The organism is Solibacillus kalamii (assembly GCF_002174535.1).
Classification (GTDB): domain Bacteria; phylum Bacillota; class Bacilli; order Bacillales_A; family Planococcaceae; genus Solibacillus; species Solibacillus silvestris.
In genome coordinates this window covers 57,672-115,342 of record NZ_NHNT01000012.1, presented here as the reverse complement: position 1 = coordinate 115,342, position 57,671 = coordinate 57,672, and the positions used below count along the sequence as shown (strand labels likewise).

Sequence of the window (57,671 nt, the reverse complement as noted above, 5' to 3'; positions counted from 1 at the left end):
GAAGCGATTATTGCCAATAAAGCAAATGACCCCAAAACAAGTACATACACTGTTGCAGGTAAGCTATGTGAGTCAGGAGATAAGTTAATTATTGATGCGTCTTTACAAAATGCACATACCGGGGATATTTTAGCGATGTTCTGTACAGGAGCATACGGTTATTCCATGGCATCAAACTATAACCGTGTTCCAAGACCGGCAGTTGTATTCGTTGAAAACGGAGAACACCAATTAGCAATTAAACGTGAAAGCTATGAAGATTTAGTGGTAAATGATTTGCCGTTAACATTAACAAAGGGTGAATAGTCGTTGAAATTATCCAAGCAAGCTAAATGGGGTTTCGGTCTATTAATTGGAATTGTGATTTGGTCGCTCTTGTTCATCTACATTATTAGTCCGCTAATTTACAAATTTTCAAACTGAACGTTGGAAAATTGTGTTATTGCATTTCAGTCAATCTTTTGATAGGATTTGCAATGGTAGAATTGAGGGAATGTAAAATGTTAGTTCGATATAAAAAAGCACTTGAAAAAATTGCAATGGGATTAATTTCGTTAATGCCACAAGAAAAAGATATTAAACGCTTAATGGAAACCATTCAACAATATGAACAAAACGAAAATTGGACACTCTTCTTATGGAAAGATGGCGAAGAATATGTAGGGGCTATAGGAATTGCAGAGGGAAATGATGCTGCAATCGTTCAACATATTACAGTCATCCCATCGTATCGCGGGGAAGGTGTCGCATTAAAAATGTTACACGAACTGCGGAATATGGGATATGAGCATATTCAAGCGAATGAAGATACAAGTGCATTTGTCCAAAAGTGTATACCTATATTAAAAGAAGTCGACTAATTTACTGTCGACTTCTTTTTTTTAATTCTCTTGCTTCAAGTATTTCTGTACGGTCCCGAAGCATATGTTTATTGAAAATAAAGTGTGAATCCATAAGAGGAATCGTCTTTATTCTTTGCTGTACCAATTCTTGCAGCTGCCGATCTGTAATAGGGAGTTTGAAATGTATAAATGGTTCATTTTTCTGTATTTTTCGGTGCTGATTTTTCATTATCAGGAGCAGTTGTTTTAAATCAATAAACTCGAAAAATTCACTATTGCGATTGAGCTCAAAATTAAGAATGGCTTTCTCTATTATGCGTGCAGCGCCAGTTACGTTTGACCGCCGCCAATGGTACATACCTGTCGCAAGCTGGACATAGCCTACTAGCGGATGAAGCTTTTCTTTTGGTGCAATTTCCTTCCAATATTCTTCTAAAACTTCGTGGCATTCAAAATAGTCATTATTGCCATTGAAATAGGCGCAATAATCGATAAATAGTGGATGAAACAAAGGATGCATTGTTGTCCCCTTTCCTCTATACTAATTAAATAGGTTCTGCTATATTTTGTTGAATTTTGACGAATAAAGTAACTAGCAAAACGTAAAATTAATCATAGCGCGAATTAGATGCTAATGATAATTTCCGATTAACGATAGGTGGTATTTTATGTCTTACGAAGTGAAACTAGACGCCTTTAGTGGGCCACTAGATTTATTATTGCATTTAATTCATCGTTTGGAAATTGATATATATGATATTCCAATGGCGGAATTAACGGAACAGTATATTGATCACATCCATGCGATGCAAACATTGGAACTGAATGAAGCGAGCGAATATTTAGTAATGGCCGCAACATTATTGGCGATTAAAAGCCGTATGCTCATTCCGATTAATGAAAATGAAATCGATGCAGAGGAGCTCGAAATTGATGAGGTCGATCCACGGGAAGAGCTTGTTGCACGTTTAATCGAATATAAAAAATATAAAGAAGCAGCTGTCCAACTTCAGGAATTGGAAACAGAACGTGGGCAAGTGTTCACGAAAGCGCCAGCGGACTTGTCGGAATTTATGCCTGAAGAGCAATTAGCGCTTTTTGATCAAAATGTAAATGTTTACGATATGTTAAGTGCGTTTCAAAAACTAATGCGTCGTAAACAATTGAAAAAACCGTTGTCAACACGCATCGCAAGACAGGAAATTTCAGTGAAGGAACAAATGCGTTCCGTTGTAAACATTTTAAAAAATGCAGGCGGAAGAGTGATGTTCTCGCAATTGTTTGAAGCAGAGGATAAGCCAATGCTTGTTTTGACGTTTTTAACACTACTGGAATTAATGAAGCGCCAAGTGATTTTTGTCGAACAACAAAACAACTTCGATGACTTATCCGTATTATTGACAAAGGAGGAGATCAATGATGAATACGAACAACTTACTGAGCCGAATTGAAGCACTGTTATTCGTAGCTGGTGATGAAGGTATGACCGTTAAACAACTGGCACAATATATAGAAGTAGAGCCAATGGATATTGAAGCAGGATTAAGCGAACTCCTGTCTCATTACAATGAGGAGGAAATGCGGGGGATTACATTAAAACAACTTGCCGGTACATATCAGTTAACAACAAAACCGGAAGTGACCGACACGTTAAAGAAATTAATTGAAAACCCGACAAATCAAGTATTAACCGCTGCTTCATTAGAGGTTCTGGCAATTATAGCGTATAAGCAGCCGATCACGCGAGCGGAAGTGGAAGATCTGCGCGGGGTGAAAAGCGAACGTCCGATTGCAACACTTGTTTCAAGGGCGCTTGTACAGGAAGTTGGCAGAGCGGAAGGAACAGGACGGGCAATCTTATATGGGACGACAAAAGAGTTTCTGAATTATTTTGGGTTAAAAAACATTAAAGAATTGCCGCCGTTACCGGAAGAAGTCGATCAGGAAGATGATCAGCCGACAGATTTATTTTTAACGAAGTTCCAGGAAACATTTAACCAAAATTAAAGGAGTGGCCTGTTGAAAAAGTGGTTTGTTTCTATTGTTGTAATGTTCGTATTTTTGAGTGGTTCGTCACAAATTCAGGCGGCGTCTAATAGCTATGTTGTTATCGATGCGGAAAATGGGCGGACATTAATGGGCGTGAATGAACATGCACGCCTTCCGATCGCCAGCCTCACAAAAATCTGGACTGCCCTAGTTGTTTTGGAAAATAGTGAGCTTACCGATGAAGTGGTTATTTCAAAGGAAGCCTCGCTTGTGGAAGGCTCATCGATTTATTTACTGGAAAACGAGACATATACGATTGATTATTTGCTTCATGGTTTAATGATGCAATCAGGGAATGATGCCGCTACTGCGCTGGCAGAGCATGTTGGCGGATCTGTAGAAGGTTTTGTTCAGCTTATGAACGAAAAGGCCGAGCTTTATCAATTGCATGAAACAACTTTTACAAATCCTACAGGGCTGCACAATGAAGCCCATCTATCCTCTGCCTACGATACGGCAAAAATGCTGCAAATTGCGATGATGAATCCACAGTTTAGAAAAATTGCATCTACTCAAAATTTTTCGGATGGCAGGCAGTGGAGAAATAAACACAGACTTATGCACGAAAAGATAGGCGCCATTGCAGGAAAAACAGGCTATACAAAAGTGGCTGGACGAACATTGGCAACTTTCTTTGAACGGGAACAAAAATCGTTTGTTGTCGTTACTATTAACGAAGGAAATGATTGGAATATCCACCGTAACTTGGCGGATTTTATCGACAATAATTTTGAGCAACAAACGATTGTGAAAAAAGGGAAGTATAATGCGAATGGATTGGCCATCGAGTTAGATGAACCGTTCCAAATGCTGCTTCATAAAAAAGAACGTCCGAATTTTGAGCATATTGTTAAAGTTTCACGGCTGAAAGGGTCGGATCGAGGGGTTTGGCTTTTATATGCAGATGAAATGCTCGTATCATCAAAACTTGTTACAGTAAAATAATCCGAAAAGTGAAATATTTTTAACTTCAGGATTGAAGGTAAGCCTCCGGTGGATGTCATGGATTCGAAAAGGAGTTCTAAAAAAGGAAGCCAGCTTAAAAGCACCGCATCATGCGACAACAGCTGACTGACCCACATCATGTGAGCCTCAAAGCCCAGTCCAGACGCAATTACGCCAAGGCGTAATTGATTAAGTTCTGAAAGTATGACATAATTTTTATTCGTTAAGGATTTATTTTCGCTCGTAATTGTGGATTGCAGCAATGATATTTAAAATTTAACAGAGCAGTAAACGAAAAGTGCAAAGGCGAATGCTGAAGAAGTATGCGTCTTTGCAGTTTATCAATCAATGAGGTGAACTTATGGAAAGATTACAAAAAGTGATTGCCTATGCAGGCGTTGCATCACGACGTAAAGCAGAGCAATTAATCGTAGAAGGTAAAGTAAAAGTAAATGGAGTCGTAGTAAAAGAGCTTGGAACAAAAGTATCCAACTCGGACACGATTGAAGTAGAAGGCGTAAAGCTTGAAAAAGAAGACAAAGTGTATTTCTTACTATATAAACCACGTGCCTATATTTCGGCAGTTACTGATGATAAAGGGCGAAAAACGGTTACAGACATTTTTAAAAAGCATGTTCATCAGCGTATTTTCCCGGTAGGGCGTTTAGATTATGATACGACAGGGTTATTGCTTTTAACGAATGACGGCGAGTTTTCAAACTTAATGACGCATCCGAAATTCAAAATCGACAAAACGTATATTGCGCGTGTAAAAGGAATTCCTACAAAGCAAGGTTTAATGAAACTGCAAAGCGGGATTAAGCTGGAGGACGGTAAAACGGCTCCTGCAAAAGTAAGCATGACTAGCTTTGATGAGAATGCCGGTAAAGCAATTTGTGAGATTACGATCCATGAAGGGCGAAATCGCCAAGTCCGCCGTATGTTTGAAGCAATCGGTACACCTGTCGTGAAATTAAAACGCGAGCGCTTTGCATTTTTGGATTTAACAGGTCTTAGTCCAGGAGAATACCGTCAGCTGACTAAACATGAAGTAAAACTACTTCGTGTATTAGCGGAGACAGGTAAAGTTGATTATAACAATTAATTGTTTATGATATTCATAAGTCCTTCTGAAAGAAAAGAATTTAAATTTTGTAATAATTTGCTATAATAGGCAACAGTACTTGCTGAAGTGGAAGGGGGTTTTTTATTTGGAAAAAAAGAAACAACGTTCTGTGACTCGCGGCATCATTTTAACCATTTTAGCAATCGCAATCGGATATACAGTTTACGCTGCCGTAACGAAAGATAAAATAAATATTGTACAAGCCGGGGCACAGGCGCCTGATTTTGAAGTAGTAGATTTACAAGGGGAAAAACATAGATTGAAAGACTACGAGGGAAAGGGTGTCGTACTGAATTTCTGGGGTACATGGTGTGAGCCATGTGAACGAGAATTCCCTGCAATGACGCGTCAATATGCGGAATTTAAGGGCCAGGATGTTCAAATTATTGCCGTTAACTTCGCGCAGTCTGAATTTGAAGTAAAAAAATATGTGGCGAATATGGGGATGACGTTCCCGGTTGCGATCGATAAAACGAAAAGTGTTTTCACTGCCTATAATATTGGACCCCTGCCTACATCAATTTTCATTAAACCCGACGGTACAATAGACCGTATTATTACTGGAGAAATGACCGAGAAGGAAATTGTGCAATATATGGAGTCAATCAAGCCGGAATAGGAGTTTTTACGCAATGAATAAACTACTTTGTGAATGCGGGCATGAAAATCCTGAAGGTACAACGCTCTGCCAAAAATGCGGTTCTCCATTATCCGCAGAAGAAAAAAGCAAAAAAATTGCAGATATGCGGTACGAAGGGACAGCCATACGTTCAAAAACTTATAACAAGTCAATTATTGATAAGGTTTGGAATTTTTTCTCAAGTGTGAAAGTCGGAATTACGCTCATTATTATCAATTTAATAGCAGCATCAATTGGTACAATCCTACCTCAGGAGTTTTACATAAGCGTAGCGACAGACGCTGAGAAGGAAAAGTACTATTCGGATGTTTATGGATGGTTCGGTGAAATATACTACGCGTTAGGTTTATCGGATCTTTATTCATCCTTATGGTTCCAATTACTTGTATTAATGTTAGGCGTGTCCATTATTATTGCAAGTATAGATAGAGGTATTCCATTACATAAATCTTTAAAAAACCAACGAGTTAAACGACATTCAAACTTTATGAAGCGTCAGCGAATTATTGGTGAGGGGAAACCAACTGAAACGCCCGATCAAACGCTTCAGCTCGTTGAACAATCTTTAAAAACATTGAAATACAATGTTCGACGTGAGGATGATTCCATCTTAGCGGAACGTGGACGTTTTTCGCGCTATGGTGCCTATGTAAATCATGTTGGATTAATTGTCTTTTTAATAGGGGTCATGCTCCATTTAGTCCCGGGCATGTACGTTGATGAATCGATGTGGCTTCGTGAAGGCGAGACACGTGCTGTACCGGGTATGGACGGGTATTTCCTAAAGAATGATAAATTTATTTTGGAGACTTACGATAATGTTCCGCAGGGCGAGCAGATCAAACAAGGGGTCAATGTAGTCGCAAAAAATTACCAGACAGACGTGACATTGTATAAACAGCAGGAAAATAGCGTACCAGGACAGGCGGAAAACCTGGAAAAAGTGAAGCAATACGGAATTCAGGTAAACCATCCGCTCAAGCATGAGGGCTATGCATTTTATCAGATGGATTTCCGATTAAATGAGATTAAAACAATGGTTTTTGATTTAATCAATAAGGAAACAGAACAATCGCTAGGTCAATTAAGCATTGATTTAACGAACCCGCAGGAAGTATATACGCTTGAAAATGGCGCACAGGTCGAATTAATGGGTTTTTATCCGGACTTTTCAGGTTTTGAAGATGGTGTACCGCAAACTGCTACCCAAACACCGAATAATCCGGCATTTATTTTTAAAATGACTACCCCTGAAACACCAGATGGGGAGACAAGCTTTGTTGCGATCCAGCAAACACTGGAGCCAGAAGGTGACAATATTTATAAAATGAAGTTTTCGAATGTGGAAACGCGACATATGTCGGGTTTAACGATTCGTTATGACCGGACAATCCCTATTTTAATTGTAGGGGGCATTATCTTTATGATTGGTGTTGTAATCGGTTCCTATTGGAATCATCGCCGTATATGGATTGAACAGTTGGCTGATGGAACAATACGCATGGCAGCACATACGAATAAAAACTGGTTTAGTATGAAAAAGGATTTAGATGCATTAACGAAGCATGCTCATTTACCACAATACGTAGATCAACAGGAAATAGAAAACAACGAACATGTTGAAACAGAAAAGGATGGTAAAACCTTATGAGTTTAATCGATTTAAGCGGTTATTTACTGTATGCGGCATTTATTAGTTATTTGGTAGGGACATTTTTATTTGCAGGCGCAATTAAAGTAAAAAATGACACAGCAGCAGCTCGGGCAGATAAATACGGTAAAATTGCCCTTGTTGTTACAATTATCGGTTTTGTTGCGCAGTTAGGTTATTTTATTACACGTTGGATTTATACAGGACATGCACCGGTTAGTAATATGTTTGAATTTACGACAGCATTCGGTATGTTCATCGTTCTATCCTTTATCGTTATTTACTTTACGTATAAAGTGGCAGCATTAGGGGTTGTTGCTTTACCAATTGCATTATTGATTATTGCATATGCCTCTATGTTCCCGACAGAGGTAAGTCCATTAGTACCGTCACTGCAAAGTCATTGGCTGACGATCCATGTTACAACTGCAGCGTTAGGGCAATCGATTTTTGGGATTAGTGCGGTAGCCGGACTTATTTATTTGCTGAGAAATGTGAATATGGACGAGCGCTCAAAAGAAAGTTTTTGGCTGGAAGCAGTCATGTTCTGCTGTGTATTAGTTGTAGGATTCGTTGCGGCAACGGTTACATTTAATGCAATGGATTATGAAGCGAAATATGAATACGTTGATACATTGGATCAGGTCAGTACTTCAACGTATTTGATGCCGGCTATTTTCGGTATGAATGAGTATGTGGAGTTGTCTGAAGACCGTATGACACCGTTATTTGAGTTACCGGCATTGATCGATGCACGGAAACTCACAACTGTTTTTTGGTCTGCTCTGTTCGGTACAATTATTTATATACTCATTCGACTGATTTTTAGAAGAAAGATAGCGAAAATGTTTCAGCCATTAGTTAAACGGGTGAACTCGACGCTGATGGACGAAATTGCCTACCGTTCGATTTTAATTGCTTTTCCGATTTTTACATTAGGCGCGCTTATTTTTGCGATGATCTGGGCACAGGAAGCATGGGGACGATTTTGGGGCTGGGATCCGAAAGAAGTATGGGCCCTTATTACATGGCTGTTCTATGCAGCATTTTTACACCTGCGTCTGTCAAAAGGCTGGGAAGGAAAAAAGAGTGCTTGGCTAACGGTAATTGGTTTTCTAATCATTTTATTCAATTTAGTCGTTGTTAATCTTGTTATTGCAGGATTACACTCTTATGCATAATGTGACAATAACTGCTTTTTAACCTATCGTTAAAGCAATTATAATAGTTTCCAATTCTATACAAAATAATTAATAAACAGTCATAAAGTTCGAAAAGTTCAATCACAATGATTGGGCTTTTCTTTTCAATCGTTCACTAAAAAGGTACAATAGAGAAGAGAAATAGAGTTTTGAAAGGGGCAACACCAGTGTCTGAAAATATTTCTGTGTTGATAGTGGATGACGAGGATCGAATTCGTCGTTTGTTAAAAATGTATTTAGAGCGTGAGGGCTATTTAGTAGAAGAAGCGGAAAATGGAGAACAAGCACTTTCGATGGCACTTGAAAAAGATTATCATTGTATTTTGTTGGATATTATGATGCCTGAAAAAGATGGTTTGGAAGTTTGTGCTGAACTGCGCGAAAAGAAAACAACGCCTATTATATTGTTGACGGCAAAAGGTGAAGAAGCAAACCGTGTACAAGGATTTGAGCTTGGTGCGGATGATTATATTGTGAAACCATTTAGTCCGCGAGAAGTCGTATTGCGTGTAAAAGCAATATTACGACGTTCAGCAGTATTTTCACCTGTTTCAAATTCTTCATCATCTAAAGATCTAGTTGTGTTCCCGCATTTAACAATTGATCATGATGCACATCGTGTGACAGCAGATGGAACGGAAGTAAATTTAACACCGAAAGAATACGAATTATTGTACTTTTTGGCGAAATCACCCGATAAAGTTTTCGACCGTGAGCAATTATTAAAAGAAGTTTGGCATTATGATTTCTTTGGTGATCTGCGCACAGTAGATACACATGTAAAGCGTCTGCGTGAAAAACTGAACCGTGTCTCTGAAAATGCAGCGAAAATGATTGTAACGGTTTGGGGAGTAGGCTATAAATTCGAGGTCGTAAATGATTAGAATAGCAACAAGTATTGTCGGGAAGCTATGGGGAACCATTTTGCTTCTCGTTTCATTTGTCCTGTTTATTTTCACCATTTTCATGTTGGAGTTTCTTGAAAACTATCATAACGAGCAGTCCGAGGCTTCATTAAGGCAAACAGCCGCAGCTATTGCGAGCATTATCGATGAGGAAGAAATCGATGATAAGCAGTTTGCGATTATTTCGGAATTATTAACGGAAACAACAAATGTACTTATCGCGAAAAATTCAGATGAAATATTGTATGCAAGACAAGAAGGAATCAATAAAGAAGAAATTCAGCAAAAAATAATAAGCAGTAAAGCATTTGAAGAAGTATATGCATCATCAGAGCCGATAGTAGAGGAACTGAAGCTGCCTTCAAATCGGGAAGAAGATGCGAGCGACACCAATTATATTGTATTGGGTTTCCCGCTGAAAAGTGTTGAAGACTTACATGGGGCCGTTTTTATATACAAAAATCCCGATGCGTTACACCAGACAAGTAATGAAACAACGAAAATTGTTGTTATAGCTGCAGCCATCGCATTTATATTGACGACAATTTTTGCATTTTTCCTATCTTCTAAAATAACGCTTCCATTGCGTAAAATGAGAGAGCATGCATTCGAATTGGCGAAGGGACGTTTCGATTCTAAAATTGAAACGAAGCAAAATGATGAAATTGGTCAGCTTGCCGTTGCGTTTAACCAGATGGGCCGCCAATTGAAGCATCATTTGGAAGTGATCAACCAGGAAAAAGAACAATTATCGAGTATTTTAACATCGATGACCGATTCCGTTATTACATTTAATCGTGATAAAACGATTTTAGTGAGCAATCCCCCTGCAGAGCGACTACTGCAAAAATGGTTCGTCGAAAAAGGATTGGACAGCTCCAAGCCGATACCTGATGAACTTTACCAAATGCTTGACCATGTATTGAATTTTGAAGATCAGCTGGACGAAGAGTTTGAAATGGGCAAATCCTATTACAGTATAACGATTAGTCCGCTGTACAGCAGGGACTCCATTCGTGGTGCAGTCGCTGTTATACGAGATAAAACCGAGGAAACAAAACTGGAAAAGCTGAAATCGGATTTTATCGCCAATGTTTCACATGAACTTCGGACACCAATCGCGATGCTACAAGGCTATTCTGAGGCGATTATTGATGGGGTTGTGACAACAGAGGAAGAACGTATAGATATGATCCGTGTAATATACGATGAATCACAGCGTATGAGTCGTCTTGTAACAGATTTACTTGACTTGGCGCGGATGGAATCGGGACATATGACCCTGTATAAGGAAGAAGTGCCATTAGTTACAGTTATTGAACGAATGACACATAAGTTTGACCAAACAGCGAAAGAAAAGCATGTGCAACTGCAGATTGAAACAGACTTTTCGGACGAAACGCTTATTTCGATTGATGAGGACCGCATCGAGCAAGTGTTAACGAACTTAATTGATAATGCGATTCGCCATACACCAGCCGATGGATCCGTGACTGTTTCTATGATAAATGAGCAAAATTACGCAAAAATTCAAGTGAGCGATACAGGGCAAGGCATTCCTCAAGATGATTTGCCATATGTATTCGAACGGTTCTACAAAGCTGATAAAGCACGTACTCGCTCAAAAGGCGGAACGGGCTTAGGTCTGGCCATTACGAAAAATATTGTGGAAGCACATAACGGAAGAATTTCTGTTGATAGTGTCGAACAGCAAGGAACAACCTTTACATTTTACTTGCCATTACCTTAAAAAAATGGGGTAATGGAATAATGGTTATGAAAAAGTTTATCATTTTGAATCGCTCAAAGTGATAAACTTTTCTTTTTAATTGACTAGTTCGTTTATAAACGGATGATTATTGTAACTTTTTTGTTTCGAAAACGACAAATTACGTGAATGGAGGTGGGATGGGTGCAGCAATCCATTTTCCATCGATTATACGATACGTATCATCAGGATGTTTTTAATTTTTTGTTCTACTTAGTAAAAGACCGTACCACAGCTGAGGATCTTGCCCATGAAGTGTATGTTCGTGTATTAAAATCATACGACCGTTTCGAAGGGAAAAGCTCTGAAAAAACCTGGCTGTTTTCAATAGCAAAAAATGTAGCGATCGATTATTTCAGAAAAAAACAAGTACGTGATAAGCATGCATTTACAGCATTTGATTGGGAGACAGAGCAACTCGTAAGCCCAATCCCTTCACCTGAACAATTTACCGAATTAAATGATCAGCTCCATCAATTATTGGGTGCATTGGAAGAATGTTCAGGAGATCAGAAAATGGTTATTATTATGCGATTTATTCAAGAACTGTCCATCCAGGAAACAGCTGAAATTTTAGGGTGGACGCCCGGCAAAGTTAAAACGACACAGCACCGTGCTTTAAAGAATCTGCGGCTGTTATTGGAAGCGCAAGAAGGAAGGGAGGCGAATCCATTATGAAAAAGGAGCATTGGGATGAAAAAGAGATTGAACTTTTTCTGAAAAAAGCACCGAAAGTAACCGATCATCGTTCAAAAGATGAGGTATTTAATCGATTAAAGGATGATGGAGCATTTAATGAAGATCCGCCTCATATACAGCAAAACAATCAAAAAGGCATCCGTTGGGCACCGTTATTCGTTTCGATTGCATCAATATTTATTATTGTTTTAATCAGCGCGCAATTTATAGGGAATAATGAGTCCGTCACAATGCAAAATGAAACATTTGACATTCAGACTCCAGAAACGGAAGAAAATATGACGATGAGTGCAAAAGAAGATGCGTCTACACAACATGAGCGCTCCATGATTAATAGTTTTACGACGGAAGCTCAACCGGAGCAAACGTTAGTTTATGAAAATGAGCTTGCCGACAACACATTATTAGAAATTGGTCTTGCAGGGGATGATGCAGAAAGCGTACCAGTGAGCATATTGATTCCAAATGAAGTTGTTGCCGAAAAAACAGGTACAGAAAATCCGTCAAAGCTGGAACTTTATAATACATTCAGTCCGCTGCTTGATGAACAGTCGCTCGGGTTTAATGAATATCATCCATACAAGGGTGAATTGCGAGAAGAAGGGAACACGCTTGTTCACATATTGCCGGAAGGTCACCAATATGATGCAGGAACAGCTTCCTTATCGAATTATCTTGGTTCACTTGTCGATACTTTCAGTGATGCATATACGGAAGTGCAAATAGAAAATATCTCAGGAAAACCAATTTCCTTCGATCATATTGGAGATGTAAATGAGCCGTTTCTATTAAACGATGAGAACGCTCAATATAATTATTTTATGTATCAGATGCGCAATGGGGCGGTATATTTAAGTCCGAATTTCCGAATGAGCTTTACAAATGTGGAAGAAGCAATCAAAAATATGACGGTGGAAGCGAACGATATATATAGAACGGTTATATTGCCAGGTGTATATTTAAAAGTTGAAGACGCTGAATCAGTCGTTACGATTACATTTGAAGAGCCTTTAAACTTGGAGAATTACGAGCCTGCACAAGCAATGCGAATGATTGAAGGGTTAATAATGACAGCGGCAAGTTTTGATAAACAAGTCAAATTCGAAAATATTGTACAGGAACAATGGGGCGGTTTTGATTTCACAAAACCAGTGGAGAAGCCGATTGCTGCAAATCGTATCCATTATGAATTTCAATAATCCAAATTAATTTACTAGGAATTGTAAGCAATGGGCTTTACAATTCCTTTTTTTTATATATAATAAGAATTGTAGCAAGGTAATTGTTACATAAATTTCATATTGATTCATCTTCGGGGCAGGGTGTAACTCCCGACCGGCGGTAATAAAAGTGATAACCTCTGACCATTTACTTGGAGGAAGTTATGTCAAACTTTTCGAGCCCGCGAGCCACTTTTTGTGTGCAGGATTTGGTGCAATTCCAAAGCCGACAGTATAGTCTGGATGGGAGAAGGTGAAGGTACGGTCGTCATTTTTTGAAAATGCCGTGCTTTGCAGTACTTATTTTCAAGTTCCTTATTTGTTGCGGAATATTTTTTCGTATACAAAAATCAGGAATTGCTGCAAATGCACTGATAGACCCTTTATTTAAGTGTGCCTATTTCTCCCTTATGCTCTATTTGAGTATAAGGGTTTTTTCATGGAATGATTTGATACGTCCTTTCTTCTTGCGAGATGGAATCAGCAAAGAGGAGAGATTTATATGCAAAAAAGAAGTTTAAAGTTACGATCATTCGTAACAATCGCAATGCTGAGTGGAGTTTCATTTGTTCTAATGTTGTTAAACTTCCCACTACCATGGTTCCCGGTGTTTTTACAAATTGATTTCAGTGATGTGCCAGCATTGATTGCGGCAATTACAATGGGTCCTGTTGCGGGTATTCTAGTTGAACTTGTCAAAAATGTGCTTGACTGGATTTACACAGGGGCTCCTGAAGGGATTCCGGTAGGTCATATGGCAAACTTTGCTACAGGTGTATTATTCATTTTACCAGCTTACTATATTTATAAAAAATTCCCTTCTGCAAAAGGGTTAATGACAGGCTTAGTTGTTTCTACGGTTGTTATGTCACTAGGAATGGCAGCATTAAATTATGTGGCGTTCTTACCGCTGTATACGTACTTACTAGGCTTCGAATATAATATGTACGAAACGATCGTACTGGGTATTTTACCATTTAATATTGTTAAAGGAATTATGATGATTGTTGTCGTGACGATGCTTTACCGTACAATGCGTGTATGGATTGAAAATCAGCGCCGACAATATTTGGCTTAATTAAATAATAAGATTCGGAGCGATGTCGTAAAAGTGTTAACTTTATGACACCGCTCCTTTTATATTTACTATTACTATTGTCATTCTGTTATAGGGCTGATATGATATTGTACATTGTTAAGAAAATTAGGACGTTTCATTAAAACACCATGAAATGACATCTTGGGAGAGAATATGATGGACAAAAAAATACCATTTTCAACCTATGCAGTAATCGGAACGATGCTGTTTGGTATGTTTTTTGGAGCGGGAAATTTAATATTTCCGATTCAAATGGGGCAATTGGCAGGAACGAATTATTGGTTTGCGCTAATTGGCTTTTTAGTTACGGCAATTGGTTTGCCGTTTTTAGGAATTCTGGCAATCGGATTGTCGGGAAGTAATGGATTGCGTGATTTGGCAAGTAAAGTACATCCGATGTTTGGATTGTTTTTTGCATTGGCTTTATATTTAACGATCGGGCCGTTTTTTGCAATTCCACGTACAGCAACAGTACCGTTTGTCGTTGGATTTGAACCGTTTATCGATCCTTCACAGGCAACATTGTGGCTAGCGGTATTCAGTTTTATTTTCTTCGCGATAGTTTTTTACTTTTCGTTAAATCCGGCGAAAATAATGGACATTATCGGAAAATACTTAACGCCAGCTTTTTTAATCTTTTTATTTGTATTAATCGGAATTAGTCTATTTTCTCCAATGGGGAAATTTGTTGAGCCTGCTGGGGCCTATATTAACGAGGCGTTTATGACAGGATTTAAAGAAGGGTATAATACGATGGATGCACTTGCTTCACTTGCGTTCGGTATTGTAGTCATCCATGCGATTAAACGGACAGGTATTACAGATAAAAAAGAAATTGCAAAAGCGACTTGGAAATCGGGTATTTTTGCAATGGCATTAATGATGCTAATATACGGTCTGATTGCTTACATGGGAGCATCAAGTGTAACCGCAATAGGTACATTTGAAAATGGCGGGCAAATTTTTGCGGCTGTTGCTGATCATTACTTCGGCTCATATGGTGCGATTTTGTTGGCAATTATTATTGTACTTGCATGTTTGAAAACGAGTATTGGGCTCATTACTTCATGCAGTGAGTTTTTCCATGAAGTGTTTCCGAAAATCAGCTATAAGACATTTGTAGTGATGCTATGTGCTGTTTCTTTTATCATTGCGAACTTTGGGTTAACGAATATTATTACATATGCGATTCCGGTGTTGATGTTCCTTTACCCGCTGGCAATTGTGTTAATAATCCTGGCACTTTTAGGACCGTTGTTTCACTATAAAAAACCTGTATTTACAGGTGCGATTGTGCTGGTATTCTTTATTAGTATAATTGATGGATACAATGCATTGATCGGTAGTGTACCGGCATTTGAAGTAAGTTTGTTGTCCTCTATTTCAACGATCTATGCGGACTACTTGCCGCTTTATTCAATTGGCTTAGGATGGATTGTACCGGCTGTAGTTGGGGCGGTTATCGGATTATGTATTCCGAATCGCAGCGGTGAAGTAAATACGAATTAAAAAATGGGTGTGTAAGAGGAAAAATTTCCTTTTACACACCCGTTTTCTGTTTTAGTGGATATTTTGTTTTTTGAAGTTTCCACCTTTAACTTCGACTACTTCGTACACCGTCACAAAGGCATTCGGATCGATTTCACGAATGATTCCTTTTATTTTGCTTTCCTCCATTCGGTTAATTACGCAAGTGATTTCTTGGAACTCCTGATGCGAGTAAGCACCGTATACCGTATTGAATGTGGCGCTTCGTCCTAAGCGGTCCCGGATCGTTTCGACCATTTTAAGTGGCTCGTTCGTTATAATTTTGTATGTTTTAGAGCCGCTTAGTCCTTCTTCTACAATTATGATAACTTTCGATGCAATATAGTACGCAATTGCTGATAGCAATGCACCTTTGAATCCGAAAACAAACGAAACGATAATGAAAACGAAAAAGTTTAAAAATAGAATGAGATCACTTGTACCAAAAGGGAGTTTTCTGGAAAGTAACACAGCAAGCATGTCTATCCCGTCGAGAGCCCCACCATTGCGGAGTGCTAAACCCATACCGATACCTAAAATGATCCCCCCTACAACTGTAATAAGCAATGCATCGCCAGTAATGATTGTTGGTACATGGTGCATAAGCGAAGTACCGATTGCTAATGATGCAATCCCGATAACAGAATTGATAGCAAATGTTTTTCCGATTTGTTTATATCCTAAATAAATAAACGGGATGTTTAGTAAGGCGATCAGCAGGCCTAATGATATTGGCGTTAGCTGAGAAATAACGATACTAATCCCCGTGATTCCGCCATCCGATACGTTATTTGGTATTAATACCGCTTCTAATCCATAAGCGGCGATTAAACCGCCAATAATAACAATGATTTTTTGTCCGATTGACTTTGCGATGTCTTGCTTCGACATAAAATTCCCCCTCAATTTGCATGGTAATAATTATACATGAATTTCGGCCGGATGACTTTTCAACGAGTAAATTAACCAACTTTTTTGCAAAAAAAGATGCATCAATGTTATGTAGTAATGAAATTTTACGTCATTTCATTACGGATTATGTACTGAAACGCAACATGGATTAAAAAACCATTTAAGGGAATGTTCGAATTATGCGATAAGATCGTTCTAAAAAACGTATGTTAGTTTTTATAACATTGAATTGACAAGGGATATTACATTGGTTTAAAGTAAATGGTAAGAAGAGGGAGGCGAGATAATGAGTCGAGAGTTTCGAAGAGCTATGCCGTTACTGCCGATTAGCATGGTTATGCAATTGACGGAATTAACGGCCAGACAAATTCGCTATTATGAGGAACATGAACTAATCGTCCCTGCCAGATCAGAAGGGAATCGCCGGATGTTTTCTCTTGATGATATTGATGCATTGCTGGAAATAAGAGAGCTACTCGATCAGGGCATTAATATGGCAGGTGTCAAAAAGGTATTTGCAATGAGATCGAAAGAGTATGTAAAGAAACCTGACGTGGTACGCGTGACAGATACAGAATTGCGGACTATATTGCGTGAAGAAATGCTGCAGGCACAGCGCATGCAAAAAACATCGCTACGTCAAGGCGATTTATCGCGTTTCTTTCAATATAAAACTGAGTAGGACCAACTAAAAAGGAGAGTGTTGAAGTATGGCAAATGTAATGGTGAATGGAACAAGCAAAGCAACGAAAGAGAGCATTAAAAAAATTGTAGCCGATAAAAATGTTAAATTTATTCGTCTGCAATTTACCGATATTTTAGGAACAATTAAAAACGTCGAAATTCCGGTAAGTCAGTTAGACAAAGCACTGGATAACAAAATGATGTTTGACGGTTCTTCAATTGAAGGCTTTGTGCGCATTGAAGAATCTGACATGTATTTGCGCCCGGACCTAGATACATTTATGATATTCCCATGGACTGCAGAAAAAGGGAAAGTAGCCCGACTAATTTGTGACATCGCACGTCCGGACGGCTCTCCTTTTGAAGGGGATCCTCGCTCTAACTTAAAAAGAATGTTAAAAGAAATGGAGGAATTAGGTTTTACAAGCTTTAACTTAGGACCTGAACCAGAATTCTTCTTATTTAAATTAGATGAAAAAGGCAACCCGACATTAGAGTTGAACGATGATGGTGGCTACTTCGACTTGGCACCGACAGATTTAGGGGAAAACTGCCGACGCGATATCGTATTGGAATTGGAGGAAATGGGCTTTGAAATTGAAGCATCGCACCATGAAGTTGCTCCGGGTCAACACGAAATTGACTTCAAATATGCCAACGCGGTGGAAGCATGCGATAACATCCAAACATTCAAATTAGTAGTAAAAACAATTGCGCGTAAACATGGCCTACATGCGACATTTATGCCAAAACCATTATTCGGCGTGAACGGTTCAGGAATGCATTTCAACTTATCATTATTCCAAGGAAGCAAAAATGCGTTTTGGGATGAAGGGGAAGAATTACAGTTATCAAAAACGGCAAAACATTTCTTAGCGGGTGTATTAAAGCATGTTCAAGGATTTACAGCGGTGACGAATCCGACTGTCAACTCATACAAACGTTTAGTACCTGGCTACGAAGCACCTTGTTATGTGGCATGGTCACCAAAAAACCGTTCACCATTAGTACGTATTCCGGAATCTCGCGGTCTATCAACTCGTATTGAATTACGCTCAGTTGACCCATCGGCAAACCCTTACTTAGCAATGGCTGTTATTTTGGCTGCAGGATTGGATGGCGTGAAAAATGAAATCGAGCCACCAGCACCGGTTGACCGTAACATTTATGTGATGAATGCTGAAGAGCGTGCAGCTTATGGTATTGCAAGTTTACCAGGTTCATTGGATGCTGCATTAAGTACTTTAGCGAAAGATGAAGTAATCATCGATGCGTTAGGTGAACATATTTATGCAAACTTCAAAGAAGCAAAAGAAGTGGAGTTTGATATGTTCCGCACAACCGTTACACAGTGGGAACGCGACCAATATATGAAAATGTACTAAGAGGAAAGCGTTGGGGCTGCATGCCCCAACGCGTTTTTCACATTAACAGATACGATATGTAAGGTCTTGATTTCATCCGTTTGTTGTAGAGTATTTTTCTCCTTTTCTCTCTAAAATGGAAGAAGGAGGGGATGTAAATGAAACAGTGGACAGAAACATTACATGTAGCACAATTTCGTATCGCACGGCCAACTGATCAATTAGAACAAATCGAACGTTTTTACTGTGAAGGTCTTGGTCTTAAGAAACTTGGTGGCTTTAAAGGGCATCGTGGATATACCGGCATCATGATTGGCTTACCGGATGCATCGTATCATCTGGAATTTACTGAGCATGTTGATGGAAGTCCATGTCCTGCACCAACCGAAGATAATTTGCTCGTTTTTTATATGCCTAATGTCAAACAAATTCAAACTGTACAGTCTCGACTCGCTAATATGGGATACGATGAAGTTCCACCGGAAAATCCGTATTGGGCAGAAAAAGGTGTGACGATTGCGGATCCGGATGGCTGGCGTATTGTATTGATGAACACGGACGGTATTTAATTGTGTATATACAAAAATATAATAAAAAGAAAGCGTTGGGGCTTATGCTCCAACGCTTTTTTAATAACAAAACATAAATACGGCAGGTCTACGTACAGAACCTGAGCGACATTATTTATGTATTCTCTCTATTGTTATGCAGCAGTATCCGAATACTTATTAAGTAATTCGTCTAACTCTTGACTGCAATGTACTACTTCAGGGTGTGTGAATCCTAGATCATTTGCTTTTTTGTACATGTCTTTTCTTTTAGATTCAATTCTTATTCTCAATCTTAGTCTGAATATTTTTTTGAAAAATAAAAATCTCATTGCTAAATTTATATTCCTTTCTGAAGTATTACGATGTTTTACTATTTTTGATTGAATAAAACAGCGCTTATTCATCGTAACTTATTACAAAATAATAGAGTGTCGAATCATGTTAGAAACAAAAAGTTCATAATTTTGTAAAAAATAGGTGTATTATACAAAAATAATTTCATCTCATATTGACTTCAGTTATGAAACGAAATAGTTAAAGGAGAGTAGTTAATTTATAAGGATTTTCTTCCTTTTTATTGAAAATTTACCTTTTAGTTTGAAAATTATTAATTGATAGATTATTCTAATAAAGTACCTGATTTTGAACTTTAGGTTTGTAAACGTTTTCAATGTCGATATATAGAAGGGGAGGGAGATTATCTATGTTGCAGGCGTTAAAGGTAGGGTTATTAATCGAACGCTCCAACCGAAAAAATATTGTCGCGTTACTTGCAGTGATCGTCATTGTGTTCGGCTGTATGTTTTTTATTAAAGCACAGTCAGTAGGGGATCAGCTCAATGAAAAAAAGGGCGACTACTACAGTTCGCGTGCTGTATTATCCAAGTTCCAAGTGCAGGATGCCTCAAGGGACGGGGATGGCAGTGATTTATTTAAAAATCTGACACAGCAGAAAAGTGCCGTCGCCTTACAAATTGCCTCATTAACTGTAGAAAATTATCCGATGTATTATGAGGCGTCTTACCGTATTGCGGAACTGCGTCAACAAGCTTTTGATATGGAAGATTATGAAAAAGTGGAGGATTTACTGCCTTCCAAGTTCCAAAATGCAATGAATTACTTATATTTTAAAACGATGCACGAATCGGGAAAAAATACGATCAGCGATTTATCTCATTACATACCATTTTTATTGTATTTCTTTAGTTTAGTAGGTGTTGGCTGGTACATATTCATGAGCTTCTATACGAGCTCGATTTTGCTGGATGATTTTGAGCATTCAAGTATTATCAAAGGCTATCCTGTTCGTTTTGACCAATATATGATATCCAAATGTATCATTGCCTTTTTATATGTTGTCGCATTTATTGCGCTCATCTTTATTAGTGCTTCACCCTTGTTATTCAATGGATTGGGAGATGGCTCTGAACAAGTGGCCGTTTATTTCGGAGAGCCGGCATTAATTTCAAGTGTGTACTATATTGTACTTTGCATTGTCTATATGTTTGTCATTTCGATATTTATAATGCTTTTGTCCATTATTTTAAATGTACTGCTGAAAAATATGTATTTAACATTGTTTGTTCATTTTATTCTATTCTTTTTACCTATTATTTTCCCTTCAATTATTAGCGTGTTCCCGTACAATCCGTTCCATTTTATGAACTTCAATGAAATTTTAAATGGAATGCCGTTGGATTTAGTGCGACCTGTGGATATAACGATGAATATCGGGTTACTGATTATGAGTATTTGTATTTTAATCATGTTATTCGTCATTAAAACATTCTTCTCTACAAGAAAAATTAAAAGGGCCTAGGGGGGAAAGAAATGTACGGATATTTTAAATTTGAACTGAAACAGTTTTTTACGAATAAGAAAAACTTGGCGATCTATTTTCTTTTGGCATTTGCTGCAATATTTTATGCATTTAAAATCGCACCTGCCTATGATCCGATTGAAAAGGTCGATCGGGAGGAAATTGAAGCCCGCTATTTAACGCGTCAGGAATTTATTGATGATTTAAGTAAGAGGGACTTATGGCAAGTACATCCGGTTACAGTTGATGCTTATCATAAGTTTGCTGCTATCAACCCGATGGATAAGGCAAGAATGGATGCCCTTGATGCAAATGATCTGAAAAAGTATGCGGAAGTAACAAGCGCCTGGTATGTTCAAATGAACTATTTGACTTTTTATAATGAACACCTTTTCTATAATGACCGATATTATGTGGCAGACAGGGAATTTGCAAATGATGAAGGTGCTTTAAATGCAATGGATCAACATTACCGGTACGGTGCTTTTAATGAGGCGAATTACGAGTTGTCGATTGGTGTTTTTGAACAACGTACGGCATTGCAGACGTTTGAGCGACTTCTGAAAGGCCCGCTTCCTTTAATATTAATTATTTGTACCTTATTACTGGCGATCGATATTGTGACGAAGGATCGTCGTCACCCGTCGCTGTTAAAAGGTTTTCCGATTGCCGACTGGAAGAAGCTGCTCGTAAAAATATGTGTTGCTTTTATCGGCAGTATCACATTATTTGTTCCTTTACTTATTGGTTTTATGATAATCGGGGCTCAATCAGGTTTCGGCCATCTTAAACTGCCATCACCCGAGTATGCTTTTAATTTCTTGCAATGGGGGAATGAGAGTTTAGCTAATATGATGACATTAGGCATGTTTTTGGGTCGGTCTTTATCATTACTGATTGTATGGTTCATTGTCATTATCAATGTTGTGATTTTAAGCAGTGTACTGTTCCGCCAAGAAATGGTGAACTTGGCGGCCGGACTATTAGTCATTTTTGGCGAAAAGTTTTATATAAGCCGCGGTATCGGGTATTTTTGGGGAGTGGAAAAAGTTCCTACAACGTATATCCATGTCGGAAAAGTTGTGTCTAGTTATCAGAACTATTATTTAGGAAGTGAGAATGTAGATTATCAATACGGCCTGCTGTTATTGTCAATATGCGCAGTTGTCCTATTGGTCATTACGCTGCTCATTTCATTTAATAAACGTTTTAAGCTTGTAAAATAAAGGGGGGGACAACGAATGATTGCTATTGAAAATATTACCGTTCAATTTGCTGAAAAGAAAGTACTCAACGATATTTCAATCAAGTTTGAACAGGGCGAGATGATCGGGCTAGTTGCACCAAACGGAACCGGAAAATCCACTTTGATGAATGTCATAATGAACTATTTGCCGCCAACAAGCGGGAAAGTATCATTTAACGATAATCTTAGCTATTCAAGTAAATCCAATGAGGTAAAAATCCACAAGTTTGTGTCGATGATGCCGGATCAAAGCGATTTATATAATCATTTAAGCGGACGTGCCCATTTAAAAATGTTCGCAACGATGTGGAAGTCTGATCCGAAACTGATCGACGAAACAATTGAAGCGCTGAATATGGGCCATTATGTAAATAAAAAAACTGGTACTTATTCACTCGGCATGCGTCAGCGTCTTTGTTTTGCGATGCAAATTGTAGCGAATACAGACATTATGATGATGGACGAAGTAATGAATGGGCTCGACCCGAATAATATTGAAATCATTTCGAAGATTTTAATGAAGAAAAAAGCTGAGGGGAAAATGATCATAATCGCCTCGCATTTACTCGATAATCTGGAAAAATATGCGGACCGGATTTTCCTGTTTAATGAAGGGAAGCTGGTCGATACGAATGAAATTATTGAAGGGTTCAGTCAGGCGAAAATTAAAACAGTACGGGTGAAAAATATGGAAGAATCCGTAAAAGCGCTGTTGAAAGAAAAGTATCCGTTAATTGAGCAGCAGACACTCGTTACGGACATGACACTTCTTCATCTACCAAGTTCAGAACCAATGCTGTTAAGCGATTTGACTGAATTTTTAGTGGATAACAATGTAATGGACTTTGCATTTGGTAAAGTGACATTGAATGATTTATATGCCCTTTATTATCATGAAGTTATATAATAAACAGCCTTCGTCAATCATTGTGACGAAGGCTGTTTTTATAACGAACAAAAAAGTTTGAATGGTATGCTTGTAAGTTATAAAAGAGTTGAAATTTTACATTTTAAACATTTAATTTTTTCTTCCAGTTCAATGAGAAGATGCTTGAAGAAATAACAATTACGAATAACGTAATTACCGTAATAAATACGATATAGTAAGATCCAGTTGTATCGAAAATGTAACTGAATAAAGTAGTACCGACTGCAACACCTAATGTAGAAGCAGACATGATTGTAGTATAAATGGATGCATAGTCTTTACCGCCAAATACTTCACGAATAACCATTGGAGGTAAAAGGGTAGACCCTGAGAAACCGATACCGAATAATAATGCACCTAAATACATCATACCGATGCCGAATGAATCAGAGAACAGTAAAGCAATCGTACCTAAAATACCACTGCCGATACCTGTTAACAATGCTAATTTAACGCCAAATTTATCGTTAACCGCACCGATCAGAAACTTCCCGCCTGTTTGACCGATCGTTACACATGTAACACCTGTAGCGGCCATTGCAGCAGAGAAACCAACTGATTGGATAAAGTTTGGTACGTGGAAGCCAACTGTAGATGCTAAACCAAATAAACCTGTAAATCCTAAAATTAAATAGAATGGAATTGTTTTGATGGCAACGTTTTTCATTACCCCAGTTTCAGGTTGTGCTTGTACAGCAACTTTATTTGTTGTTTCTTCAGCTCCATAAGGCTGTTTATTCATATCTTCTGGTTTTGAACGAATAACGAATAATGTAAATGGCAAAATTAATAGGGCGATACATACACCTAAAATCATGTATGTTGGACGCCAGCCGATTGATTCGATTAACGCACCAGTGATTTGAGCGAAAATCGCACCACCAATACCCATGAAGGCCATCGCAAAACCTAATGCTGTACCGGCTTTTGCTTTAAACCAATTGTTGATTAGTAATGGAATCGTACCATAAATCAGGAATGTACTACCGATACCAAGTGCAACACCTGAGATGTAGAAATTCCAGGCAGATGTATAGAAGCCCATTAATCCGAATGCGAGTGCATTTATAATACCAGCTATTGTTAAAATATAACGAACATCGAATTTATTTAAAAACTTCCCTGCAAACGGTAAGAAAATTGTTACAGTTAAATACATAATTGATGTATACAAACTAATATCAGATACACCAACACCGAAATCTTGTGCTACAGCGCGATATAATAGACCAGCACAGCTTACGATAATACCGACACTTGCCGCATAAATTGCAGCACTTGCGATCATGATCCACCAGGCATAGTGCATTTTCCCTTGTTTTTCCATGTTATCTCCTTTTTTATATCAGAGAAGCAGATGAATGCTTCTCCTCATAATTTATGCAAAATAATTTATTGAATTGTGAAACCGCCATCAATTGTTACCGCAGTACCGCTCATAAATTTCGCTTCATCAGATGCTAAAAATACAGCTAAGTCTGCTACTTCTTCAACTTGACCGAATGTACGTGTCGGTACAGCTTCTTTAGAAAGACCAGCTAAAACGTCTTTTACTAAAGGTGTTTCAATTGTACCCGGGCAAATTGCGTTGATTTTGATCCCGTAGCGAGCGTATTCGCTAGATAAATGTTTTGTGTAACCGATTGCACCATGTTTAGAAGCTGTGTATGCTGCTCCACCTTTACCTGCAACTAAACCGGCAACAGAACAAATGTTTACGATTGCGCCAGTTTGACGCTCGATCATGCTTGGCAATACAGCGTTACAGAATTCGAACATGCTTGTTAAATTAATATCAATTAAAAATTTCCATTGATCTAATGTAGTTTCAAGCGATTTTTGATATTTGTCGAATACACCGGCATTGTTAACTAGCACATCAACTGAACCGAAAGTTTCTTCCGTCACTTTGATGCAGTTTAAAATGTCCTCTGTTTTCATGACATTTACTGATACAGCGATTGCTTCGCCACCAGCTGCTTTAATTTCTTCTGCAACTGCTTGTGCACCTTCAAAGTTTAAGTCTGCAACAACGACTTTTGCACCTTCTTTTGCAAAACGAATTGCTTCGCCTTGACCCATTCCGGAGGCTGCTCCTGTAATAATGGCAACTTTATTTTGTAAACGCATAGTAGATCTCTCCTTAAATCAATTTTTTAATAATTGCTTGTGCGCAATTTATATCTTAAACTTAGGACATATATAATTAAAAATACTTATTTCTTATTTTGATATAACTTAAAGTTATTAAGAGGAGGTGATTTGACTGGATTTAGTAAAACTGCGCTATTTTTATGAAACAGCGAAAGTACAAAATATGTCGCATGCTGCAAAAGAACTTTTGATTTCACAACCGGCATTAAGTAAGGCAATTGCCCAGCTGGAAGAAGAATTGGAGATGGATCTTTTTTACCGAAACGGCAAACGTATTACACTAAATTCAAATGGTGAGTTTTTATTTAAACGAGCGGAGCGGATTTTTGCTGAAATACTGGATCTGGAGAGAGGTCTACGTGAATTTCGTGAGCAGGGGAATGGGGAACTGTCCATTGTTACAACGTTACCTTATACATTCACGAATATATTGAATGAGTTTTTGAATTTCTATCCAACCATAAAATACAAGCAAGTACCTTTATCGAAGGATAATCTTGAACAATTTATTGAATATGGAAAGTTTGATTTGTGCATCACAACGGAGAAGTTGAATCATCCGAATGTAGAGTGGCTTCCATTGTTCAACGAAGAAATATTTTTAACGGTACCTTCGACATACCCGGAAGCTAAATTGGAGTCGGTTCATCTTTCCGAATTGCGTTCTTTACCATTCATTGGTCTGACTGCTGAATACCGTTTCCGTCAACTGACCGATAATTTTTGCCAGGAGAACGGTTATACACCTGAATACCAAGTGGAAGTAGAAGAAGCAACGACAATATTACAGCTTGTAAAAAATGGTCGTGGAGCTGCCTTTACACCTGAAACGTCGATGAATATGTATGATGATAAAATCAAGAATGTTCGCATTGAAAATGGGGAATTTACTCGAACGATTGGATTATTAAAACATAAATATACGTATACTACAGCCATTTCTAAAGCATTTATCCAGCATTGCTATGATTATTTCGGGAATACACATAAATAACACGATAAAAGACGAATTCCCCGCCTATTGAACATAGACGGGGACATTTAAATATTAGGGGGGAGTTGATTGTTTTGTCGAACAATGTATTGTAATAGTTTAGTAGTCATTCGTTGAGCAGAACTTAATAAACTATAATTCGTCCAAATTTCTTCCAAGAAATTTGATGGTTCTGAATTTTATAGTTGGAGGCTGTAAAATCCAGTAGTAGACTGAGTAAAAGTCCTGAATTTGCAAAATCGTAATTTAAATTCGGGTATTTGTGCTGCAAAATTAATCTTTTGCACAAGTAAAATATACACGCATTTCTATATCATTAAAAATACTTATTTTTTATTCTGATATAACTTTTGGTTATTAAGAGTCCACTACTTAAAAGCAAAGAGGGTGGGACATAACCCAAAATTGCCATTTTTCTCTGAGAGAAAAATGGCGATTTTTTGCTGAAGCGTAAAAATTGATTTCCATTTCGGGACGCTTTCCGCGGGCGTGGCCTGAGCCTGTAGTCTCAGGCGTCACGCTATTCCCGCAGGAGTCTCCCTCCATTCCAATCAATTTTATAAAATATCCGTTTCTTAATAAGGATTTTCTCCTTATCTAATGGAATTTCTACTTCTGTCCCAACCTCTAATGATTGTATGGTGAATGGGGATCTGTATCACAGTGCAATATAAAGTGAAAAAATAATTGTTCGAGTTGAATATATCGTTCACTAATTGCCTTGCTTCATTAATGCAATGGATGGTGCAGATGCAGTGGTGGTGGGATTAGCCAGCCTTTTGCTTTGTTTAAGCGTAATAACTTTGCACCAAGCTGTGCCTTTGCTGTATGGAATTGGCCATACATCATTCCGATATCTTCTCTCATTGTCATACCCATAGCTTGGCTGCAGCTTACTAAACCTGCAGCAACATCTACAGATAATGCTGCACTTATTTCCGGATCATTGAAACGTGCTCCTGGAGGAATATTTTCAATGCGTGCTTCTGGACGCTCAGGTGGTGCAGGAGGGAGTCCCACTCCATTTAATTTAAGAATTTTTTCTAATTGCTTAACTTCTTCTCTTGCAAATTGGATAAAGTCTTCGATTATTTTTTTCAAGTCCTGGTCACCGGCATGGTTATAAAATGTTTGATATCCGGCAATCATACTGTACCCTGCAGCTAAACTTGTCCAAATATTGAAAACTTCTCCATAATGTAACGGTTCGTCTTTCGGGTTTCCTGTTAAAATTCCCATCATTACACTTCCCTTCAAAATTAGGTGTATTTCATACAACGGTAGTATGAGCATTAAAAGTGTTTTAATTCATTTAAAAATGAAAAAAATGATTGCATCACCTGATTTTTGATAACAAAGGAAGTGAACAATTTATAAATAAACAAAAAATTCACCTAATGACTTAAAAAGTGAAATGAAAATAAGACGCTTGCTTTAAAATAGCAAACGCCTTAGTTGAACGTGATTTTTATGTATAAAGTGGTAAGTCAATCCGTAACGAGTATTGTTGAAGTAAACGGAATTTACTTCAACTCGTTAATAAAGCAAAGTTGATTTTGAAAATCAGTTAGTAGGACCTTGAACTCTTTTATAAATTTCCTTTTCAATCGTATCTTTTGGCTTTTTAAGCGCGATTTCGAGGACATCTAATATAATCGTTGAGAGTTGTTGTAAAATTTGTGAGTCTTGGGATGTTATTTTTTTCTCGTCTTTTTGTAATTCTAAATCTTTTCTTAGGAGAGTATTCATTAACTGGGCAGCTTCTAGATGATTGTTCGCACTTAAGATTTCTGCGTGATTTCTTTGACGGTTTGTGCTGCGGTCATTCCATTCGCTTGGTTCATTTGAGAAACAATCCATAATTTGAACTGCTTCATCATAGCTCAATATTTTTTCAAGTTGTGAGTTTTTACTTTCAACTGGATGATATAGTGTTACTCCCGGTCTAATTTTTGATTGCATAACATAGTAAAGCATAGGTTCTCCTGTGAAGTTTTGTTCTACAATGCCCTCAATCTGGCAAATACCATGGGATTTATAAAACGTTAAGTCACCAATTTTATACATATATACGCCTCCGGAAAAAGTTATAAATTTAATTTTAAAGTAATTTCGCATTTAAGTCAACTAAGTTGACTTAAATATCCTATTAGTATCGTGAACTTGAATTAATATTTTTCCTTTAGTATGATGCTTGAGAATATTTAAGAATTATGTTGATAGAAAGAAGGGAAGAAGCCATGATTGACTTTATAGAATTATTGTATCGCCAACATAAACATTTGCGCCAAATGGCTGAAATGATTTGGAATGAAAATAATGACCTTCATATAACGAGTTCGGAATGGTTTGTACTGAAAAACATATATGAGGGCTATGTAACAGTGCCTGAATTAGTAAAACAATTGGACATTTCAAAGCAAGGGGTTCATAAATTTGTGACTTCTTTACAAGAAAAGGAATTAATTACGACCGAATTAATAAAAGGATCGAAAGTTCAAAAGATGGCTCATTTGACCGAAAAGGGAATCATTATTTTTAATGAAAGCAAAAAGATGGAGCTGGAAATAGAAAAGATGGTAAGAGATACAATCGGGGATAAAGAATATGAAATGCTGTTGGAAATGCTCAAAAAGCCGCTCTTAAAAATTTAATCCGATACTTTCAAAATGAAGACAACAGAAAACCGCACGAAAGAGTAATTCCTTCATGCGGTTACTTCAATACATTTTATTACTTATTCAAACGAACCTTCAAATACAATTTCGTTTAATGGGCGTCGGCCTGATGGTGTCTCACGTGCCTGTAATTCAGGAGAAAGCATTTCTTTATCGCCTATGTAACCAATGGCAATTGCTAAATGCACATCAAATGTATCCGGAATGTTAAACGCTTCTTTTGCCACATCTTTATAAATACCGCTCATTGGATGAGTGATTAATCCTTCTTGAGCTGCCTGAAGTGATAGGAAGCCCCATGCTGTACCTGAATCAAACTCATGTGAACCTTTTGTATTGTCTGAAACGACTAATACTAAAACTGGTGCACGTTTTGCCCATACTAAGTTACCTTCCATTAAAACAGGGTGGAATTTTGCTAAATCCTCTTCTGTTTTCGCTACGATAAAACGCCAAGGTTGGTTATTGCCTGCTGAAGGAGCCCAACGAGCTGCTTCAAATAAACGGTTTAATACATCTTCTGCAACAGGTGTGTCTGCATAGGCGCGCGGTGACCAACGATTTAAAAATATTTCAGAAATGTCGTGCTCCGCAGTTCGAAATTCTTTTGCTTGTAATACCATGAAAAAATCCTCCTTGTTCTATGTAATACATCTCCTATATTAACCAACGCGAAAATATAATTGCAAATAAAATGCTTACAAAAAGTAAGTAAATAATTATTAGTTAGTAATTACGAATTATAAATGGAAATTCAGGTCATCTAATGTAAGAAAGGCAGAAGCAGATAAAGTTGTTTTTAATAGTAGACAAATGCAATTTTTTGCTATATACTAAAGTCAATGAGATAGTTACAAGACATTAAATTCACCTATTACAAAAAGTATTCGTGGTTTAGTTGGTACTTTTTGTAATATGTGAATTTTTTTCTTTTTGAAGAATTGCGATCTTATTAAATTAAATTAATTGGAGGTCATTTAAATGACACAAGGTACAGTAAAATGGTTTAACTCAGAAAAAGGTTTCGGTTTCATCGAAGTTGAAGGCGGTTCTGACGTATTCGCTCACTTCTCAGCTATTCAAGGCGACGGTTTCAAAACTCTTGAAGAAGGTCAAAAAGTTGAGTTTTCAGTAGAAGACGGTCAACGTGGACCACAAGCTACAAACATCGTAAAACTTTAATTTTAATGATGTAATCATAAAAGAGGGATCCTTACATTAGGATTCCTCTTTTTTTGTATATTTTCATTTAAAAAATATTTCAGTTTCAATTTTGCAGATGAAATTAGAACTGCTATTAATTTTGTTGTATCTATAGTTAGTAAGGATTTACAATTTATCTTATTTCACCGGGAATTTAACGGCAAGTTAATGTGATAAATACGAATTTGACGATAAATTGGCAAGAGTTGATGGGGGTAGGGTTATGGAAATTCCGAGGTTTTTACATTATCCGGGTAGTAATTGGAGTATGACGGATTGGATTGTCAGCCATATGCCTTTTGATGGTTCATTAGTTTTAGTAGTTGAATCAGAACGTGGAGAAAATCGAATGCAGAAGAAAAGCCACTTTCTTAAAGAAAGTGGCCTCTTGTTTACTTAGTCTGCTTCAATTCGTATCGCATCAATTTTTTGACAGTCTACGATAAGTGTTGAACCACGTTCAGTTGTTGGATCAATAAATATTGCACAGCAATTATTATTGTCAAATCTTTTAAAAACGACATCTTCTAATATTTGACCACCTGATAAGAAAACGTCAACTTCTGTCCCTTTTCTTAATTGTCTTAATAGGTCACAGATACAACCTTTACAACGATTCTTATTATTGTAAGAACTTAATTCACTGGTACATTTGCTACAATTACAACCCATTTGTAACACCCTTTTCTTATCTGAATTTGTAAGGCTAGCATTACATTAATAGAATATGATATGAAAATGAAACGAACTAGGTAACGTAACTAGTGAGAATATAGAACTTTTATAAAAAACATCTAAACCGAGCAAATAGGAACCTTTCCTTAAAATAAAGGTTTAGAAAAAAAGGGAATGGTAAAACCTGTATAAAAAAGTTAAATGAGGTATAAAATGCTTGAACATTTTGAGATAATTTTGAGGTCGTTTACTTCTTTCGGGACTGTTACTAGTAGGGACACGAATACTAGGTAAACAAACGATCTCTCAAATGACCATGTTTGATTTTGTTGCAACAATTTCTTTAGGAGCTATATCGGCGAACTTAGCCTTTAATACATCTTTAAAGGTTTCTCATACTATCTTAGCATTTGTCATTTATGTCTTTATAAAATTTATGATTGCTCTCATTTCTCTAAAAGTAAAAAAGGCCAATGTTTTATGGGGAATTGGAGGCATTGGCTTCTGAAAGAGGTAATTAAGAATTTCAGCAAAAGTGACATTGAAGTGGCGAGGGCATAACTAATTTCAGTTCACAAAAAATCGAAATTGCACCAAGCAATTTCGATTTTCTGCTTAATAGTGAAGAGTTCTATAGAATAGACCTCTTAGCACAATTATTTATTATGATGATAATGTTTTTCTTCGCCGCTTTGGAATTTTACTTCAAGTTCAAATGACTGATAATTCTCATTTAGAGCAAATGCCTTTAGAACTTCTTTACGAACATCCTCATCACTGGTATTTTTATCAAATGTAAGTTGTTTTAATGCATTGGCAAAATTTTCGTAGGCTTTATCGCCATTATATTTAACACCATTAAGATCATCATCTAGTTCAGCATAAATATTGTTTCCATCGTTCTCATATTCAACATCGTATGATTTATGATCTGCATATTCTACGTCTAAATCAAAATCAGTAAAAGTATAATTTACATCTGCAACTTTTATTCCAGTCCGTTCATCTTCTTCATTTTCTGTATTATTAGTGGCATTATTATTCGTTGTTTCATCAACCACACTATTATTTCCTGTAACTTCTTTATCCTTATCTACATTTGCATCTTCATTATTACAGGCATACAATAATCCCAATAATAGTGGCATTGTAAGAATTCCTTTAAATAATTTCATTAAACTCTCTCCTTTGAAAGTGTCGTTAATAACTACTATTAAAAGAGAGTATTCCCAAATTAAAATGATCTATCCATGTTTACTTCAATTAAAGATATCTGCTTGCTGAATTTTGCGAGAATACCTTTCAAACTGTATATTCTGAACTATGCAACATTTATTGATTTTAAAGTTAAGGACACCGGTCATATAGTAAACTTACACAAAACAAAAGAAGTAAAAATTAATGGAATTATGTATTAACTCAGACCTTATGCATTACGTTGGAAAATAAGCCTTCCACTAAATTGCGGAAGGCTTATTTTTATTTTAGGGTACAAAAGAGTATGTACCCCGTTTATTAACTTTAAAATAGTCTAGCCCACTAAGTTATGCTTAACTACTTCATACGCTTGGCAAATATTTTTATAAGCATCTTTATGCTGAGCAATCATTTCAACTGCAATTTCATATAAGTCAGAAGAGTCTGTTGTGACTAAATCATTAAGTAAAGTTGCTTCCATTTTTTCTACAAATGACAAAATTTCTGTATTCATAATTTCATCTCCGAATCTGTTGGTTGTTACTATAAATATACAGTAAACAGACGTCTGACTTCAAAGGAGATGAGAGTGAAAACGAGTAAAACTTTTAAAGTTTGACGATAAAATGAACTCCACAATTTTTAGCTCTTTGAAAGCGTTTTTCTAATAATAATCTAAATATTTACATAAAAACCTGTTTCAGAAGAATTTCTCTGAAACAGGTTTTAGATATTTTATAGGTTTACTACGTCAGAAAAAACAGCATCGATGCCGAGTGATTCCATTTGCCGGGCAATTGCGGCATCATTTACTGTATAAGCTCGGACGATTATCCCGTTCTTAACTGCTTGCTGAACAATAGATCGCATCCCGTAATAATAGGGGATATGTATAGCATCAGTATTGAACTTCTTTATATATTCCTCTAAGTTCATAATAAGCGAAGCAAATAGCAATGCGGTTTTCACATTAGGCATAATTTGCTGGAAGCGTGCAATGCTTTCATGATTAAAGGAAGAAATAATGACCCGATCTTCTATATTAAAGGCATGTATTTCATTTGCAATGAGCGCTTCAATGCCTGGATATTCAAAAATGTCCGACTTAATCTCAATATTGATCTGGAAAGGGGACGCTTTGAAAACTGTCAGTACTTCCGCCAATGTAGGTATTTTTTGACCCGCAAATTCCGGAGCAAACCATAAGCCATAATCGAATGTTCGCAGCTCCTCCAGCGTCATATCTTTCACAAAGCCTTTCCCCGTTGAAGTCCGGTTGATTGATTCATCATGAATGACGACTAACTGGTTGTCCTTTGTTAAATGGACATCAAATTCAACTCCCCAAATATTCAGCTTTGCGGCTTCCAGAAAAGCGATCATCGTATTTTCTGGATATTTGGCACTGTAACCACGGTGAGCGAGAATTTTCATCTATTTCACAACTCCTATTTTTCGCAAGCAATGCCGTCATTATCGCGGTCACTTTTCTCGTTTAATTTATAAAGTTCGGCTGATACGAATGGTTTATATTTTATTTTTCCGCCTTTGTTCGTTGTTTTTGCGTCTTTTGATACGCCGCCTTTGTAAACTTTGTTTAATTCTGTGCAATTTTTATAAGCGACCGCTTTTACTTTTGCAGCTCCTTCTACTTCCAATGTCGAAAACGAGAAACTTCCTATTAAAACAGCACCCATTAACAATGCGGAAATATACTTTTTCATTGGAAAAAACCTCCCAAACCTGTATTTTCCAATATTTTACCATATAAAAAAGCGAATTCACAAGGGAGGTAGTGAATTCGCTCAGGACTAACCCATAATATTATAACCGCTATCGATATAAATCGTTTCGCCAGTCACACCGCGGGATAGATGGCTTAACATCACGATCGTCATGTCAGCAACTTCTTCCTGGTTTGTGTTGCGTTTTAACGGAGATGTTTCTTCGATTTTGTGCAGGATCTGATTGAAACTTGGCACACCTTTTGCTGCCAATGTCCGGATAGCACCAGCTGAAATCGCATTTACACGAATATTTTCTGCACCAACATCCGCTGCCAAATAGCGCATCGATGCTTCAAGTGCTGCTTTAGCAACGCCCATTACATTGTAGCCGTCTAGCACACGCTGTGCACCTAAATAAGACATCGTTACGATAGAGCCGCCTTCTGTCATATAAGGTTTTGCAGCTTTTGTTACAGCAATCAGCGAATAAGCACTTGTATCTTGTGCAAAGGCATAGCCATCACGAGTTGTTTCGACGAATCGGTTGTGCAGGTCTTCGGCATGTGCGAAGGCAACAGAGTGGATAATGCCATGAATTACTTTAAATTGCTCACCAATTGCATTGAATGCTTTTTCAATGCTTTCGTCGCTGTTTACGTCACATTCAATAACTGTTGCATTATGATCTTCGTAATTTGTTAAAAGCTTTTCGATTTTTCCTTTTGAACGTTCTTTCCGATATGTGAAAATAACATTTGCTCCAACATCAAATAATCGCTTTGCGATGCCCCAAGCAATACTGCGTTCATTGGCAACACCCATTACGACAATATTTTTCCCTTTTAATTGTAATAAATCCATAATGACACCCCTAAAATAGTTAGTTAATATTAGTACCTACTACTAATAATAACTATAACATCTCAATTATAGATGCGCAATGAGAAAAATAGGGCAAAATAAAAAACGATCCTTGAAAAAGAATCGTTTCGTTTATAAACTATTCGAATTTTAGCGAGTCGCCGTCGAATGTTTCATCTGCAACTTTAATAGAATCTGTTGGACAGCCTTCAAATGCATCTTGCATATCTTCTAGTAGATCTTCTGGAACTTCAGCAGTACCCATGTTATCATCTAAAATAACGAAAGCGATTCCTTCATCATCATAATCATAAATATCTGGTGCAGCAGCGCCACAAGCGCCACAAGCGATACAAGTATCTTTATCTACGATAGTATATTTTGGCATTGTTACCTCTCCTTTATCCGTTCGTTTCCATAAAGCTCTTACTTATTCTAATGCTGTTTTCAGTACTTTTCAACCTAATACTACTAAAATGGGGGATTTGATATGCTAATCCAACAAATTCTTTTAAAAATTTTACATACTTTTCAACAGGAACGTACTGTTTCCGCTGCCTATCATCTACTGAAGGGTAAGCGGTCGGGTCAGACAATTCATGATGTAGGGCTCTTTAATTTATATTCCTACTTTGGGCTGCTCCCAAAACTAGCCCGTCATAAATTTGATGAGCAAATTGATCTTATGTTTGCCAAGAGTATTATTATAATAGAAGAAAACGGTTTTTATACAATGACCGAACAAGGAAAACAACTTGCGGTACAACCGCTGTCTCTTTCTTTTGATGGCTGGCATTACCGTGGAAATGAACATGTGTTTTTCGGCAGACTTGCGCTTATTATCCAAAGCCTGTCACACCAGCTGCATAATAAAAATGCATTTATACCGATCGAAAAAAACGAACAGATACAGCAATGGGTACGCCAGTTTTTAGTACGCCACCACTATCAGAACGGCATGCTGCAACAGGCGATTTATACCGAAATGACGGCGAGTTTGTCCAAAAGCGCAATAGAAGAAAACATGAAAGATATACTCATGTATCGACTGACAGGCTATAATGAACCCGGATTTACGTGGCAACAACTTGCTTTTGGCTATAACATGCAGGAAATGGATGTTCAGCTGCATTATATAAGTGCATTGCATACGTGGTTAAATGAGTTGTACCGTGAAAAATCACAATACCCACTATTAAATGAAATCATGCAAAATATACGAGTTGAAGTAGTATTGACTGCTTCGACCAACTCAACCGCCCAGTTATACAGAGCGGGTAGAACATTGGAAGAAATCAGTCATATTCGTCGATTAAAAATGAGTACGATTGAAGATCATATAGTCGAGCTTGCGATGAATGAACCGAACTTTTCAATCGAGCCATTTGTAACGAATGAAGAACAGAAACAAATTTTGGATGCAGTCGAAAATTACGATACGAAACGATTAAAAACATTAAAGGAATTACTGCCGCATCTCAGCTATTTTCAATTGCGGCTAACGTTGGCGAAAGGAGCGTCCCCTACATGAAACTACAAAGTGCCTTAAAGCAATATTTCGGTTATGATGCATTCCGGCCAGGGCAAGAAGAGATTATTAGAAATATTATGGATGGCAAAGATGTTGTTGCCATTTTACCGACCGGTATGGGGAAGTCTCTATGTTACCAGCTGCCGGGCTATTTATTTGAAAAACCGGTACTTATTGTGTCGCCGCTTTTATCGCTCATGCAAGACCAGGTCGATCAGCTAAAGCAAATGGGGGAAAAACGGGTTGTTGCATTAAATTCATTTCTAACGGTGGACCAGAAAAGATATGCACTTCACTTTTTGGACGAGTACCGGTTTATTTTCGTTTCTCCCGAAATGCTATTGCAGCCTCAAGTAAAGACGCGGATTCAGGAGATGGAACTTTCGTTGATTGTTGCAGATGAAGCACATTGTATTTCACAGTGGGGGTTTGATTTTCGTCCGGACTATTTACGGATTGGCGAAATATTATCGGAAACGAACCGTCCCCCTATACTCGCGTTATCTGCCACAGCAACAGATACCGTATTGGCAGATATCCAATCCTATCTGAAAATGAAATCACCTTTTCACTACGTGCACGCTGTAAACAGGGGAAATATTCATTTAGTAAAAAAGTTGTTCTCAGAGCGTGAAGAAAAGATTGAATGGATTATTGAACATGTGAAAAATACAGCCGGTCCAGGCATCATTTATACACAATCCCGCTCAAAAGCAGAAGCAATCAGTTTACAGCTTTTACAGCAAAATATATCGGCGGCCGCTTATCATGCCGGTAAGGAAGCACAGGACCGTCAGTTTATACAGCAGCAATTTTTAGCGGGACATCTTGAATGGATTGTTGCGACAAATGCATTTGGTATGGGTGTCCATAAAGAGAACGTCCGTCAAGTCATTCATGAAACAATGCCTGCAACGTTGTCGAACTATATGCAGGAAATTGGCCGGGCGGGCCGAGATGGCAAGGAAGCAGTTGCCTTTTTGTTATATTGTGAGGGAGATGAGCAATTTGCAAAGTTTATTGCGTCAGAAGATTTGCCGAAAAATAACCATGTAGACCGATTTACTGAAGTGATGGCCACTGGGGAACAGCCGCAATCATTGCTTGCAAATGGCGAAATGTCAGAAGTGGTTTTCCGTGTATTAAGTTATTGGCTGGCACGTGAATCAGCTGAGGAAGTAAAAAGCCGGATGATGAATTTACAGATAAAGAAATATGAAGAAGTTCAGCTCGTATTAAAGCTTATTAAACATTCGGATTGTATGCGTAAGCAAGTAGTTCAATACTTTGGTCAACAATTAACAAAGCAGCAGGAATATTGTTGTTCCAACTGCGGAATCGAAATTTCTGAACTTGTGGAAGAGAGGGATATTTCAAAAACTATGATTAAAATGACAAATTGGCAACATCGCCTCAAGAAAATATTGTTAATAAACTCTTAATCTACTATCGAACCGTTTACTTTTATGTAGAAATTGGTCATAATAAAGTTATAATTTTTAGTAGTTGGAGGGGTGCAGGCCATGACAAAAGAAGATTACCGGGAAAAGGTAGAGGAGCATCGTCAAGAGATTGACCTACATAACGAGTCAGGTACAAAAATGTCACGTGTTAGCCGACATCGAAAGAAAAGCGGAAAAAAACAAACAAACCCAATGATGACGGTTTTAACAGTTGTCTTAATTTTTATTCCTTTAGTTATTTTAGCTTATGTGTGGTTGATCTATGAACCGAACACATCTGCAAGTGAAAACGTAAACGCGGATAAGAAGGACGACTTAGTAGTGGAGATTCAAAAGCAGGATCCGAAAACACAGCCATCTGCTGCTAACGATGACGAAGAAAAAGAAGAAAAAAAGGATGACAATACAGCCGAAGTGGATGAGGCTAAAGCGAAAGCGGAAAAAGAAAAATTAGCTGCTGAAGAAGCGAAAAAGGCGGAAGCACGAATCGCAAAAGAAAAAGCGGCAAAAGAAGCAGAGGAAGTAAAAAAGGCGGAAGAAGCCCAGAAAGTAGCAGCGGCTAAAGCTAAAGAGCAGGAAGCGAAGAAAAAAGCGGCTCAGGAAGCGGCTAAAGCACAGCAAAAAACACATACTGTACAATCAACTGACAATTTATACCGTATTGCATTAAAGTACTACGGCAATGGTAGTCCTGAAAATGTTAATAAAATAAAAGCTGCCAACAATTTATCATCCGACAGTATCGCGACGGGGCAGGTTTTAGTAATTGTTCCATAATTTTTTCTATCTTGTATAACGACTAGTAAAAAGACGAACCGTTCCGGCTCTCGTCTTTTTCTTTATGAAGGAAATTTATTATTTTAGCAAACTTTATAAACATTATGCTAAATTAATGGTTATCAAAACGTTAAAGAAGGCTATTGTATAATTAGTCTTTTTTGAATTGGAGGACCGTGTATGGTCATAATAAGTATTATTGGAATCGCTTGTATTTTAGTGCTTCTCTATATGTATAAAGAAGGGCATGAAAACAATATCCGCTCACATGAAGTGAAGGCAACAGGCGACAGTGAAACAATCAACCTTTTTTTCATATCGGATACACATGCGCGCAAAATTAATGAGGCAATGATTGATTCGATTGATCAAAAGATACAGGCTGTCCTCATAGGAGGAGATTTTGTCGATCTCCGGACTTCTGAAGAAACGGTACTTCACAATATCCGTACACTCAAAAAACTGGGCCCTATCTATTTTATATGGGGAAATAATGATATCGAATTCGGTGAACAAAAGCTGAGACAACTACTTGCAGACCATCATATTCGTATTATAGAGAATGGGTCAGTTAAGCTGGAAAGTAAAAATGATGTGTCAGTCAGCGCGGTTTCATATCGTCCGGGAGAACAGAATATCCAGCGTGCAATCGAGCAATGTAAAGAAAAGAACACCGTTTTCATTGCACATAATCCAGAGTTGTTCGGCAAAGTACATAAGCAGTTTCAGCCACTGCTCAGTATTGGAGCACATTTACATGGCGGGCAAATCCGCCTTGGGAAATTTGGATTGCAGCCACACGGATATTTTAAAAAAATCAAAAACCGCTATGAACTTGTCAGCAATGGATATGGTACGACTCTTGTCCCGTTGCGCCTCTGTGCTAAACCGGAAAGTCATCTTATTACAATTAAATTTGAGCAAGGGAAATTGGAATAAGTTAATAGCGATCTATAGGAATTGGAATAAGGAGATGTTAGTATGCAAAAGGTAGAAGCAATCATTGTTGGTGGAGGTCCTTGTGGATTAGCTGCAGCGATTGAACTACAAAATATCGGATTGTCCCCAATCATTATCGAAAAAGGTAATATTGTCAATGCGATATACAATTATCCGACACATCAAACTTTTTTTAGTACGAGTGAAAAACTGGCTATCGGTGATGTACCGTTTATTATTGAACAAAGAAAACCAAAACGCAATCAGGCGCTTGTCTATTATCGTGAAGTGGTGAAGGCAAAAAAACTTCAAGTAAATCGTTTTGAAAAAGTGGAAAGTGTTAAAAAGGTGGATGGTATATTCAATGTCAAGACAGACAAAGACAGCTATGAAACACCGTATGTAGTCATTGCAACAGGCTATTACGATCATCCAAATTATTTGCATATACCGGGAGAAAGTTTGCCGAAAGTTCATCATTATTTTAAAGAAGGACACCCGTTTTTTGATTTGAATGTGTTAGTGATCGGCGGGAAAAACTCGGCAATTGATGCGGCATTGGAACTCAATAAAGCAGGTGCACATGTGACGGTCATCTATCGCGGCAATGATTATTCTGCCAGCATTAAGCCATGGGTATTGCCGGAATTTTTAGGTCTTGTCCGAGACGGAGAAATTACGATGCACTTTAATACAGAAGTGAAAGAAATTAGAGAAAACGTAGTCATTGTAGAAATAGCCGGTCAAAAAGAAACAATTGATAATGATATCGTATTTGCAATGACCGGTTATCATCCTGACCACCGTTTCATCCGTGAAATGGGTGTCGAAATTGATGAACAAACAGGAAGACCGACATTTGATCCCGAAACAATGGAAACAAATGTACAAAATTTATTTATTGCCGGTGTCATCGCTGCAGGAAATAATGCAAATGAAATCTTTATAGAAAATGGCCGCTTTCATGGAAATATGATTGCTCAAAAAATTGCTCGTCAAACTACATAAGGGGTGAATATTGTGAAGAAAAAAGTAGTGCTTATTACGACAGGCGGAACGATTGCGAGTACTCGCAATGATAAAAACAAACTGGAGTCCGGCAAACTGGATGGCCAAGCCATTTTATCAATGTGCCAGCTGGAAAATGAGATGGATATTGAATTGATTGACCTCTATCAAATCCCATCGATGCATATGACATTTGAAAATTTAAATCTACTGAATCAAACGATTAAAAATGTTTTTAATGATCAATCGGTGAGCGGAATTGTCATTACGCATGGTACAGACAGTTTAGAGGAGACGGCCTACTTTTTAGAGCTGACAATTCATGATGATCGTCCAATTATTGTAACAGGTTCACAAAAATCACCTGGCGATATTGGTACAGATGTTTATTCCAATCTGCGTAATTCATTATTGGTTGCTTCAAATGAAGAGGCAAAAAATATAGGGGTTTGCGTTGTCTTTAATGAAAAAATCATTCATTCCAAATACGTAAAAAAAATGCACTCATCAAGTATTAACGGCTTTGGGGCAATCGGCTATGGGATGCTTGGAATTATCGATAACGACGAGGTAATTATATACCAGAAGCCAACCCATAAAGAAGTATATGAAATAAAAGAAAGCTATCCTGCTGTCGAGATTGTATTTGCCTATCTTGGAGCAAGTTCTATTATTTTGGATGCCCTATACGAAGCAAATGTTGAAGGTGTGGTGCTTGTCGGTGCCGGTCGAGGTCAAGTTGCCCCCAAAATGATGGGCGCGATCGAAAAGCTTTGTCAAAAAGGAACGAAAGTTGTATTGACGACATCGACAGAAGAAGGGCGTGTTTTCCCGACTTATGATTATTACAGTAGTGCGAATTATTTGAAGGATGCCGGTGTCATTATGGGCGGGGACTTTGATCCGAAAAAAGCGCGCCTCAAGCTCCTGTTGATGATTGCAAACGGTAATAGAAACTTTGATACATTTATGCATTAACAATAAAAACTCGGTGTGAAAGTAGCCGAGTTTTTATATTTTCTAGACAAAAAATGGGTATGCTACACTGCTTTGAAAAAAATAGTGCTATACTAATAAGAGCCTAGAATCGAAAGGAGCCGGCATGATGTTTATACTTTTATCAGCAGCGATTGCGCCGGGTTTAGCCCTTTTAAGCTACTTTTATTTACGCAATGAGATGGATACCGAGCCACGGCGTACATTAATGCATTCCTTCATATATGGTGGGGTTATTACATTCCCCGTTTTATTTATACAGTTCGTTATAAAAGAAGAACAGACATTTTCGAATCCTTACTTTATTAATGCCGTATTTACCAGTTCGATAGAAGAATTCGTAAAATGGCTCATTATTCTTGCCGTAATTTTACGCCATATTGAGTTTGATGATCCTTATGACGGTATTTTGTATGGTGCAGCTGTTTCATTAGGCTTTGCTACTGTGGAAAACGTCCTCTATTTACTATCTTTCGGAATAGATCAAGCTTTTATGCGTGCGTTATTGCCGGTATCGAGTCATGCACTGTTCGGTGTAGTCATGGGTTACTATTACGGAAAAGGAAAGTTTTCAAGTGAAGAAATACAGAAGAGGTATATCGCCCTTGCACTCTTTGCACCTGTTGGACTTCATATTATCTATAATTCGATATTAATGTTAGAAGAATACTTTTTGTATGCGATGCTGCCGTTTATGCTGTTCTTATGGACATTCGCTCTGCGCAAAGTAAAGCAGGCACATGAACATCTAATTGAACATTTATCCCGCTTTAACGGGTAGGAATTTATCTGCCTCGAAAGCGTAGCGGCAGAGGCAAAACTACCCGTAACAGCCCGATTGGTTCAACTACCAATCAGCGGGATGAAGAGCTCCGCTGATTGAAGTTATACTTTATCCCGCTTTAACGGGTAGGAATTTATCTGTCTCGAAATTGAAGCTTCACTTTATCCCATAGCAATCATTTATTAAAGGTTTGTTACAAATGTTTTTGTAGCAAACCTTTTTCTATGTAAAAAATCTTATTAGCAAACTAAAAACGAGTGAAGAAAATATTTTCAATAGACTTAAAAAAGCAACTTTACAATGTATAAACTTTTCAATTTTCTCCATCCTACTGAAAAAGGAGTGGAAATGTCAGTGAAAAAAATCGTCTTGTTCGTATTCATTATATCAAGTAGTTTTGTAAGTCATACATTTGCATTTTCAGGTCAGGATGTGCAGCGGGGTGCATTTGGTGATGATGTAATCGAGTTACAGGCACGACTTCAATATTTAAGTTACTATAATGGGAAAATTGACGGAAAATTTGGTTACGGAACGTATTGGGCGCTTCGTAATTTCCAAGAGCAGTACGGGCTACCTGTAGACGGAATTGCCGGAAGGTCGACAAAGGAAAAGCTTGAGAATAATTCGGATTTTGATAAGGCATGGGTTCATAAACAAATCAATGCAGGGAACAGCTTTACGTATTATGGCGGAATAGCATTGGAAAACCAGGTGAAAAAAGGCGGAAATGGCGGTACAAGTGCAAATAATACAACCTCCATGCAGCTGCCGCCAGGCTATACAGAACAGGATTTGCAAATTTTAGCGAATGCAGTGTATGGGGAAGCACGAGGCGAGCCGTATGAAGGACAAGTTGCTGTTGCAGCAGTAATTTTGAATCGTTTGGAATCCCCTGAATTTCCTGATACGATTTCGGAAATTATTTTCCAGCCATTAGCTTTCACAGCGGTTGCGGACGGCCAGATTTGGCTTACTCCAAATGAACGTGCCAAACAGGCAGTACTGGATGCGATTAACGGCTGGGACCCATCGGAGAATGCTTTGTATTATTTTAATCCTGTTACAGCGACGAGTAAATGGATTTGGTCGAGACCTCAAATCAAACAAATTGGTGAGCATATTTTCTGCTTATAGGCGGGGGTAAAAACATGAAAAAATTTGCATATTTATTAGGTTTATTTGTCGTTATATTAGCCTTTGTATCCTTTGATTTATTTACACAGAATAAAGATTTGGAGCGGGCTGTTTATGCTACGCAATCAAGGGATCTTACTGCGGCGACTGAAAAGTTATCGACATTGCATACAACAGTGGAACAATCTTTGCTCTTTCAGGATGAAAAAGCTTTAAATAATGAATTGGATTCCATTTGGCGGATGAGTAGTGATTTAAGAAAAACTGTTGCGAATTTACCGATCCAGGCTGAAGTTCAAAATGAATGGATGCGCTATTTAGGGAAAATCGGTGATAATGCAAAACAAGCGGCGGCTACTGGTGACTACGAAAATTGGCGCAATAAAATGGGGACGGTTGCTTCCAATTTACATGCTTTCGCAGAGGAATGGAATATTGCGACTGTCGCATTTTATGAAAATGACGGGAATTTAAAAAAATGGACAACGAATCATACGACTGATTTAACGGATTCACCGTTCATGAACGTATCAAAACAATTGAAAACATATAATGAAACCGATTTTCCGTTAACGGCGAGTGAATCGGACTATGAAAAAAAACGGGAATTACAGCATTTAAAAGATAAAAAAATTACGAAAAACGAAGCCATTCAAAAATTTAAAAACTTTTTCCCGAATATCGATGACTCGATTGTAACGGTAACGAAAAGCAGTGATGATGCACCATACCCGTTCTATCATATTCAATTTATCCATGGTTCCAAAATCGGTTATGCCGACATAACAGAAAATGGCGGACATCTTCTTTCGTTCCTGCTTGAACGACCGGTTAAAAAGGATGCGCGTTCACATGAAGAAATTTTAAATACGGCAAAAAGTTTTATGAATAAAGTGGGATACACTGATGTGAAGCTTTCCGAATCACGAGAAAATCATGAAGCATGGCATCTCGTATTTACAAGAGTGTATGGAGATGATGAAGCTTTAATTTACCCGGATAGTATTCAAGTGAAAATTGCGAAGGATAACGCGGAGATTTTAGGTGTCAATGCAATGGAATATATTCAGGAAGAAAAAATTAAAGAACAAGGCGAAGTACCGATAGATTGGGATAAATTTTTTGCTGATCATGTAGGTGTTGAACAAGTGCAAAAAATTTATACAGGCAATGGAAATCTGGAACTTCGTAAATGTTATGAGGTTATTGCAAGGCTCGACAATAAGACACAGGATACGTATCGTGTTGTAATCGATGCGGAAACACATGAAGTAATTAAAAATGAAAAAGTGTTTTAGTACCTTGAATCAGGTGCAAGGTCCAGTGAAATTAATTGTAAAAATATAGCTATATTTACATTCCCATGAGATAATAAAGTATGAATAATTTCTTATGGGGAGAGGCAAATGGAACTAAAAATTGGAACGCAACTAACGCTGGAGCCATCCTATACGGAAAGGGTCGAAAAATTTAAATGTCGTGTTGTCGATCGACAGGACAATATGATTTTTATCGATTATCCAATTAATACGGCAACAAAAAAAATCGCATTTTTAATAGATGGCGCTCAATTCCGTGCAACATTCAGTACGGAAAAAAAAGAAAGCTACTGTTTTAATACGGAAGTTTTAGGACGTAAAGGCGGCAATGTTCAGATGATACTGCTTGCATGTCCACCTGCTGAAGAATTTATTAAAATTCAGCGGCGCGAATATGTTCGAGTGGAAACACCTGTAGATATTGCAATTGAACATGATGGACAGAAATTTCAGTTTGCAGCTGAAGACATTAGCGCTGGAGGGACATTGATTCATATTAAGTCACCGGTCAATTTTACTGAAGGCGATACAGTCAAGGCTTTTGTCGTCCTGCCATTTATAAATGGTGAAATTCGATATGTAGAAACAGATGCGAGAGTAGTGAACGTGTTCAATCGTAATGAAATGATGATGGCTTCATTGAATTTCACGGATACCGATGATTATGATAAGCAGCAGATTGTCCGTTTTTGCTTCGAACGACAAGTAATGATCCGCAAGAAAGAAATGAATGAATTATAAGCGAGAGGTCTAAAAAGTATCATACTTTTTAGACCTTTTTAAATCAATAAAACTAATGTGACGGAAGTCGATCCGGTATGTATGGAGGAGCAGCTTTTTTCAAAAAAATATAGCGTAAAGAAGGTAAAAATTTTTTCGGTTATGATACAATAGCAACGGAAAGTAGGGAATTAATTATGATGAAAAAAATTCAAATTGCAATTGATGGTCCTGCAGGTGCGGGGAAAAGTACCATTGCAAAAATTGTAGCCGAAGCACTTCGATTTACATATATCGACACAGGTGCAATGTATCGGGCAGTGACGTATAAAGCGATGAAAGAAAACATACAATTACATGACGCAGAAGCGATTGAAAAAATGCTGCAGCAAACGGCGATTACATTACAACCGTCTGAGCAGGGACAACTCGTTTTTGTGGATGGACAAGATGTGTCACAGGCTATACGTTCAAATGAAGTTACAGCAAATGTTTCAGAAGTTGCGGCACACGCGAATATTCGTGAAATTCTCGTAGCGATGCAGCAAAAGCTGGCTGCTGATGGCGGCGTTGTAATGGATGGACGAGATATTGCGACACATGTACTCAAAGATGCAGAGCTTAAAATCTACATGTCTGCAACTGTTGAGGAACGTGCACATCGACGCTACCTTGATAATGAACGCCGCGGTATTCCTTCAACAATCGAATCATTACAGAAGGAAATTGCTTTACGGGACAAGCTTGATAGTGAACGTGAAGCTTCACCGCTCATCCAAGCAGAAGATGCTTTATTTTTAGATACGACGAATTTATCAATTGATGAAGCGGCACAGGAAATTTTGAAATTAGCGCAGCAAAAAATGGAGTAACCGCTATTAAAAAATGAAGCTAACGTACGAAATTTCTGAAAATAAAGGGTTATTTTTTGTCTTTGTAGAACTTATCGAATAAAATAAAAGTGGAATACGCGAAGGAGGGCTACATATGTCTGAGGAAATGAATTTAGGGTCAAACCAAAAATTTCAAGAAGGAGATATTGTGAAAGGTGTTGCTGAACAGGTTGAAGAGAAGTCAGTAACGGTTTCGGTCGAGGGGGCACCTTTCGACGGGATTATACCTATTAGCGAACTTTCAAGCTTACACATTGAAAAAGCTTCTGATATAGTTTCAGTTGGCGATCAGCTAGAGCTTATGATTACGAAAGTTGAAGAAGAGAATTTTGTATTATCGAAACGCAAAGTAGATGCACTGCATGCGTGGGATGATTTAAAAGCGAAATTCGAATCTGGTGAAGTATTCGAAGCAGAAGTGAAAGATGTAGTGAAAGGCGGACTTGTCGTCGATTTAGGCGTACGCGGTTTCGTTCCGGCTTCACTCGTTGAAGATTATTTTGTCGAAGATTTTGAGGATTACAAAGGCAAAACATTACGTTTAAAAATTACAGAGTTAGATAAAGAAAAAGGCAGACTCATTTTATCTCATCGTGCAGTACTGGATGAAGAAAAAGCGTCGAAAAAGCAACAAGTGATTCAAAACATCCATCAGGGTGACATGCTTGAAGGTACAGTTCAGCGCTTGGCAAAATTCGGTGCGTTCATTGATTTGGGCGGCATTGATGGATTGGTCCATATTTCACAAGTAGCGCATGAACATGTTGAAGATATTTCGACGGTATTACAGGAGGGACAATCCGTAACTGTAAAAGTGCTTTCAGTGGATATTCCGAATGAACGTGTTTCATTATCGATCAAAGATACGTTGCCTGGTCCGTGGACAGACATTGAAGAGAAGGCTTCGAAAGGCGCAATTTTAACAGGTACTGTAAAACGTCTTGTTACATTCGGCGCGTTTGTAGAAGTATTCCCTGGAGTAGAAGGACTTGTCCATATTTCTCAAATTTCCCACAAGCATATTACGACACCACATGAAGTATTAAAAGACGGTCAAGAGGTGGAAGTAAAAGTACTTGAGGTAAATGAGGCGGAAAAACGACTTGCACTGAGCATTAAAGCATTGCAGGAAGATTCAGCGAGTGACGAGGTTTTCGATTATGAGCTGCCGGAAGAAAATAAAGGCTTCTCATTCAGCGATGTCATCGGTGATCAGCTAAAAGGATTTAAAAAATAATAAGATCAAAACCGCCCATGTAAGGATTCCTTATATGGGCGGTTTTTTGCTTGGGAAATCTATTGGTCTAGCTGTGTGGCGAATTTTATTAGAACGATCTATTAGTTTATTGGAAAAAGAAAATGATATTTTAGAAGAACTGCAGGCATTATTTGAACAAGAGGCATTCATTTTAGAACTTTCGGGAAATATATTAGAAAGCTGGCTATTTATTCGAACAAATAAAAATATATTAGATAATTTTCGAGTATTTTAGAAAATCATGCACCTCGAAAAGTTTGTCGATAAATCGAAATCGATTTTGAATGTTGTGAAAAAATGATATAATAGTCAAATTCGTGTATAATACGGAAAGACAAGAGTTTGGAAGGATGAAGTACAGATGACAAAACCAGTAATCGCCATCGTAGGACGTCCGAACGTAGGTAAATCGACAATTTTTAACAGAATTGTTGGAGAACGTGTATCGATCGTGGAAGATATCCCAGGTGTAACACGTGACCGTATTTATAGTTCGGCTGATTGGCTAGCACATGAATTTAATATTATCGACACTGGTGGTATTGAAATTGGAGACGAGCCGTTTTTAGAGCAAATTCGCCAACAAGCGGAAATTGCGATTGATGAGGCGGACGTTATTATTTTCATGACTAATGGACGTGAAGGTGTTACAGCTGCAGATGAGCAAGTAGCAAAAATTTTATATAAAACAAAAAAACCGGTTGTCTTGGCAATTAATAAAATCGACAACCCGGATATGCGTCATATGATTTATGACTTCTATTCATTAGGTTTCGGTGAGCCTTGGCCAATTTCAGGTTCGCACGGATTAGGCTTAGGGGATTTATTGGATGAATGTGCGAAACATTTCCCGCAGCCGGATGAAGAACAATATGATGATGATACGATTAAATTCTCTTTAATCGGGCGTCCGAATGTTGGAAAATCTTCACTTGTGAATGCCTTTTTAGGTCAGGACCGCGTTATTGTAAGTGAAATTCAAGGGACAACTCGTGATGCAATCGACTCTCCGTACTCATATGATGGACAAGATTATGTCATTATTGATACAGCGGGTATGCGTAAAAAAGGGAAAGTATATGAATCAACAGAAAAGTATTCGGTACTACGTGCACTGCGCGCAATCGAACGTTCAGACGTTGTTTTAGTTGTTCTTAATGCAGATGAAGGCATTCAGGAACAGGATAAAAAAATTGCTGGCTATGCACATGAAGCTGGTAAAGCAGTCATTATTGTTGTAAACAAATGGGATGCGATTGAAAAAGACGAGAAAACGATGAATATCTTTACAGAACAAATTCGTGAGCATTTCCTGTTTTTAGATTATGCACCAATCGTGTTTGTATCTGCTAAAACAAAACAGCGTGTACACAATATTTTACCGATTATTAAGCGTGTTAGTGAAAACCACGCAATGCGTATTCAATCATCAATTTTAAATGAAGTAATTGAAGATTCGATCGCACGTAATCCTGCACCAACAGATAAAGGGCGTCGTTTACGTATTTACTACGCTACACAAGTGGCGATTAAACCACCGACATTCGTTGTATTCGTAAATGAACCGGAAATGATGCACTTCTCATACGAGCGCTTTTTAGAAAACCGTATCCGAGAGACTTTCGACTTTGAAGGAACTCCGATACGCTTAATTACACGTGCTCGTGACTAAATCAATAAAAAGAGCGCTAGTTTATGTAAATGAACTAGCGTTTTTGTTCATAATAGGGTTTGACTTGAAGGATAAATTTTAAAATGACTTTAAGTGAAATTGGGGGTTTTTTTAATGGAAAATGTAGTAGTTTTAGGAGCAGGTTCCTGGGGAACGGCACTGGCCGTTGTTTTAGCTGAAAACGGTCATAATACGTTAATTTGGTCGCATCGCGAAGATCAGGCATCTGAAATTAATGAACAGCATACAAATAAAAAATATTTGCCGAATACGATATTGCCAAGTAATTTAAAGGCGACTTCAAATTTAGAAGAGGCAGCGCAACACGGTTCTACGATTGTTATGGCAGTACCGACAAAAGGGATTCGCGAAGTTTGCGGCAACATTTCGGAGTATTTAACTGAAAAAGTATTATTTGTCCATGTATCTAAAGGGATTGAGCCGGATACATTAATGCGTATTTCAGAGCTGATGAAGGAAAGCCTTGCTGAAAATGCGGTAAGTGATATCGTTGTTTTATCTGGTCCTTCTCACGCAGAGGAAGTCGTTTTAAAACACCCGACTACGGTTACTGCTGCTTGCGAAAACTTAGAAGCTGCAGAAAAAGTGCAGGATTTATTTATGAATCAATATTTGCGTGTTTACACGAATGATGATGTAATTGGTGTTGAAATTGGCGGGGCACTTAAAAACGTTATTGCGCTTGCTGCAGGGATGACGGATGGACTTGATTTCGGTGATAACGCAAAGGCTGCCCTGATTACACGCGGTCTCGCAGAAATTACGCGGCTAGGTGTTAAAATGGGGGGCAACCCATTTACGTTTGCCGGGCTGACTGGGATGGGCGATTTAATTGTTACATGTACAAGTGTCCATTCCCGAAACTGGCGTGCGGGCAATATGCTCGGCAAAGGAATGAAGCTTGAGCAAGTACTGGATGAGATGGGAATGGTTGTCGAAGGTGTACGGACAACGAAGGCGACATATCAGCTCTCAAAAAAATACGAAGTTTCCATGCCAATCACATCAGCGCTATATGATGTGCTGTTCAATAATATGGAACCGAGAGCATTGGTTGAATCATTAATGCTGCGGACGAAAAAAAGCGAAATTGATGAGATGAGCTGAACTAGTATATTTTTCAGGATTTCCAATTAATTTAATAATTTGTCACAAATAAGGAGGGATACTTGTATGCCTCCTGTTTTTTTTTACCTGAAAAGGCTATAATTATTAGCGGTATCAACAATAAATGGAAAGGCGGTTTTAATGTGCAACACACTCTGCAGCTCATGAATCCACTATCAAATTTACTTTTAAATTCTTCACGTGGCCCATTAGCGAGTATGCATGCGTTAGATGTTATGTGGATTTCTTTTTATTCGATTGGTTTACTGTTAGTATCAATTCTCATTATTACAGCAGTCCGTAAGTGGGTACATAATATGGTTTTGTCATTTTTATTGAAATTAGTAGCTTATGTCATGTTTTTTATCGGCACATTGTTAATGGTTCTTGTCGTGCTTACATGGCCGAACTAATATAGGAGGAAATACATAATATGAGATTATCAAAATGGTTTGTTCTTTTATCGTTGGTCATTTTAGTGTTGACCGGCTGCGGCTCACCGACAAATTTTGACCAGTCCAGTTTAAGGCCTGATGTAGATATGCTTGCCGGCGTACAGCGTGCGGTCAATGAATATCGCGAAGATACAGGGGTTCTTCCGATTAAAACACGTGATCAGGATACAGACATCTTCATTAAATACTTAATCGACTTTGAAAAGCTTGTTCCAAAATATATTGGCTCCCCTCCTGCAAATTCCTATGAAAAGGGCGGTATTTTTCAATATATTATTTGGGATCCGGAAGAAAATCCAACAGTAAAGCTCGTCGATTTACGCACACCAGAACGTATTCGCGAAATTAATATCCGCTTCAAAGGAACCACCTATCCGCAATTCAAAGATAAAATAGTTGAACATGTCTACACGGTTAATTTTAAGAATATTGGCTATGAAGAAGATATAACTGTACAAAGTCCTTATTCGAACAATCAGCTGCCGATTGTCGTATCTGCTGAAGGGGACTTGTATGTCGATTATTCAATCGATTTATATACGTATATGAAAGACAATAATATAACAGCGGAACCGGGAGAAGACATTCGCGAAATCTTGGTGGAAAATTTCCCGGTCGTTCCAGCTTACTCATTGCCGTACACAGTAGATGAAAACAATGAGCCTGTCATTATGTATGATCCGACGAAAAAAGAAAATTAAACAAAAAAGGTGTGTAAAAAGTTAAATCTTTCTGCACACCTTTTTCATATTTAAAAATGTCAGCACATATAGTGTTTTGATAATGAATACTTCTAATTGGAGAAGATTACGGTATATAAAGGAGGCAATACAATTAGCGAGCATATTTTTCAGCAATTGGCAGAGCGTACGAATGGTGATCTTTATATCGGCGTTGTAGGACCGGTTAGGGTAGGGAAATCGACGTTTGTTAAAAAGGTAATGGAAGGCGTGATTTTACCTAATATCGAAAATGCCGAGGACCGCATGCGAGCGATGGATGAACTTCCTCAAAGCTCACCTGGACCTACAATTATGACGGCTGAGCCAAAGTTTGTCCCAGCACAGGGAACTACGGTTGCCTTTGGGGAAAGTGCAATACCGTTTCGCGTTAGAATGGTAGATTGTGTTGGCTATGTGATTGATGGCGCAAAAGGCTATGAAGATGAGTCAGGACCGAAGTATGTGCAAACACCTTGGCATAATGAAGCAATAGCGTTTCAAGAGGCTGCTAAAATCGGTACGGATAAAGTAATTCGGGATCATGCCAATATCGGGATTGTTGTGACAACAGATGGAACAGTAAATGGTATGTCACGAGCGGCCGTAGAAAAAGCGGAACAGCAAATTATTGAGCAGCTTACAGAGATTGGAAAGCCTTTCGTTATTGTTCTCAATAGTACGACACCGCATTCTACTGAAACACTACATTTACAGAATGCCCTCGCACAAAAATATGATGTTCCTGTTATTCCGACAGCCATTCAACATATGCAGTTGAACGATGTGATGCTTATTTTGCAAGAAGCGTTATTTGAGTTTAATGTGAATGAAATTCAAGTTGAAAAACCGGATTGGTTGGATGTTTTAGATGATACTCACCATTTAAATGAAACATTGGCATTTGCAACGGCGCAATTACAAGATGATGCAATGAAAATCCGTGATGTGGAAGCAGCAAGTCAACTGCTTCGCGAAATTGATTTTGTAGAAAGTTGTACCGTTGAAAATATTGATGCTGGACAGGGGATTGCGACATTACGTGTCAACATTCACAACGATTACTATAAGGAAGCCTGTACAGAATGGCTTGAAAAACCAGTCGATACAAAGAAAGAGTGGCTCCTATTTATTAAGGAAGCTTCAGAGGCAAAAGCGGCACAGCGAAGATTCCGCGATGCGATTGAACAAGCGAAGGAACACGGCTATGGTGTCACATTGCCTGCGATGGATGAATTTGATCCGAGCGAGCCGGAGCTGATTGAGCAAAATAATTTCTATGGTGTTCGTATGAAGGCGAAAGCTCCTTCTTATCATATTATTCGAATTGATATGGAAGCGGAATTCTCGCCGCTGATCGGATCTGAATTCCACAGTCAGCACCTGCTGAAAGACTTGCAGCATGCTTATGAATTTGACCGTCAGGCATTATGGCAAACACAATTATTCGGAACACCGCTCCATGAAGTATTGACGGAAAGTATTCGTTTCAAAATGAAAAGTGTTCCGACACATGCGAAAAACAGAATGCGCCTCATGCTGGAAAGATTAATAAATGAAGGCGAAAGAGGTTTAATCACGTTTATTATCTAACATACTAAATGAATAGGAAGTACTTACAATTACAGGGCGGTTCACTTTTATAGGTGAATTGTCCTGTAATTTTAGTTTTTTTTCAAAAAATGATGAAATATATGCAAAACATGAAGGAATTCAGTTGCGTCGCGGTTTTCTGTATGTTAATCTTTTTACAGGATTTAGATTCATGACCCTTTGAGAGGAGGTGAATGGTGTGAATAAAACAGAATTAGTAAACTCTGTTGCTGAAGCTGCAGGTCTTTCTAAAAAAGACGCTTCTAAAGCAGTTGAAGCTGTATTTGATACAATTCAAGATGCTCTTGCAAAGGGTGACAAAGTACAATTAATCGGTTTTGGTAACTTTGAAGTTCGTGAGCGTGCAGCACGTAAAGGTCGTAACCCACAAACGGGTAAGGAAATCGAAATTGCTGCTTCTAAAGTACCTGCTTTCAAGCCAGGTAAAGCACTTAAGGACGCTGTAAAATAATTCAGTTTCTCGAGGTACATAGAGCAGCTCTCAGTCTAACTGAGAGCTGCTCTTTTTTGATTTCAGTTGTTTTTACCTAACTATGCTAAAAATAGTATAACTGTTTTGAACTTATGAGCTTAATGTGCTACGATTCAAGAGTGTATTTAACCTTTTTCGCTTAGGTATGAACAAATAGTGAAAAATTTAATATAGATTAAAAATTAATTTACCCGTAATTAACGGGTACTTAGCTTGTGATCCTTCTAATCCGTGCGGGAAAAGGAAAACCTTACTGATTGAAGTTTCACTTTATATAGATTTATACATAATAAACGTTTTGGTTTGTAGGAGGAATTTGTTTCATGTCAAATGTCGATTTAAATAAGATAGAAGAAGCAGTAAAGATGATTTTGGAAGCAGTTGGGGAAGATGTGACGCGTGAAGGATTACTGGATACACCAAAACGTGTTTCCAAAATGTATGCGGAAATGTTCAGCGGTATACAAGAAGATCCGCGTGATTATTTCAGTACAGTATTCCATGAAGATCATGAAGAACTAGTTTTAGTAAAAGATATTCCATTTTTTTCAATGTGTGAACATCATTTAGTTCCTTTTTACGGAACAGCCCATATTGCCTACATACCTAAAGACGGAAAAGTTGCAGGTTTAAGTAAACTTGGACGCTGCCTTGAATCAGTAGCACGCCGTCCACAACTTCAGGAACGTATTACTTCAACTGTAGCGGATACAATTATGGAAATGCTGAATCCAAAAGGCGTTTATGTTGTAGTGGAAGCGGAACATATGTGTATGACGATGCGCGGATTAAAAAAACCGGGCGCTAAAACGGTTACGGCTGTAGCGCGAGGTATTTATGAACAGGATGCAGTAAAACGCAATGAAGTGAATACATTCATCCAAATGAAATAATAATAACAAATATGGTATTATAGACAAAGAAATTAACACGTGGGGAGATTGTATAATGGGACAATCAGAATATATTATTATCGAAGCAGAAGAAGATGGTGTACATGTTATTGGTTTAACACGCGGGACAGATACTAAATTCCACCATTCAGAAAAGCTGGATGCTGGTGAAGTTATGATCGCCCAGTTTACTGAACATACATCGGCAATGAAAATTCGCGGTAAAGCTAAAATTCACTCTGCACACGGTACGGTTCAAAGTAAAAAATAGCATATCGTAATTTTTAGGCAAATATAAAATCGTACTTATGCTTTATAACATTGAAATGGAGTAATTTCTATGAATGCAACATCTATTACACAATCGGTTCAGACGCTAAAATCTAATATTCTTCAGCATGTTCATCATAGAGCATTACTTCAAAACGTTGGACAACCGACTTTACAAGAAGAACAGCTGTTTTTCATCCAGCTTCCTTTTTTAAATGGCGCTCTTATGAACGATGAACATCAAATAAGCGCAGTTACAGTTGGGATTGTACATGCTTCACTGACAGAGCACGAAAAAGTGAAGGAAGTGGAAGCGACGAGCAAAGAACAGCAGCTGCTTGTTCTTTCCGGTGATTATTATAGTGGTCGGTATTATCAGTTACTCGCACAATCAGGGAATATTTTCTTAATCCAAAAGCTGTCGGAAGGAATCGTAAATCGTTGTGAGCACCAAATACGTGTTTATGAAGCGCAAAAACGATCATTTGAACAGTGGATTGAAAGTTTGATGGTGATTGAAAGCGAATTGATTGCCCAATATTATGATGTATATGGTTTCGCATCTTATACAGAATTGATGAAACGAACGTTAACATATATTCGTTTGAAAAAAGAGCTGGATTTATTAAAAAAAGAACAGCCTTGTTTTTTATATAAGGCTTTTGCAGCTGATTCAATTATGATGGACTCTATTATTGAAGCCTTACAGGATCATTTATATGACATGGAGCGACAATTGAGAGAAGACTTGACGAATATCGATTTAAAAGATGAATTAAAACATTCCATTGAGCAATACATCACTTTTTAGTGAGTTTAGAAAGGTCTTGAAAAAAATGGCGAAATCGAAAGAACAACATGTTCATGAAGTGTTTGAAAACATTTCAGAGAGCTACGATAAAATGAACTCGGTCATTAGCTTCCAAATGCATGTTGGATGGCGTGAAGATACGATGAAACGTATGGCAGTAAAAAAAGGTTCGAAATGTCTTGATGTTTGCTGCGGTACAGCTGATTGGACAATGGCTTTATCGAAAGCAGTCGGTGAAGAAGGGGTAGTAAAAGGGCTGGATTTCAGTGAGAATATGCTGAAGGTCGGCAAGCAGAAAACCGAGAATATCCCGAATATCGAGCTGATTCACGGAAATGCAATGGAACTACCATTTGAAGATAATACATTTGATTACGTGACGATTGGTTTTGGCTTACGAAATGTACCGGACTATATGCAAGTATTGCGTGAAATGAATCGGGTTGTTAAACCAGGCGGAATGGTCGTATGTCTGGAAACTTCTCAATCCGAAATTCCGGTATACCGCCAACTTTTCCGTTTTTACTTTAATCATATTATGCCGCTGTTCGGAAAGATTTTTGCGAAAAGCTATAAAGAATATTCATGGCTGCAAAAGTCTGCGAATGATTTTCCAGGCATGAAAAAATTAGCGCAAATGTTCCGGGAAGCCGGTTATGAAAATGTCACATATAAACCATATAGCGGTGGGGCAGCAGCTATGCACATGGGTTTTAAGAAGAAATAAAAGTGGGAGTAGGTTTTGACGCGTGGAAAAGATGAAAATCAAAATGCTATATGCCGATATTAAATCAGATATAGAAGTCATCGAAAACGAATTGGAACAAGCGTTGAATTCATCTTCACACTTATTGAATGATGCCTCAGTCCATTTACTGCAAGCTGGTGGAAAACGTATTCGACCAGTATTTACGTTACTAAGTGCCAAGTTTGGTGACTATAATATTGACCGAATGAAAAACATTGCCGTTCCCCTGGAATTAATTCATATGGGTTCATTGGTGCATGATGATGTCATTGACAATTCAGATATGCGCCGTGGCCGGGAGACGGTGAAAGCACAGTGGAACAACCGTGTGGCGATGTATACAGGAAATTTTATATTTGCACGTGCATTACAATATGTAACAAGCATTGAAAATCCAAGAGCCCATCAAATATTAGCTAAAACAATGGTTGAGCTAGTAAATGGTGAAGTCATTCAAATTGAGGATAAGTTTCGTTTAGATCAAAGCTTGAAAGATTACTTCCGACGTATTAAACGTAAAACTGCTTTATTGATTGAATCGAGTTGTGAGCTTGGAGCAGTCGTAAGTGGTGCCGATGAAAAAACAGCAAGGCATTTAAAACGTTACGGTTATTTTGTAGGAATGAGCTTTCAAATAGTAGATGATATATTAGATTTTACAGCGACAGACAAGCAGCTCGGGAAACCGGCTGGCAGTGATTTAATGAACGGGAATGTCACATTGCCGATATTGTTGATGAAAGATGATCCACAGCTTGCCCCTTATTTAACGAAAGTGGCAGTAGCTGGATTAACAGAAGAAGAGCGCCAAAATATGCTGGCCCTTGTTCGTAACTCGGAAGCGATAAAAGAAGCAACCCATATTAGTAATTTGTATTTAAAAAAGGCTTTAAAAGAAATCGAGGCATTGCCGAAGCACCCAATGAAGAAAAAACTGCGTGATATTGCGCTGTTTATGGGGAAGAGAAAATCTTAGCAAATCTAGCCGATTTATGGGCAAATCTAATATTTGTTGCAGTATGAGTAGGATTTTGGTAATATTTATCGGTAGGTGTAAAACCTTTTACTCAAATTTAAGGAGTGTTTATAATGGCAATCGAAAAAACTTTTTTAATGGTTAAACCAGATGGCGTAGAACGTCAAGTAATCGGAGATATCGTTGACCGTTTTGAGCGTCGCGGTTTTGTAATGCGCGGAGCAAAATTAATGGTACCAACTCGTGATTTAGCTGAAAAACACTATGCAGAGCACGCTGAGCGTCCTTTCTTCGGTGAATTAGTAGACTTCATCACTTCAGGCCCAGTATTCGGTATGGTTTGGGAAGGCGAAAACGTTATCCAATTATCTCGTATCATGATGGGTGCTACAAAGCCAGAAGAATCAGCTCCTGGTACAATC

At 37.9% G+C, this 57,671-nt stretch carries 66 protein-coding genes and 1 riboswitch (2 of these 67 cut by a window edge); of the genes, 51 read left to right on the top strand and 15 right to left on the bottom strand.

All coding sequences use genetic code 11. The features are described 5' to 3' along the window. Positions 1-306: the final stretch of a diaminopimelate decarboxylase gene (gene lysA, locus CBM15_RS15810; protein ID WP_014824349.1), read on the top strand. It extends 1,014 nt beyond the left edge of the window; only the last 306 of its 1,320 coding nucleotides appear in the window; the start codon falls outside the window, past its left edge; the stop codon is at positions 304-306. A gap of 194 nt (positions 307-500) precedes the next feature. After that, a complete protein-coding gene (locus tag CBM15_RS15805; protein ID WP_087618243.1) occupies positions 501-860 on the top strand; it encodes a GNAT family N-acetyltransferase in 360 nt (119 codons plus the stop codon). Position 861: 1 nt separating this feature from the next. Here the strand turns inward: CBM15_RS15805 and CBM15_RS15800 are convergent, their stop codons facing one another. Next, a complete protein-coding gene (locus CBM15_RS15800) occupies positions 862-1,362 on the bottom strand; it encodes a DUF309 domain-containing protein (protein WP_087618242.1) in 501 nt (166 codons plus the stop codon). Positions 1,363-1,510: 148 nt separating this feature from the next. Between CBM15_RS15800 and CBM15_RS15795 the strand changes: the two genes are divergently transcribed. From CBM15_RS15795 to brnQ, 13 genes are all read left to right on the top strand, one after another. Further along, entirely contained in the window at positions 1,511-2,293 is a 783-nt protein-coding gene (locus CBM15_RS15795) for a segregation/condensation protein A (RefSeq protein ID WP_014824347.1), read from the top strand. Then, the gene (gene scpB / locus CBM15_RS15790; RefSeq protein WP_014824346.1) at positions 2,259-2,849 is read left to right on the top strand and encodes an SMC-Scp complex subunit ScpB; all 591 of its coding nucleotides are present in this window, start codon (positions 2,259-2,261) and stop codon (positions 2,847-2,849) included. Before CBM15_RS15795 ends, scpB begins: the two co-directional genes overlap by 35 nt. A gap of 12 nt (positions 2,850-2,861) precedes the next feature. Further along, on the top strand, positions 2,862-3,836 hold the full coding sequence (locus tag CBM15_RS15785; protein ID WP_087618241.1) for a D-alanyl-D-alanine carboxypeptidase family protein: 975 nt from the start codon (positions 2,862-2,864) through the stop codon (positions 3,834-3,836). 361 nt (positions 3,837-4,197) lie between these two features. Beyond that, complete coding sequence (locus CBM15_RS15780) at positions 4,198-4,941, top strand: pseudouridine synthase (RefSeq protein WP_008408102.1); 744 nt, start codon at positions 4,198-4,200, stop codon at positions 4,939-4,941. A 106-nt stretch (positions 4,942-5,047) separates the two neighbouring features. Beyond that, positions 5,048-5,581, top strand: a complete 534-nt coding sequence (resA, locus tag CBM15_RS15775) for a thiol-disulfide oxidoreductase ResA (RefSeq protein ID WP_008408103.1) — start codon at positions 5,048-5,050, stop codon at positions 5,579-5,581. A 13-nt stretch (positions 5,582-5,594) separates the two neighbouring features. After that, on the top strand, positions 5,595-7,253 hold the full coding sequence (locus CBM15_RS15770; protein WP_087618240.1) for a cytochrome c biogenesis ResB family protein: 1,659 nt from the start codon (positions 5,595-5,597) through the stop codon (positions 7,251-7,253). Beyond that, positions 7,250-8,434: a c-type cytochrome biogenesis protein CcsB gene (gene ccsB, locus CBM15_RS15765; RefSeq protein ID WP_087618239.1), complete on the top strand. Its 1,185-nt coding sequence runs from the start codon at positions 7,250-7,252 to the stop codon at positions 8,432-8,434. The genes CBM15_RS15770 and ccsB overlap by 4 nt, the downstream gene beginning before the upstream one ends. A 188-nt stretch (positions 8,435-8,622) precedes the next feature. After that, positions 8,623-9,339 (top strand): response regulator transcription factor, encoded by a 717-nt coding sequence (locus CBM15_RS15760; protein WP_014824342.1) that lies wholly within the window; start codon positions 8,623-8,625, stop codon positions 9,337-9,339. Then, entirely contained in the window at positions 9,332-11,110 is a 1,779-nt protein-coding gene (locus CBM15_RS15755; protein ID WP_014824341.1) for an ATP-binding protein, read from the top strand. The genes CBM15_RS15760 and CBM15_RS15755 overlap by 8 nt, the downstream gene beginning before the upstream one ends. Positions 11,111-11,272: 162 nt before the next feature. Further along, positions 11,273-11,806, top strand: coding sequence for an RNA polymerase sigma factor SigX (locus tag CBM15_RS15750; protein ID WP_087618238.1), 534 nt, complete (start codon positions 11,273-11,275; stop codon positions 11,804-11,806). Continuing rightward, positions 11,803-13,026: a hypothetical protein gene (locus CBM15_RS15745; RefSeq protein ID WP_087618237.1), complete on the top strand. Its 1,224-nt coding sequence runs from the start codon at positions 11,803-11,805 to the stop codon at positions 13,024-13,026. The genes CBM15_RS15750 and CBM15_RS15745 overlap by 4 nt, the downstream gene beginning before the upstream one ends. A gap of 105 nt (positions 13,027-13,131) precedes the next feature. Next, a riboswitch (FMN riboswitch) is annotated at positions 13,132-13,306 on the top strand. A gap of 243 nt (positions 13,307-13,549) precedes the next feature. Next, positions 13,550-14,125: an ECF transporter S component gene (locus tag CBM15_RS15740; protein WP_014824338.1), complete on the top strand. Its 576-nt coding sequence runs from the start codon at positions 13,550-13,552 to the stop codon at positions 14,123-14,125. Positions 14,126-14,302: 177 nt separating this feature from the next. Beyond that, positions 14,303-15,655: a branched-chain amino acid transport system II carrier protein gene (gene brnQ, locus CBM15_RS15735; protein WP_087618236.1), complete on the top strand. Its 1,353-nt coding sequence runs from the start codon at positions 14,303-14,305 to the stop codon at positions 15,653-15,655. A gap of 51 nt (positions 15,656-15,706) precedes the next feature. On the opposite strand, the gene CBM15_RS15730 is transcribed toward brnQ, so the two are convergent. Next, the gene (locus tag CBM15_RS15730) at positions 15,707-16,564 is read right to left on the bottom strand and encodes a YitT family protein (RefSeq protein ID WP_014824336.1); all 858 of its coding nucleotides are present in this window, start codon (positions 16,562-16,564) and stop codon (positions 15,707-15,709) included. A 307-nt stretch (positions 16,565-16,871) separates the two neighbouring features. On the opposite strand from CBM15_RS15730, the gene CBM15_RS15725 reads away from it, so the two are divergent. The 3 genes from CBM15_RS15725 to CBM15_RS15715 all read left to right on the top strand — a co-directional run bounded on the left by CBM15_RS15725 (position 16,872) and on the right by CBM15_RS15715 (position 19,202). Then, entirely contained in the window at positions 16,872-17,267 is a 396-nt protein-coding gene (locus CBM15_RS15725; RefSeq protein ID WP_008408113.1) for a MerR family transcriptional regulator, read from the top strand. Between the two features lie 28 nt (positions 17,268-17,295). Continuing rightward, positions 17,296-18,654 (top strand): type I glutamate--ammonia ligase, encoded by a 1,359-nt coding sequence (gene glnA / locus CBM15_RS15720; RefSeq protein WP_087618235.1) that lies wholly within the window; start codon positions 17,296-17,298, stop codon positions 18,652-18,654. 137 nt (positions 18,655-18,791) lie between these two features. Further along, a complete protein-coding gene (locus tag CBM15_RS15715; protein WP_065216978.1) occupies positions 18,792-19,202 on the top strand; it encodes a VOC family protein in 411 nt (136 codons plus the stop codon). A 134-nt stretch (positions 19,203-19,336) separates the two neighbouring features. On the opposite strand, the gene CBM15_RS15710 is transcribed toward CBM15_RS15715, so the two are convergent. Beyond that, on the bottom strand, positions 19,337-19,513 hold the full coding sequence (locus CBM15_RS15710) for an aspartyl-phosphate phosphatase Spo0E family protein (protein ID WP_014824333.1): 177 nt from the start codon (positions 19,511-19,513) through the stop codon (positions 19,337-19,339). A 374-nt stretch (positions 19,514-19,887) separates the two neighbouring features. Here CBM15_RS15710 and CBM15_RS15705 point away from each other — a divergent pair, with 374 nt between their 5' ends. From CBM15_RS15705 to CBM15_RS15695, 3 genes are read left to right on the top strand one after another with little or no spacing between them, the layout of a single operon-like run. Then, entirely contained in the window at positions 19,888-21,003 is a 1,116-nt protein-coding gene (locus CBM15_RS15705) for an ABC transporter (RefSeq protein WP_087618234.1), read from the top strand. Positions 21,004-21,014: 11 nt separating this feature from the next. Next, positions 21,015-22,229: an ABC transporter permease gene (locus tag CBM15_RS15700; RefSeq protein ID WP_087618233.1), complete on the top strand. Its 1,215-nt coding sequence runs from the start codon at positions 21,015-21,017 to the stop codon at positions 22,227-22,229. Between the two features lie 15 nt (positions 22,230-22,244). After that, complete coding sequence (locus tag CBM15_RS15695) at positions 22,245-23,156, top strand: ABC transporter ATP-binding protein (RefSeq protein WP_087618232.1); 912 nt, start codon at positions 22,245-22,247, stop codon at positions 23,154-23,156. A 103-nt stretch (positions 23,157-23,259) separates the two neighbouring features. On the opposite strand, the gene CBM15_RS15690 is transcribed toward CBM15_RS15695, so the two are convergent. After that, complete coding sequence (locus CBM15_RS15690) at positions 23,260-24,504, bottom strand: MFS transporter (RefSeq protein ID WP_087618231.1); 1,245 nt, start codon at positions 24,502-24,504, stop codon at positions 23,260-23,262. 65 nt (positions 24,505-24,569) lie between these two features. After that, positions 24,570-25,307, bottom strand: a complete 738-nt coding sequence (locus tag CBM15_RS15685) for an SDR family NAD(P)-dependent oxidoreductase (RefSeq protein ID WP_087618230.1) — start codon at positions 25,305-25,307, stop codon at positions 24,570-24,572. A gap of 136 nt (positions 25,308-25,443) precedes the next feature. On the opposite strand from CBM15_RS15685, the gene CBM15_RS15680 reads away from it, so the two are divergent. Beyond that, the gene (locus tag CBM15_RS15680; protein ID WP_087618229.1) at positions 25,444-26,325 is read left to right on the top strand and encodes a LysR family transcriptional regulator; all 882 of its coding nucleotides are present in this window, start codon (positions 25,444-25,446) and stop codon (positions 26,323-26,325) included. Between the two features lie 729 nt (positions 26,326-27,054). On the opposite strand, the gene CBM15_RS15675 is transcribed toward CBM15_RS15680, so the two are convergent. Continuing rightward, positions 27,055-27,564 carry a DUF3231 family protein gene (locus CBM15_RS15675; RefSeq protein ID WP_087618228.1) on the bottom strand — a complete coding sequence of 170 codons (510 nt, stop codon included), beginning with the start codon at positions 27,562-27,564 and terminating at the stop codon, positions 27,055-27,057. 324 nt (positions 27,565-27,888) lie between these two features. Next, on the bottom strand, positions 27,889-28,392 hold the full coding sequence (locus tag CBM15_RS15670; RefSeq protein WP_087618227.1) for a CarD family transcriptional regulator: 504 nt from the start codon (positions 28,390-28,392) through the stop codon (positions 27,889-27,891). Positions 28,393-28,565: 173 nt separating this feature from the next. Between CBM15_RS15670 and CBM15_RS15665 the strand changes: the two genes are divergently transcribed. After that, positions 28,566-28,979, top strand: coding sequence for a MarR family winged helix-turn-helix transcriptional regulator (locus CBM15_RS15665; protein ID WP_087618226.1), 414 nt, complete (start codon positions 28,566-28,568; stop codon positions 28,977-28,979). An 83-nt stretch (positions 28,980-29,062) separates the two neighbouring features. Here CBM15_RS15665 and CBM15_RS15660 read toward each other — a convergent pair whose 3' ends face one another. Beyond that, entirely contained in the window at positions 29,063-29,626 is a 564-nt protein-coding gene (locus CBM15_RS15660; RefSeq protein WP_087618225.1) for a nitroreductase family protein, read from the bottom strand. A 358-nt stretch (positions 29,627-29,984) separates the two neighbouring features. Between CBM15_RS15660 and CBM15_RS15655 the strand changes: the two genes are divergently transcribed. Together CBM15_RS15655 and CBM15_RS19300 are read left to right on the top strand one after the other, a co-directional pair. Further along, on the top strand, positions 29,985-30,185 hold the full coding sequence (locus CBM15_RS15655) for a cold-shock protein (RefSeq protein WP_008404960.1): 201 nt from the start codon (positions 29,985-29,987) through the stop codon (positions 30,183-30,185). A gap of 244 nt (positions 30,186-30,429) precedes the next feature. Continuing rightward, positions 30,430-30,606 carry a hypothetical protein gene (locus CBM15_RS19300; protein ID WP_158100211.1) on the top strand — a complete coding sequence of 59 codons (177 nt, stop codon included), beginning with the start codon at positions 30,430-30,432 and terminating at the stop codon, positions 30,604-30,606. Here the strand turns inward: CBM15_RS19300 and CBM15_RS15650 are convergent. Then, on the bottom strand, positions 30,603-30,878 hold the full coding sequence (locus CBM15_RS15650) for a hydrolase (RefSeq protein WP_087618224.1): 276 nt from the start codon (positions 30,876-30,878) through the stop codon (positions 30,603-30,605). The genes CBM15_RS19300 and CBM15_RS15650 overlap by 4 nt on opposite strands. Positions 30,879-31,191: 313 nt before the next feature. Here CBM15_RS15650 and CBM15_RS19655 point away from each other — a divergent pair, with 313 nt between their 5' ends. Beyond that, entirely contained in the window at positions 31,192-31,389 is a 198-nt protein-coding gene (locus CBM15_RS19655; RefSeq protein ID WP_338057552.1) for a DUF421 domain-containing protein, read from the top strand. Between the two features lie 148 nt (positions 31,390-31,537). Here CBM15_RS19655 and CBM15_RS15640 read toward each other — a convergent pair whose 3' ends face one another. The 6 genes from CBM15_RS15640 to CBM15_RS15615 form a co-directional block, all read right to left on the bottom strand. Then, the gene (locus CBM15_RS15640; RefSeq protein WP_087618223.1) at positions 31,538-32,056 is read right to left on the bottom strand and encodes a YusW family protein; all 519 of its coding nucleotides are present in this window, start codon (positions 32,054-32,056) and stop codon (positions 31,538-31,540) included. A 356-nt stretch (positions 32,057-32,412) separates the two neighbouring features. Then, positions 32,413-32,592, bottom strand: a complete 180-nt coding sequence (locus tag CBM15_RS15635; protein ID WP_087618222.1) for a hypothetical protein — start codon at positions 32,590-32,592, stop codon at positions 32,413-32,415. A gap of 221 nt (positions 32,593-32,813) precedes the next feature. Then, on the bottom strand, positions 32,814-33,512 hold the full coding sequence (locus CBM15_RS15630; protein WP_087618221.1) for a glycerophosphodiester phosphodiesterase: 699 nt from the start codon (positions 33,510-33,512) through the stop codon (positions 32,814-32,816). A 14-nt stretch (positions 33,513-33,526) separates the two neighbouring features. Beyond that, a complete protein-coding gene (locus tag CBM15_RS15625; RefSeq protein WP_087618220.1) occupies positions 33,527-33,802 on the bottom strand; it encodes an excalibur calcium-binding domain-containing protein in 276 nt (91 codons plus the stop codon). An 87-nt stretch (positions 33,803-33,889) separates the two neighbouring features. Continuing rightward, entirely contained in the window at positions 33,890-34,669 is a 780-nt protein-coding gene (locus tag CBM15_RS15620) for an enoyl-ACP reductase FabI (protein WP_275656657.1), read from the bottom strand. Between the two features lie 136 nt (positions 34,670-34,805). Further along, the gene (locus tag CBM15_RS15615; RefSeq protein ID WP_008404945.1) at positions 34,806-35,054 is read right to left on the bottom strand and encodes a ferredoxin; all 249 of its coding nucleotides are present in this window, start codon (positions 35,052-35,054) and stop codon (positions 34,806-34,808) included. A 102-nt stretch (positions 35,055-35,156) separates the two neighbouring features. Here CBM15_RS15615 and CBM15_RS15610 point away from each other — a divergent pair, with 102 nt between their 5' ends. The 25 genes from CBM15_RS15610 to ndk form a co-directional block, all read left to right on the top strand. Next, on the top strand, positions 35,157-36,197 hold the full coding sequence (locus tag CBM15_RS15610; protein WP_087618218.1) for a YpbB family protein: 1,041 nt from the start codon (positions 35,157-35,159) through the stop codon (positions 36,195-36,197). Beyond that, positions 36,194-37,639, top strand: coding sequence for a RecQ family ATP-dependent DNA helicase (locus CBM15_RS15605; protein ID WP_087618217.1), 1,446 nt, complete (start codon positions 36,194-36,196; stop codon positions 37,637-37,639). Before CBM15_RS15610 ends, CBM15_RS15605 begins: the two co-directional genes overlap by 4 nt. Before the next feature lie 81 nt (positions 37,640-37,720). After that, complete coding sequence (locus tag CBM15_RS15600) at positions 37,721-38,437, top strand: LysM peptidoglycan-binding domain-containing protein (RefSeq protein WP_087618216.1); 717 nt, start codon at positions 37,721-37,723, stop codon at positions 38,435-38,437. A gap of 180 nt (positions 38,438-38,617) precedes the next feature. Next, positions 38,618-39,376: a metallophosphoesterase gene (locus tag CBM15_RS15595; protein WP_087618215.1), complete on the top strand. Its 759-nt coding sequence runs from the start codon at positions 38,618-38,620 to the stop codon at positions 39,374-39,376. A 42-nt stretch (positions 39,377-39,418) separates the two neighbouring features. Next, entirely contained in the window at positions 39,419-40,384 is a 966-nt protein-coding gene (locus CBM15_RS15590; RefSeq protein WP_087618214.1) for a YpdA family putative bacillithiol disulfide reductase, read from the top strand. 12 nt (positions 40,385-40,396) lie between these two features. Continuing rightward, complete coding sequence (locus CBM15_RS15585; protein WP_087618213.1) at positions 40,397-41,362, top strand: asparaginase; 966 nt, start codon at positions 40,397-40,399, stop codon at positions 41,360-41,362. A 127-nt stretch (positions 41,363-41,489) separates the two neighbouring features. Beyond that, entirely contained in the window at positions 41,490-42,161 is a 672-nt protein-coding gene (gene prsW / locus CBM15_RS15580) for a glutamic-type intramembrane protease PrsW (RefSeq protein ID WP_087618212.1), read from the top strand. Between the two features lie 351 nt (positions 42,162-42,512). After that, entirely contained in the window at positions 42,513-43,301 is a 789-nt protein-coding gene (gene sleB / locus CBM15_RS15575) for a spore cortex-lytic enzyme (protein WP_008404932.1), read from the top strand. A 14-nt stretch (positions 43,302-43,315) separates the two neighbouring features. Beyond that, the gene (locus CBM15_RS15570) at positions 43,316-44,599 is read left to right on the top strand and encodes a PepSY1/2 domain-containing protein (protein ID WP_087618211.1); all 1,284 of its coding nucleotides are present in this window, start codon (positions 43,316-43,318) and stop codon (positions 44,597-44,599) included. A 108-nt stretch (positions 44,600-44,707) separates the two neighbouring features. Then, positions 44,708-45,361 (top strand): flagellar brake protein, encoded by a 654-nt coding sequence (locus CBM15_RS15565; RefSeq protein ID WP_087618210.1) that lies wholly within the window; start codon positions 44,708-44,710, stop codon positions 45,359-45,361. Positions 45,362-45,537: 176 nt separating this feature from the next. After that, positions 45,538-46,212, top strand: coding sequence for a (d)CMP kinase (gene cmk / locus CBM15_RS15560; protein ID WP_087618209.1), 675 nt, complete (start codon positions 45,538-45,540; stop codon positions 46,210-46,212). Positions 46,213-46,327: 115 nt separating this feature from the next. Further along, complete coding sequence (gene rpsA / locus CBM15_RS15555; RefSeq protein WP_087618208.1) at positions 46,328-47,470, top strand: 30S ribosomal protein S1; 1,143 nt, start codon at positions 46,328-46,330, stop codon at positions 47,468-47,470. A 34-nt stretch (positions 47,471-47,504) separates the two neighbouring features. Next, a complete protein-coding gene (locus CBM15_RS15550) occupies positions 47,505-47,726 on the top strand; it encodes a hypothetical protein (RefSeq protein WP_087618207.1) in 222 nt (73 codons plus the stop codon). Positions 47,727-47,852: 126 nt separating this feature from the next. Then, complete coding sequence (gene der, locus CBM15_RS15545) at positions 47,853-49,163, top strand: ribosome biogenesis GTPase Der (RefSeq protein ID WP_008404927.1); 1,311 nt, start codon at positions 47,853-47,855, stop codon at positions 49,161-49,163. A gap of 114 nt (positions 49,164-49,277) precedes the next feature. Further along, positions 49,278-50,291 (top strand): NAD(P)H-dependent glycerol-3-phosphate dehydrogenase, encoded by a 1,014-nt coding sequence (locus tag CBM15_RS15540; RefSeq protein WP_087618206.1) that lies wholly within the window; start codon positions 49,278-49,280, stop codon positions 50,289-50,291. A gap of 143 nt (positions 50,292-50,434) precedes the next feature. Then, positions 50,435-50,704, top strand: a complete 270-nt coding sequence (locus tag CBM15_RS15535; RefSeq protein WP_087618260.1) for a DUF2768 domain-containing protein — start codon at positions 50,435-50,437, stop codon at positions 50,702-50,704. 20 nt (positions 50,705-50,724) lie between these two features. Further along, positions 50,725-51,447, top strand: coding sequence for a hypothetical protein (locus CBM15_RS15530; protein WP_087618205.1), 723 nt, complete (start codon positions 50,725-50,727; stop codon positions 51,445-51,447). A gap of 96 nt (positions 51,448-51,543) precedes the next feature. Further along, entirely contained in the window at positions 51,544-53,058 is a 1,515-nt protein-coding gene (gene spoIVA, locus CBM15_RS15525) for a stage IV sporulation protein A (RefSeq protein ID WP_008404922.1), read from the top strand. A 199-nt stretch (positions 53,059-53,257) separates the two neighbouring features. Beyond that, positions 53,258-53,530, top strand: a complete 273-nt coding sequence (locus tag CBM15_RS15520) for an HU family DNA-binding protein (protein ID WP_004232618.1) — start codon at positions 53,258-53,260, stop codon at positions 53,528-53,530. Positions 53,531-53,874: 344 nt separating this feature from the next. Then, complete coding sequence (folE, locus tag CBM15_RS15515; RefSeq protein WP_087618204.1) at positions 53,875-54,444, top strand: GTP cyclohydrolase I FolE; 570 nt, start codon at positions 53,875-53,877, stop codon at positions 54,442-54,444. 55 nt (positions 54,445-54,499) lie between these two features. Next, on the top strand, positions 54,500-54,715 hold the full coding sequence (gene mtrB / locus CBM15_RS15510; protein ID WP_008404919.1) for a trp RNA-binding attenuation protein MtrB: 216 nt from the start codon (positions 54,500-54,502) through the stop codon (positions 54,713-54,715). Positions 54,716-54,784: 69 nt separating this feature from the next. After that, positions 54,785-55,525, top strand: a complete 741-nt coding sequence (locus tag CBM15_RS15505; protein WP_087618203.1) for a heptaprenyl diphosphate synthase component 1 — start codon at positions 54,785-54,787, stop codon at positions 55,523-55,525. A 25-nt stretch (positions 55,526-55,550) separates the two neighbouring features. Next, on the top strand, positions 55,551-56,252 hold the full coding sequence (locus tag CBM15_RS15500; protein ID WP_087618202.1) for a demethylmenaquinone methyltransferase: 702 nt from the start codon (positions 55,551-55,553) through the stop codon (positions 56,250-56,252). 22 nt (positions 56,253-56,274) lie between these two features. After that, entirely contained in the window at positions 56,275-57,249 is a 975-nt protein-coding gene (hepT, locus tag CBM15_RS15495; RefSeq protein ID WP_008404916.1) for a heptaprenyl diphosphate synthase component II, read from the top strand. Positions 57,250-57,362: 113 nt separating this feature from the next. Continuing rightward, positions 57,363-57,671, top strand: the 5' portion of a protein-coding gene (gene ndk, locus CBM15_RS15490) for a nucleoside-diphosphate kinase (protein WP_008404915.1). It continues 111 nt past the right edge of the window; 309 of the gene's 420 nt are visible here — the first part of the coding sequence; the start codon lies at positions 57,363-57,365; its stop codon lies off the right edge, out of view.

What these genes read in the sequence shown, in the direction of transcription:
- CBM15_RS15745 (WP_087618237.1), top strand. Translation starts at nt 11,803, where the DNA reads ATGAAAAAGGAGCATTGGGATGAAAAAGAGATTGAACTTTTTCTGAAA.
- CBM15_RS15655 (WP_008404960.1), top strand. Translation starts at nt 29,985, where the DNA reads ATGACACAAGGTACAGTAAAATGGTTTAACTCAGAAAAAGGTTTCGGT.
- CBM15_RS15780 (WP_008408102.1), top strand. Translation starts at nt 4,198, where the DNA reads ATGGAAAGATTACAAAAAGTGATTGCCTATGCAGGCGTTGCATCACGA.
- brnQ (WP_087618236.1), top strand. Translation starts at nt 14,303, where the DNA reads ATGGACAAAAAAATACCATTTTCAACCTATGCAGTAATCGGAACGATG.
- CBM15_RS15530 (WP_087618205.1), top strand. Translation starts at nt 50,725, where the DNA reads ATGAGATTATCAAAATGGTTTGTTCTTTTATCGTTGGTCATTTTAGTG.
- CBM15_RS15700 (WP_087618233.1), top strand. Translation starts at nt 21,015, where the DNA reads ATGTACGGATATTTTAAATTTGAACTGAAACAGTTTTTTACGAATAAG.
- CBM15_RS15675 (WP_087618228.1), bottom strand. Translation starts at nt 27,564, where the DNA reads ATGGGAATTTTAACAGGAAACCCGAAAGACGAACCGTTACATTATGGA.
- CBM15_RS15595 (WP_087618215.1), top strand. Translation starts at nt 38,618, where the DNA reads ATGGTCATAATAAGTATTATTGGAATCGCTTGTATTTTAGTGCTTCTC.
- folE (WP_087618204.1), top strand. Translation starts at nt 53,875, where the DNA reads ATGTCAAATGTCGATTTAAATAAGATAGAAGAAGCAGTAAAGATGATT.
- der (WP_008404927.1), top strand. Translation starts at nt 47,853, where the DNA reads ATGACAAAACCAGTAATCGCCATCGTAGGACGTCCGAACGTAGGTAAA.
- CBM15_RS15505 (WP_087618203.1), top strand. Translation starts at nt 54,785, where the DNA reads ATGAATGCAACATCTATTACACAATCGGTTCAGACGCTAAAATCTAAT.
- CBM15_RS15695 (WP_087618232.1), top strand. Translation starts at nt 22,245, where the DNA reads ATGATTGCTATTGAAAATATTACCGTTCAATTTGCTGAAAAGAAAGTA.
- CBM15_RS15805 (WP_087618243.1), top strand. Translation starts at nt 501, where the DNA reads ATGTTAGTTCGATATAAAAAAGCACTTGAAAAAATTGCAATGGGATTA.
- CBM15_RS15690 (WP_087618231.1), bottom strand. Translation starts at nt 24,504, where the DNA reads ATGGAAAAACAAGGGAAAATGCACTATGCCTGGTGGATCATGATCGCA.
- CBM15_RS15610 (WP_087618218.1), top strand. Translation starts at nt 35,157, where the DNA reads ATGCTAATCCAACAAATTCTTTTAAAAATTTTACATACTTTTCAACAG.
- cmk (WP_087618209.1), top strand. Translation starts at nt 45,538, where the DNA reads ATGATGAAAAAAATTCAAATTGCAATTGATGGTCCTGCAGGTGCGGGG.
- CBM15_RS15710 (WP_014824333.1), bottom strand. Translation starts at nt 19,513, where the DNA reads ATGAGATTTTTATTTTTCAAAAAAATATTCAGACTAAGATTGAGAATA.
- CBM15_RS15590 (WP_087618214.1), top strand. Translation starts at nt 39,419, where the DNA reads ATGCAAAAGGTAGAAGCAATCATTGTTGGTGGAGGTCCTTGTGGATTA.
- CBM15_RS15660 (WP_087618225.1), bottom strand. Translation starts at nt 29,626, where the DNA reads ATGGTATTACAAGCAAAAGAATTTCGAACTGCGGAGCACGACATTTCT.
- CBM15_RS15540 (WP_087618206.1), top strand. Translation starts at nt 49,278, where the DNA reads ATGGAAAATGTAGTAGTTTTAGGAGCAGGTTCCTGGGGAACGGCACTG.
- CBM15_RS15635 (WP_087618222.1), bottom strand. Translation starts at nt 32,592, where the DNA reads ATGAATACAGAAATTTTGTCATTTGTAGAAAAAATGGAAGCAACTTTA.
- CBM15_RS15670 (WP_087618227.1), bottom strand. Translation starts at nt 28,392, where the DNA reads ATGTATAAAATTGGTGACTTAACGTTTTATAAATCCCATGGTATTTGC.
- CBM15_RS15755 (WP_014824341.1), top strand. Translation starts at nt 9,332, where the DNA reads ATGATTAGAATAGCAACAAGTATTGTCGGGAAGCTATGGGGAACCATT.
- ccsB (WP_087618239.1), top strand. Translation starts at nt 7,250, where the DNA reads ATGAGTTTAATCGATTTAAGCGGTTATTTACTGTATGCGGCATTTATT.
- CBM15_RS15770 (WP_087618240.1), top strand. Translation starts at nt 5,595, where the DNA reads ATGAATAAACTACTTTGTGAATGCGGGCATGAAAATCCTGAAGGTACA.
- CBM15_RS15705 (WP_087618234.1), top strand. Translation starts at nt 19,888, where the DNA reads ATGTTGCAGGCGTTAAAGGTAGGGTTATTAATCGAACGCTCCAACCGA.
- CBM15_RS15795 (WP_014824347.1), top strand. Translation starts at nt 1,511, where the DNA reads ATGTCTTACGAAGTGAAACTAGACGCCTTTAGTGGGCCACTAGATTTA.
- CBM15_RS15565 (WP_087618210.1), top strand. Translation starts at nt 44,708, where the DNA reads ATGGAACTAAAAATTGGAACGCAACTAACGCTGGAGCCATCCTATACG.
- CBM15_RS15570 (WP_087618211.1), top strand. Translation starts at nt 43,316, where the DNA reads ATGAAAAAATTTGCATATTTATTAGGTTTATTTGTCGTTATATTAGCC.
- sleB (WP_008404932.1), top strand. Translation starts at nt 42,513, where the DNA reads ATGTCAGTGAAAAAAATCGTCTTGTTCGTATTCATTATATCAAGTAGT.
- rpsA (WP_087618208.1), top strand. Translation starts at nt 46,328, where the DNA reads ATGTCTGAGGAAATGAATTTAGGGTCAAACCAAAAATTTCAAGAAGGA.
- CBM15_RS15730 (WP_014824336.1), bottom strand. Translation starts at nt 16,564, where the DNA reads ATGTCGAAGCAAGACATCGCAAAGTCAATCGGACAAAAAATCATTGTT.
- CBM15_RS15630 (WP_087618221.1), bottom strand. Translation starts at nt 33,512, where the DNA reads ATGAAAATTCTCGCTCACCGTGGTTACAGTGCCAAATATCCAGAAAAT.
- CBM15_RS15800 (WP_087618242.1), bottom strand. Translation starts at nt 1,362, where the DNA reads ATGCATCCTTTGTTTCATCCACTATTTATCGATTATTGCGCCTATTTC.
- CBM15_RS19655 (WP_338057552.1), top strand. Translation starts at nt 31,192, where the DNA reads ATGACCATGTTTGATTTTGTTGCAACAATTTCTTTAGGAGCTATATCG.
- prsW (WP_087618212.1), top strand. Translation starts at nt 41,490, where the DNA reads ATGTTTATACTTTTATCAGCAGCGATTGCGCCGGGTTTAGCCCTTTTA.
- CBM15_RS15740 (WP_014824338.1), top strand. Translation starts at nt 13,550, where the DNA reads ATGCAAAAAAGAAGTTTAAAGTTACGATCATTCGTAACAATCGCAATG.
- CBM15_RS15615 (WP_008404945.1), bottom strand. Translation starts at nt 35,054, where the DNA reads ATGCCAAAATATACTATCGTAGATAAAGATACTTGTATCGCTTGTGGC.
- CBM15_RS15685 (WP_087618230.1), bottom strand. Translation starts at nt 25,307, where the DNA reads ATGCGTTTACAAAATAAAGTTGCCATTATTACAGGAGCAGCCTCCGGA.
- CBM15_RS15640 (WP_087618223.1), bottom strand. Translation starts at nt 32,056, where the DNA reads ATGAAATTATTTAAAGGAATTCTTACAATGCCACTATTATTGGGATTA.
- CBM15_RS15715 (WP_065216978.1), top strand. Translation starts at nt 18,792, where the DNA reads ATGAAACAGTGGACAGAAACATTACATGTAGCACAATTTCGTATCGCA.
- CBM15_RS15650 (WP_087618224.1), bottom strand. Translation starts at nt 30,878, where the DNA reads ATGGGTTGTAATTGTAGCAAATGTACCAGTGAATTAAGTTCTTACAAT.
- CBM15_RS15550 (WP_087618207.1), top strand. Translation starts at nt 47,505, where the DNA reads ATGGGCGGTTTTTTGCTTGGGAAATCTATTGGTCTAGCTGTGTGGCGA.
- CBM15_RS15665 (WP_087618226.1), top strand. Translation starts at nt 28,566, where the DNA reads ATGATTGACTTTATAGAATTATTGTATCGCCAACATAAACATTTGCGC.
- mtrB (WP_008404919.1), top strand. Translation starts at nt 54,500, where the DNA reads ATGGGACAATCAGAATATATTATTATCGAAGCAGAAGAAGATGGTGTA.
- CBM15_RS15600 (WP_087618216.1), top strand. Translation starts at nt 37,721, where the DNA reads ATGACAAAAGAAGATTACCGGGAAAAGGTAGAGGAGCATCGTCAAGAG.
- CBM15_RS15725 (WP_008408113.1), top strand. Translation starts at nt 16,872, where the DNA reads ATGAGTCGAGAGTTTCGAAGAGCTATGCCGTTACTGCCGATTAGCATG.
- CBM15_RS19300 (WP_158100211.1), top strand. Translation starts at nt 30,430, where the DNA reads ATGGAAATTCCGAGGTTTTTACATTATCCGGGTAGTAATTGGAGTATG.
- scpB (WP_014824346.1), top strand. Translation starts at nt 2,259, where the DNA reads ATGATGAATACGAACAACTTACTGAGCCGAATTGAAGCACTGTTATTC.
- glnA (WP_087618235.1), top strand. Translation starts at nt 17,296, where the DNA reads ATGGCAAATGTAATGGTGAATGGAACAAGCAAAGCAACGAAAGAGAGC.
- CBM15_RS15500 (WP_087618202.1), top strand. Translation starts at nt 55,551, where the DNA reads ATGGCGAAATCGAAAGAACAACATGTTCATGAAGTGTTTGAAAACATT.
- CBM15_RS15605 (WP_087618217.1), top strand. Translation starts at nt 36,194, where the DNA reads ATGAAACTACAAAGTGCCTTAAAGCAATATTTCGGTTATGATGCATTC.
- CBM15_RS15625 (WP_087618220.1), bottom strand. Translation starts at nt 33,802, where the DNA reads ATGAAAAAGTATATTTCCGCATTGTTAATGGGTGCTGTTTTAATAGGA.